The organism is Octadecabacter sp. R77987, from assembly GCF_042466115.1.
In the GTDB taxonomy this organism is placed as follows: Bacteria; Pseudomonadota; Alphaproteobacteria; order Rhodobacterales; family Rhodobacteraceae; genus SW4.
Map to the genome: position 1 here is coordinate 1,475,287 of NZ_JAXHBQ010000001.1, position 56,778 is coordinate 1,532,064.

Below are 56,778 nucleotides of genomic sequence, written 5' to 3' on the forward strand. Positions count from 1 at the left end.
CAAATTCAGGGCTTTTTCGATATTCCCGTGGACAACCTTTACGCCAGCCCGATTTACGCGCTGGACGTCAAGCACCACTTCAAGGGACAAATGGACGATGTCATGGTTGTATCCCCCGATGTGGGTGGCGTGGCCCGCGCCCGCGATCTGGCGCAACGCATCGGCGCGCCCCTGTCGATTGTCGACAAACGGCGCGGCAAACCCGGTGAAGTGGCCGAAATGACGGTGATCGGTGACGTCAAGGACCGCACCTGCCTGATCGTGGACGATATCGTCGATACGGCCGGCACCCTGTGCAAGGCAGCCGAAGTCTTGCTGGAACACGGCGCCAAAGAGGTGCACGCCTATATCACCCACGGTGTCCTGTCCGGCCCCGCAGTCGAGCGGGTCAGCAAATCGGTGATGAAGAACCTTGTCATCACCGACACCATTCAGGCCACCGAAGCCGTCACGGCCTGCCCCAACATCCGTATCGTTCCGACAGCACCCATGTTCGCCCAAGCGATTCTGAACACCTGGAGCGGCACATCGGTGTCGTCCCTGTTCGATCACAACACGCTGGGTCCGATCTATGAAGGCATGTATTCAGGCGCTTAGGGCGCGGCCCTAGTAAAGTTCCCATTCGTCGCCGTGGGGCACTTCGCCAATCGCTTGCCAACTGACGCGGACGCGCGCGACCTTGGTGTCGCCCCATGTGCGGAACACAATCGCGAACCCTTCGCAGGTGACGTCTTCGGCCTGCACATCGGCGCGGGCATTGGCGGCGTTCGACATATCCCACATGGAAATCGACACGCGCACGGCAGGGAGTTCGCGGAAAACTTCGCTGAACTGCACATGTGCACGGGTCACGCGGGGGCCTTCGCCGGTCCACATGTCACCGTCGTGCTCGAAGTCGGAAAACAGGACAACATCGCCCTGATCGACACCGACCAAATGATTTCTTAGCCTTTTCATTGCCTTACGCTATCTTCCCGCAAAGTCCCCTATACCTCTTTCCCATTAGGTAACCTAAAAATGGGGCAATAATAGGCCCTAAAACGATAAAGCCCCACACAATGGCGGGGCTTATCAGTCATTCATGAACCAGACCTTTAAGTGCGGCTGCTAAGACCCATGTGATCGCCCATGGCGACCATATCCGCCAAAAGCTTGGCCGCGTCATCAACGGGGCCGGGCTCGTTCTTGAAGGTCTCTTTCAGCGTCTCGTGCGCGGCTTTTGCCTCGTCCATCATGCGGTCAAAGATCTCTTGCGTGACCTCGTCGCGCGGCAGGGCTTTTTCAGCCAGAACCGATACGCCGCCGGCAGTGATTTCAGCGAAACCACCCGAAACAACGTATTCATCCGTGCTGCCACCATGCACAACGCGCAATATTCCGGGGCGCAGGGTGGTGATGGTTGGCGCGTGATCGGGCATTGCCGTCAAATCGCCATCCGCACCGGGAATCTGCACTTCGGACGCCTCGAGTGATGCCAAAAGGCGCTCGGGCGAGACCAGATCGAATTGTAGGTTTGCCATATCGGCTCCTTAACTCGGCTTAGGCAGCGTCTGCTGCCATTTTCTCGGCTTTGGCGATCACATCGTCGATGCCACCAACCATATAGAAGGCACCTTCGGGCAGGTGGTCGTATTCACCGGCAACCACGGCCTTGAAGGACGCGATGGTTTCTTCCAGTGGAACCTGCTTGCCGTCAGAACCGGTAAAGACCTTGGCAACGTCAAAGGGCTGCGACAGGAAACGCTCGATCTTGCGGGCGCGCGTCACAGTCATTTTGTCGTCTTCCGACAGTTCGTCCATCCCCAGAATGGCGATGATATCCTGCAAGGACTTGTAACGCTGCAGCACCTGCTGAACGTCTGTTGCCACCTTGTAGTGCTCCTCGCCGATGATCATCGGGTCAAGCAGACGCGATGTGGACCCCAGCGGATCAACGGCAGGGTAGATACCCTTTTCCGAAATCGCACGGTCCAGAACGGTTGTCGCATCAAGGTGGGCAAAAGATGTGGCCGGCGCGGGGTCGGTCAAGTCATCGGCGGGCACGTAAACGGCCTGCACGGATGTAATCGAACCGCCTTTGGTCGATGCAATACGTTCCTGCATCGCACCCATGTCGGTGGCCAGTGTCGGCTGGTAGCCCACAGCCGAAGGAATACGGCCCAGAAGGGCGGACACTTCGGAACCCGCTTGGGTAAAGCGGAAGATGTTGTCCACAAAGAACAGCACGTCCGAACCCGTGTCATCGCGGAACTGTTCGGCCAGCGACAGGCCGGTCAGCGCGATCCGCATGCGTGCTCCGGGAGGCTCGTTCATCTGGCCATAGACCAGCGCAATTTTCGACTCCTCAAGATTATCAGGAACGATAACGCCTGACTCGATCATCTCGTGGTAAAGGTCGTTGCCTTCACGGGTCCGTTCACCCACACCGGCGAACACGGACACGCCCGAGTGCACCTTGGCGATGTTGTTGATCAGTTCCATGATCAGAACGGTCTTGCCCACACCGGCACCGCCGAACAGACCAATCTTGCCACCCTTGGTGTAGGGGGCCAGCAGGTCGATGACCTTGATGCCTGTCACAAGGATTTCAGTCGCTGTCGACTGGTCCTCGAAGGCGGGTGCTTCGCCGTGGATCGGGCGGCGGGCCTTGGATTTCACGGGGCCCTGTTCGTCAACGGGATCACCGGTGACGTTCATGATGCGGCCCAAAGTGCCGGGGCCAACGGGAACGGTGATCTGTTCGTTCGTGTTGGTCACGTCCTGACCACGCACAAGGCCTTCGGTGGCGTCCATCGCGATGGCGCGAACGGTGTTTTCGCCAAGGTGCTGGGCCACTTCAAGAACCAGCGTCTTGCCATTGTTGTCAGTGTGAAGCGCGTTCAGGATCTGCGGCAGATCATCGGCGAACTGCACGTCCACAACGGCGCCGATCACCTGGGTGATCTTGCCGACGGATGCTTTAGCTTTTGCCATGTTTCGGTCTCCGGTTCGTTAGAGCGCTTCAGCGCCCGAAATAATTTCAATCAGCTCGTTTGTGATGACGGCTTGACGCGAGCGGTTGTATTGAATCGTCAGCTTGTCGATCATGTCGCCCGCGTTGCGCGTCGCGTTGTCCATTGCAGACATCCGTGCGCCCTGTTCGGACGCCCCGTTTTCCAGCAGCGCACTAAAGATCGCGGTGGCAACGCCACGGGGCAGCAAATCGGCCAGAATGGCTTCTTCGCTTGGCTCGTAGTCATAAAGCGTGGCCGCACCTGCATCATCATCCGCGTCAAATTTGGCAGGGATGATCTGCTGGGCGGTGGGGTGCTGTGTGACGACGTTTTCAAAGCGCGCAAAGAAAATCGTTGCCACGTCAAATTCGCCACCGTCAAAACGGGCCAGAATGTCGCGCGCGATATCCTGTGCATTTTCATAGCCCACGCGCTTGACCTCGGTCAGGTCAACGTGGGTCACGAAATGGCTGCCCATATCGCGTTTCAGGGCGTCACGGCCCTTTTTCCCAACGGTAACGATCTTGACCGTCTTGCCAGCTGCAAGCAGCTTGTTGGCATGGGCCTTGGCCAGCTTGGCGATATTGCCATTGAAACCGCCGCAAAGGCCGCGTTCCGCCGTCATCACCACCAAAAGATGGGTGTCATCGCTTCCGGTGCCAGCCAGCAGTTTGGGCGCGCTTGCGCTGTCACCCACACTGGCCGCCAGGCCGCTCATCACGGCGTTGAAACGTTCCGTGTACGGGCGCGATGCCTCGGCGGCTTCCTGGGCGCGGCGCAGTTTAGCAGCCGCGACCATCTGCATGGCCTTGGTGATCTTGCGCGTCGACTTGACCGTCGCGATCCGGTTTTTCAGATCCTTGAGGTTAGCCATTGTTCAGCCTCCCTTTATGCGAAGTCGGCGGCGAAGGTATCAATTGCTGCCTTGATCTTGTCCTCGGCGTCGCCCTTGATCTTGGGGTCTTCCTTGGTGATCATGTCCAACACGTCTTTGGCGTTGTTGCGCAGGTGCTTGAGCAAGCCAGCCTCGAAACGGCCCACATCAGACACGGCGATCTTGTCCAGATAGCCCTTGGTGCCAGCGTAGATCACGCAAACGATCTCGGCGTTGGTCAGCGGCGAATACTGTGGCTGCTTCATCAGTTCGGTCAGGCGTGCACCACGGTTCAGCAATTGCTGGGTCGCGGCGTCAAGGTCGGACCCGAACTGCGCAAAGGCGGCCATTTCTCGATACTGCGCCAGTTCCAGTTTCACCGGACCAGCGACCGATTTCATCGCGTTTGTTTGTGCGGATGAACCCACACGCGACACGGACAGACCGGTGTTCACAGCGGGGCGGATACCCTGATAGAACAGTTCGGTTTCAAGGAAGATCTGACCGTCAGTGATCGAAATCACGTTGGTCGGAATAAACGCGGACACGTCACCGCCTTGGGTTTCAATGATCGGCAGCGCCGTCAGCGAACCGGACCCGTTATCTTCGTTCAACTTCGAGGACCGCTCCAGCAGGCGGGAGTGCAGATAGAAAACGTCACCGGGATAGGCTTCACGGCCTGGTGGGCGACGCAGCAGCAGCGACATCTGGCGATAGGACACAGCCTGCTTGGACAGATCATCATAAATGATCAGTGCATGGCGGCCGTTGTCGCGGAAGTGTTCGGCCATCGCTGTCGCCGCGTAGGGTGCAAGGAACTGCATCGGTGCGGGATCGGATGCGGTTGCGGCCACGACGATCGTGTATTCCGCAGCGCCGGACTCTTCGAGCTTTTTCACGAGCTGGGCAACGGTTGACCGTTTCTGACCCACAGCGACATAGACGCAATAAAGTTTGTCGCTTTCGGACGTTGCAGCATCATTGTAGGATTTCTGGTTCAGGATCGTATCCAGCGCCACAGCCGTTTTACCGGTCTGGCGGTCACCAATGATCAATTCGCGCTGGCCACGGCCAATCGGGATCATCGCGTCAACCGACTTGAGGCCAGTCGCCATTGGTTCGTGAACCGATTTGCGCGGGATGATGCCCGGTGCCTTGGAGTCCGCGATGCGACGCTCTTTGGTTTTGATAGGGCCCTTGCCGTCGATGGGATTGCCCAGACCGTCAACAACGCGCCCCAGAAGTTCGTCACCCGCTGGCACGTCCACGATGGACTTGGTGCGCTTGACAGTGTCACCTTCCTTGATGTCACGGTCGGTGCCAAAGATAACGACACCCACGTTGTCGCTTTCAAGGTTCAGGGCCATGCCCTGAATGCCACCGGGGAATTCGACCATTTCACCGGCCTGCACGTTATCAAGACCGTAAACACGGGCGATACCGTCACCAACGCTAAGAACGCGGCCAACTTCTGCCACTTCTGCTTCTTGACCAAAATTCTTGATCTGGTCCTTCAGGATTGCGGAAATTTCCGCTGCTTGGATCGCCATTATCCGACCTCTTTCATAGTGTTCTGGAGTGCACTGAGCTTGGAGCGGATCGACGTGTCGATCATCTTCGAGCCCACTTTTACGACAAGACCGCCGATGAGGGATTCATCAACGGTCGCATTGATCATGACTGTTTTGCCAACCTGCGCCTTGAGCGTCTTGGCCAACTTGTCCGACTGTGCCTTGGTCAGCGCCTTGGCGCTGGTCACGTCAGCGGTTACTTCGCCTTTTTCTTCGGCCAGCTTTTCGCGCAGGGCGGTCAGCATCTGGGGCAGCACGAACAGGCGGCGCTTTTGCGCCATAAGCGCCAGCGTGTTGCCCATCATTGGTGACAGTTTCATCTTTTTGGCAAGGGCTGTCACGGCGCCTGCCTGCTCGTCACGGCTGTAGATCGGCGAAGCGATCAGCGCGTTCAGGTCAGCGCTGCTGTCCAAGGCGCCTGACAAGGCATTGATATCTGTTTCAAGAGCTTTCAGCCCTTTGCCTTCCTTGGCGAGGTCGAACACGGCCGAGGCGTAACGCCCCGCAATTCCGGTCGAGATCGAAGCTGGTTCAGACACGTCCACCCTTCCGATGTCTAGGGCCCGAACCGGACCAGCACCGCAACGCGGAACACAGTATCGGATGGGCAGCGGTTTTGCCCGTCCTGATGGATGGGCGGCAAATTTGGGCCGATGTAGCAGAGCCGTGTGATTGCCGCAACCGCCTTAACGCTGGATTGTTGGTGCTGCATACATTTGTATACAGGGCGATGGCCTACCCTGCGTCAATACGCCCTGCCCTTTATCCATATAGCTGAACAGCTTGCGGGGCATTCCACGGTGCGGCCCGCCTTAGGGCCGCGAACGCAAGGGAGTGTCAGGGTGACGCAGGGCCGGTTCAGGCTGCTTGCCGATTCCCTCCAGAACGCGCAGCGGACGGCGCACCGCTTCGGGCAAACCGGGCCGCGTTGGGGCCGCGACCTGCTTGCTGGCTTCGACCATCAGCACGCCCCCCGCAGCAAATACCGGAATATGCCGGCCCGCCGATTCCATGAACCCTGCCATGCGCCGCCAGATCTTGCGATGGGACGGCGGCTGATACAGTGTCGACAGCGAGGTTTCGACAACAAAGCGATGCGCACGCAACTGCGCCTCAAGCTGTCCCAGCGAATACGGGCGGCCATAGCCAAAGGGTGTCTTGTCGCGGCGCGACCACATGCCCGCACGGTTTGGCACGACAATCACCACTCGCCCGCCGGGGCCAAGCACGCGCCAGACCTCGGCCAGTAACGCATTGGGATCGTCGGACGTTTCCAGCCCGTGCAACAACACCAGCCGGTCAACCTGCCCCGTCTGCACAGGCCAAAGCGCATCTTCGCACAGCACCGACACGTTAGGCTGACCTGCGGGCCATGGCATGACGCCCTGGGGGCCGGGCATCAGCCCGATCACGCGACGCGCATCCGCCAGAAACGGGCGCAGCAACGGCACCGCAAAGCCGAATCCGGCAACCGTCTGCCCTTTTGTGTCGGGCCACAGCGCCACAAGTTGGTCGCGGATCACCTTTTGCGCCGCACGGCCCAAGGGACTACGATAATAGAAATTGCGCAGATCAAGCACATCAAGATGCATTGCAGCCGCCACTCCTTTGCGCGAACCTGTGCAGCATACCAACAGAAAGCGACAATGCCATGCCCCTTGAAATCGTCACCGTGCCTTGCTTGTCAGATAACTACGCTTTCCTGATCCACAATAGCGCGACAGGGCAAACCGCGCTGGTTGACGCCCCAGAGGCGGCACCCGTGCAGACCGTGCTGGACGCGCGTGGCTGGACACTGACGGACGTGGTGCTGACCCATCACCATTGGGATCATGTTGATGGATTGCCGCCGCTGCGCCGGGATGACGTGCGTGTGATCGGCGCTAACGCGGATGCGCACCGCCTGCCCCCGCTTGATCTGGCGGTGGCAGATGGTGATATTTTCGACCTTTGCGGTGAAAGCGCCGAGGTTTTCGACGTCTCCGGCCATACCCTAAACCACATTGCCGTTTTTGTTCCCGCCGCCAAGGCTGCCTTTACCGCCGACAGCCTCATGGCGATGGGCTGTGGACGGCTGTTTGAAGGCACGCCACAGCAAATGTGGCATTCCATGCAAAAGCTGCGCGAACTGCCCGACGACACGATGATTTTCAGCGGCCACGAATACACCGCCACCAACGCAAAATTCGCGCTGTCCATTGAACCGGACAATCCCGACATTATGTCCCGTTCACGCGCAGTCGATGCGGCGCGGGCCAAAGGCAAGGCAACGGTGCCCTCGCTTTTGGCGGATGAAAAACGCACCAACCCCTATTTGCGCGCGGATGATCCGGCACTGATGGCTGCAATTGGCATGCATGATGCACCAGCGACAGCGGTTTTTGCCGAAGTTCGTAAACGCAAAGACATTTTCTGACGCGCGAAACGCCAAAAAATCAGGCGTGCATGTGAGTCTTTTCGGCAATGTGAACGGAAAAGTTCAAAAAACAGCTTGAAGGTTGCCGAATAAAACCGAACTTTAACTATAAGAGGCCACGGTCGGAACGGGGCACGCCCCACCCAGACCCCGAATAGAGGAGCACTCAACGTGCCGTCTTTCTCGAACACACTTGAGCAGTCCATTCATGCGGCCTTGGCCCTTGCCAACGCACGCCGTCACGAACTGGCTACGCTGGAACACCTCCTGCTGGCGCTGATTGACGAACCTGACGCCGCCCGCGTGATGAAGGCGTGCTCGGTCGATCTGGATGCCCTGCGCAAAACGCTCGATGATTTCATCGAAGATGACCTGTCAACGCTGGTCACGGATATCGAAGGCAGCGAAGCCGTGCCAACGGCCGCCTTCCAGCGCGTGATCCAGCGCGCCGCGATCCATGTGCAATCATCGGGCCGCACCGAAGTGACGGGTGCGAACGTGCTTGTCGCGATCTTTGCCGAACGCGAAAGCAATGCCGCCTATTTCCTGCAAGATCAGGACATGACCCGCTATGACGCGGTCAATTACATCGCCCACGGCGTCGCCAAAGACCCCGCATTTGGCGAAAGCCGCCCCATCACCGGGGCATCGGACATGGACGAAGACCTGTCAGATGGCACGGTCGAGGGCGAGGAAAAAGAATCCGCGCTTGCGAAATACTGCGTCGATTTGAATGCCAAGGCCCGCAAGAACGAAATTGACCCCCTGATCGGCCGCGATCACGAAGTTGAACGCTGCGTGCAGGTGCTGTGCCGTCGCCGCAAGAACAACCCGCTGCTGGTCGGCGATCCGGGCGTTGGCAAGACCGCCATCGCCGAAGGGCTGGCGCGCAAGATTGTCGCCGGGGAAACGCCCGAAATCCTGGCCAACGCCACGATCTATAGCCTTGATATGGGCGCGTTGCTGGCTGGCACCCGCTATCGCGGTGATTTCGAGGAACGCCTGAAGGCGGTGATGACCGAAATGGAAGAACATGATGATGCGATCCTGTTCATCGACGAAATCCACACCGTCATCGGGGCCGGTGCCACCTCTGGCGGGGCGATGGATGCATCCAACCTGCTGAAACCCGCCTTGCAGGGCGGCAAACTGCGCTGCATGGGATCAACTACCTACAAGGAATTCCGCCAGCATTTCGAAAAGGATCGCGCATTGTCACGCCGGTTCCAGAAAATCGACGTAACCGAACCGTCGGTTGATGATGCGGTGAAAATCCTGAAAGGGTTGAAACCCTATTTCGAAGAACACCACGGCATCAAATACACCGCCGATGCGATCAAGACGGCTGTTGAACTTTCCTCGCGCTATATCAATGACCGCAAATTGCCAGACAAGGCGATTGACGTCATCGACGAAGCTGGCGCCGCGCAACACCTCGTTGCCGAAAGTAAGCGCCGCAAGACCATCGGCGCCAAGGAGATCGAGGCTGTCGTGGCGAAAATCGCCCGCATCCCGCCCAAAAACGTCTCCAAGGACGACGCCGAAGTGTTGCGCGATCTGGAGCCCTCGCTGAAACGGGTCGTGTTCGGTCAGGACAAGGCGATCACCGCCCTTGCCAGCGCGATCAAACTGGCCCGCGCGGGCCTGCGCGAACCGGAAAAACCCATCGGCAACTACCTGTTTGCCGGCCCAACCGGTGTGGGCAAAACCGAAGTCGCCAAACAACTGGCCGATACGCTGGGTGTGGAACTGCTGCGGTTCGACATGTCCGAATACATGGAAAAACATGCGGTTTCCCGCCTGATTGGCGCCCCTCCCGGCTATGTCGGGTTCGATCAGGGCGGCATGTTGACGGACGGCGTGGACCAGCATCCGCATTGCGTGCTGCTGCTGGATGAAATGGAAAAGGCCCACCCGGACGTTTACAACATCCTGTTGCAGGTCATGGACCACGGCAAACTGACCGATCATAACGGCCGCACCGTCGATTTCCGCAATGTGATCCTGATCATGACCTCCAACGCAGGCGCAACCGAACAGGCGAAAGAGGCCATCGGCTTTGGCCGTGATCGCCGCACCGGCGAAGACACCGCCGCGATCGAACGCGCCTTTACACCGGAATTCCGCAACCGTCTGGACGCGGTGATTTCCTTTGGCGCACTGCCCAAGGACGTGATCCTGCAAGTGGTCGAAAAGTTTGTGCTGCAACTGGAAGCACAATTGATGGATCGCAACGTGTCGATTGAACTGACCAAGCCCGCCGCCGAATGGCTGGCCGACAAGGGCTATGATGACAAAATGGGTGCGCGCCCGCTGGGCCGCGTCATTCAGGAACACATCAAGAAACCACTGGCCGAGGAACTGCTGTTTGGCAAACTCGCCAAGGGTGGTCTGGTCAAGGTCGGTGTCAAAGGTGGCAAGCTTGATCTGCAAATCGAACCACCGGAAACAGCCCGCATTGCAAGTGCAAACAAAAAGCCGCCGCTTCTTACAGCTGAATAGTCCGATGCGGCTTGCCGTATCTGTGATCCTCATGTCCCTCGCCGCGCCCGCCGTGGCGAGGGATATTGTTTTGGGGCTGCCGATCGACTGCGACCTGGACGAGGTTTGCTATATCCAGCAATTCGTCGATCATGACCCAAGTGCAAACGCCCGTGACTTCGCCTGCGGAATGCTGACCTATGACGGGCACAAGGGAACCGATTTCGCGCTGCCCGACCGCGCGATGGTTGACCTTGGTGTCAACGTGGTCGCTGCCGCGCCCGGGACCGTGCGCGGGGTGCGCGATGAAATGCCCGATATCCTGCAAGGCCAGGCCGGTGCGCCTGACACAACAAATCGCGAATGTGGCAACGGTGTGGTGATCAGCCACGGCAACGGCTGGGAAACGCAATACTGCCACATGAAACGCGGGTCGATCACCGTGCGAACGGGCGACCGTGTGGCGATGGGTGCCGTCTTGGGCCAGGTCGGGATGAGCGGGCAAAGCGAATTTCCCCACCTGCACCTGTCCCTGCGCCAGAACGGCGATGTGGTTGATCCCTTCGATCCCGATGGCACCATCACCTGCGGCGAGATCGACGAGACGCTGTGGACACGTCCGGTTTCCGCGCCGCCCGGTGGGATGATCAGCATCGGGTTTTCTTCGGGCGTTCCCGACTACGACCTGATCAAGGCTGGCGATGCCGCTGCCCTGTCGCTGGCACCGAACGACGATCTTGTGCTGTGGGGATACGCCTTTGGCGGCCTGACCGGCGATGTGATGGTGACGACAATCACACCCCCTGACGGCACGACAATCGAAACCCGTTCGGACCCTCTGGACCGCCCCAAGGCACAGTATTTTCGCGCAGGCGGGCGGCGTGCCCCGGATGGTGGCTGGCCCGCGGGTGCCTACACGGGCAGCGTCACGATCCTGCGCAATGGCGCGGCATATGACGTCATGCGCGCGACAATCAGCGTTCAGTAAGCTTCAGTTCGATCCGGCGGTTTTGCGCCCGTGCAGCATCAGTGTCGGCCGGGTTGATAGGCTGGTATTGCCCAAACCCATTGGCCGCCAGACGATCCGGCGGAATACCCAGAAAGTTCACCATATAAAGCACAACCGACAGCGCGCGCGCCTGACTAAGCTCCCAGTTGTTGGCGAATTCACCAGTGCCGGACAGCGGCACATCGTCGGTATGCCCGTCCACGCGGATCACCCAATCAATTCCATCGGGAATTTCATCCGAAATGGCGCGCAGGATGTCGGCAACCTTGGCAATTTCACCACGCCCGGCATCAGACAACGTGGCGCGCCCCTGTTCAAACAGAACTTCAGACGAAAACACGAAACGGTCGCCTTCAATGCGCACGCCATCCTGACCATCCAGAACCTCGCGCAATTCCCCAAAGAAATCAGACCGGTAGCGTTCCAGATTCTGCGCCTCGGCGGCCAGTCGGGCGGCCTCGGCCTCAAGGCGTTCACGTTCCGCCTGTTCCAGCGCCAGCGCGCGGCGTTCTTGCGCGGCCACACGGGCCAGCGCGGTATTAAGCTGCGCACCAAGGCTTTCAATCTGCACTTGCGCGGCGACATCTTCGTCCTCGGCCAGATCAAGCAGGGTTTGCAGCGTGCCGATCTGGTCGCGCAGGGCGCGCACCTGTTCATTCAGGATCGCAACTTCGCGTTGGCTGTCGGCCGATAGCGCCTCTTGCTCGGCCAGCGCCTGATTGGCTGCGGCCAACAGCGCTGCTTGGCGGTCGGCCTCGCTCATCTGGGTCGCGGCTGCATTTTCGGCAGCGGTCACAGCGGCCAAAGCTTCGGCCAAGCGCGCCTCGAGGGTCGCGCGCGCAGTGCCTTCCGTTTCGCGCATGGCGGCGATCTGCGCTTGCAAGTCGTCCTGCGCCAACAAGGCTTCGGCCAATCGGTCTTGCAGGTCTGTCTGCTCGGCCTCGCCTGCTGCAACGGCGGCGGCAAGCGCAGCCTGCGCCGCGTCAAGCGCGGTTTCGCTGCTGTCCTGATCTGCCAGTGCTGCCAAAAGGCGCGCGTTCAGATCAGCCTTTTCGGCGGTTTCGTTCACCAGTGCCGCCTCGGCCTCGCGCTGCGCCAAAAGGGCGGCGGCAAGACGCAAGTCCAGATCGTCCTGCGCCGTTTCAGCGGCGGCAAGCAGGGTCAGGGTTTCTTCGGCAGCGCGGCGCTGTTCTTCCAATGCGAGGGTCATCGCGGTCAGTTCTGCATCTGCATCCGTCAGCTTGTCGCGCAGGGCTTGCGCCGCGGCAGCATCAGCCAGTTGTGCAGCTTCCAATTCGGAAATGCGCGCCGTGTCAGCCGCGCCCTCAGCGCGAAGATCGGCCACCAAAGCCTCGAGCGCTTCACGGCGTGCAGCCGCAAGGCGCGCGGCCTCAGCACTTGCGTCAATTTCATCGCGTGCGGTTGCCAGCGCCAGATTCAACGCGTCCTGTTCACCAAGCAATTCATCGCGCGTGCCTTCCAGTCCCGCGACCGTTTCGCGCAGGTCACTGCGCTGCGCGAGAAGGCCCGCGACCTGTGCCTCGAACCCTGTGATACGGTTTTCAGCCGCGACCAGCGCAGCCGCTTGCGCATCGCGCTCCTGCGTGAGGCTGGCGACCAAGGCCGCCTGTCGTTCCGCTTCGTCGGATGTCGCGGCAAGTGACGTGGTCAACGACCCGACAGTTGCCGCCAGTTGCGCAGAACGGTCCTGTTCCAGCCCCAAGGCCTGCGCCAGCGATGCCACTTCGGCCGTGAGTTGCGACAGGCGCGATTCCTGTCCTGTGATCGTTTCGCGCAGAACGAACTGGATCACCATAAAGATCGTCAACACGAACATCAGGACCAGCAAAAGACCCGTCATCGCATCGACAAACCCCGGCCAGATCGAGGCCTGAAACCGTGTGCCTGTGCGCCGGCTTAGGGCCATTAGCCCTGCCCGCCATCACCCTTGCGGGCGCGGTTTTGCGATTGGCGCAATGCGCGGGTCAGCGCAGCGATGTCTGTGCGCAGATCGGCCAAAACCTCTTGGCGACCCGCTGCCATTTCCTCGAGGATGCGCAGCAGTTGCACATCAATCGAGCGCAAGCGCATCCGGCTTTCGGCGTCGATCCCTTCCATGCCGCTGTCTTGCAGCTTTGCAATCAGCGCCTCCTGGCCATCGGCCACGCGAAGCAGGGCGGCATTGCTGTCACCCTGATCCAGTTTTTCCGTCAGTTTTTCCACAGCGCCGACAAGATGTCCCATGCGTTCGTCAACCTGCGTGCGGCTGACATCCGATTGCGTGAACATCAGCTGCAGGGATTCCATTTGTTCGGCCATGTGATCAATCACACCGGCCATCACGTTTGCTTCGCCGCTGCCGCCTTCTTCGCCGCTGGCGAAACCGACGCGGGTGATCGTTGACAGCCATTCCTCAAGTTCGCGGTAGAACCGGTTCTGGCCGTGACCTGCGAACAGTTCAAGCAGGCCGATCACCAGTGACCCGGCCAGCCCCAACAGCGACGAGGCAAAGGCCACGCCCATCCCGCCAAGTTGGCTTTCCAGCCCCGCTTGCAGGCGGTTGAAGATATCGACGCCTGTTTCACCTTCGTCAGGGGTCAACGATTGGATCGTTTCGACGAGCGCGGGCACCGTCGTGGCAAGGCCATAGAACGTTCCCAAAAGGCCAAGGAAAATCAAGGTATTGACGATATATCGCGTGATTTCACGGGCTTCGTCGATGCGTTGCGCCACACTGTCCAGAATGGACCGGCTGGACGACGACGAAATCTGCATCCGCGATCCGCGTGAACGCAGCAAGGTTGCAAGCGGCGCTAGCAATTGTGGCGCGATCGTAATCTCGTGGCCGATCCGTTCGCGTGCGAACCCTTCGATCCAGCGCACCGCGCGGATCAGTTGCGTGACCTGCCCGAAACAGGCCAGTATCCCGATGAAAAACACCACCAGAATAAAGCCGTTCAGATACGGATTGGCGAGGAATACCGGCCCCACGCGCGGCGCTGCCAGATAGGCACCCGCCGCGACAAGGGCCAGCACAACCAGCATCGACGTGATCTGGCGCACGGGTTGGGAAAACTGCGGCTCGGCCTCTGGGTCCCTTTTGTCCATCTGGGCAACAGGTCCTCTCAATTGTTTGTGGCCCTGAACATAGGGGCAGCGCGCGCAAAACCCAAATGAAATATGCCTGATCAGCCTGTTGTCAGGGCGCGCACACGGGTCACGAGCCACGCCATTTCCGCGTCCTTGATCCCCATCTGCGTCAGGTGACTGGCCGTGTTGAACAGGTATTCGGTGTTGGGGCCGCGCCCACCCACGGCACGCGCGATCATTTGCGCCTGCTGTTCCAGCGGAAACTGGCAATACTGCACGTGATCGCGATTGATCACATAGGCCAGCGCCGTGACGGTTTCGCCGCCTTCAAGGATCAACGGCACATGTGCCTCGAGGTAGGCGGATGAAATCAGCTCGCGCTCGCGCAGGTAGGTATGCACCGCGTCTTCTTCGCCGTCTGCCACGCGAAACGCCACGCCGGTGCAACGCCCCCCCTCTGCCTCGTCCAGCGCCAGCACCAGCCCCGGATCATCTTCGGTGCCGCGATGATGGATCGACAGCATGCAGAAACTGCGGTGATACCCGTCCAGCCGCGCTGTGACGGTTTGCGCAGGTGTGAAACCGGGGTTCCACAAAAGTGATCCGTATCCGAAAACCCAAAGCGGCATTGTGCTGGTCCTTGCAAACTGGCCCCTGTAAACACCAGCTTGGGTTTGGGCGAAAGGGCCACGTGATGAAGCGTTTGATCTGGATCGTCGGTATTTTTGCGCTGCTGTATGGCGGCTACTGGTTTGTCGGGCGCAGCGGCATCCAGACTGGCGCTGAAACGGTGCTGACCGACATGCGCGATGATGGCTGGACGGTGGATTATACCGACCTGTCGACTCGCGGTTTTCCATCGCGATTTGACACAACCTTGACCGATGTGACCCTGTTTGATCCCGCGACCCTGTCCGGCTGGACCGGTGACTGGCTACAGGTTTTTGCCTTGTCCTACCGCCCCAACGAGGTGATCGCCCTGTTCCCTCCAGACCAAACGCTGACCCTTGGCGGAGAAGAATTTCGCCTTGAAAGCAGTGATATGCGGGCAAGTGCCGCCGTGCGTGCTGCAACAAACCTGCCGTTCGACCGCGCGACACTTGATATGCAGGCGCCGCGCCTGAACGGGCCCGATGACGCATGGCAAATCGCCGCCAGCCGCATATTGATCGCCTTGCGCGACACGCGCGTCGCGACCAATACCTATGATTTTTTCGCAGAGGTTGAATCTCTTGCCCTTCCACGGGACATCCGTCTGATGCTTGATCCTGATGCTGCCCTGCCCCAGGCAATCCGGTTGGCGCGGCTTGACGGCAATCTGTCCCTGTCCCATCCGGTTGACCGCTTTGCGGGGGATGCTCCGGTTAATGTCACGGGCATTTCCCTGCGCGAGTTTGCCCTTGGCTGGGGTGATCTGGAGTTCCGTGCCGTGGGTGATATTGTGGCTGATGCGTCGGGCTTTGCAAGTGGCAACGTGACCCTGACCCTGCGCCGCTGGCAAGAGGTTCTGGACCTTCTGGTGCGCGCGGGCATGGTTCAGGAAAACGCCTCGTTCACGATCGCGGCGATGGCACAAAACATGGATGCAACGCCGGATGATCCAGACCTTCTGACGCTAAAAGTCACAATGGCAAACGGGCTGATGAACATTGGCGGCCTGCCGGTCGGCACAGCGCCGCAGTTGCGCTAGCGGCAGTAGCTGCCAGACCTGTAGCGCGCCGTGTCAAAATGGAAATGATCGCGATGATCAGCATTGGCATCGGGGCCAAGAACAGTTCCGAATGGCCCGCAGGCCGCGCGGTGCATTTCGCGCAGCGCCCGCCCGCGCGCGCCCGACCCCCAGTCACGCAACACGCTGATTTCCGACCCGTCCCGTAGTTTGATCGCGGAAATGTCGATTGCGCGCCCAAAGGCGTGTTCCGACAGCCGCCCGCCGCTACGGGTGCGGCAGGAATAGTGCCCGATCACCCTTAGACCTGCGATGCCGCCACCCTGATCGGCAACTGCGCGGCGCGCGCCGTCCTGAACCCAGCGGCGCAGCGCGCCCGCTGTGCGGCAATCCATGATCGCCGAAGGCGACAGGCGCACGCCAGCGACTGTTCTCACCCGCACGGCGCCTTCGACACCACAACTGCCAGGACCGGGATGATTGCCAATCGTATCCCCCTGAATTTCCAGATCGCCGCAAACGGCACCGCGCTGGCGTTCACGATCTATCCGGCGCGCCATCGCAAGAATTTCAGGCGGGCGCACCGTTGGGCGCGGTGAAAACGGCACAGCTTGCAAACTCATCGTGGACAGGAACCATTCGGCCCGCGCTTCGGGACCGGTGCGGGCGATGGCAGGAACGACCGCGCGCGCAACTGGCCGCAGCGACGTGTCGGGCGCTTCGGCCATCGCGGCGACGGTCAGCGCCAACAGCACGATGAATGCCGCGCGGATCATGTTTTCTTGGGTGCGCGGCCAAAGTTCGGCGCATCCGTATCCTGCCCTGCTTCGATGATTCCGCGGCGGATCGCGCGGGTATGGGTGAAATAGTCGTGCAACATATCACCGTCACCCTGACGGATCGCGCGCTGCAGGGCGAACAGTTCTTCGGTAAAGCGACCCAGTATTTCCAGCGTGGCCTCTTTGTTATTCAGGAAAACATCGCGCCACATGGTCGGGTCGCTGGCCGCAATACGAGTAAAATCGCGAAAACCGGCGGCCGAGTATTTGACGACCTCGCTATCGGTCACGCGGCGCAAATCATCGGCCACACCGACCATCGTGTAGGCAATCAGGTGCGGCGTGTGGCTGGTGACGGCCAGCACCAGATCGTGATGATCGGCCTCCATCGTTTCGACGAAACTCCCCATTCCTTCCCACAAGCCACGCAAGCGGGCGACCGCATCGGCGTCCGCATCACCCGGCACGATCAGACACCATCTGTTGTCGAAAAGCTCCGCAAAGCCCGACCGCGGCCCCGATTGTTCGGTCCCTGCCAAAGGGTGGGCTGGCACAAAATGCACGGTGTCCGGCAGGTGCGGCGCGACCGCATCAATCACCGCCTGCTTTACGGACCCGACATCGCTCACTGTCGCACCGGCCTTCAGGACCGGCGCTATTTCCGCAGCGACCGCGCCCATCGCGCCGACGGGCACACACAGCACGACCAGATCTGCGCCATCTGCCGCTTCGGCTGCGGTCTCGGCGATGTGGTCGCACAGGCCAATCTCGCGGGCAATCGCGCGTGTTTCGGCAGACCGCGAGGTGCCGACGATTTCGCCAGCAAGCCCCGCGCGGCGCATCGCATGCACCATGGATGACGCGATCAACCCAAGGCCGATCAGGGCAACGCGGTTGTAAATCACACTCATGTCCCTGCCCCTTTGAATTGGCCGACCGCGTGGACGACGCGGCGACAGGATGCTTCGTCACCCACGGTGATGCGCAGGCAGTTAGGCAGCCCGTATCCCGCGACACGGCGCACCAGTATCCCTTCGCTGCGCAGGTGTTCGTCACAGGCTACCGCTTCGGCCTCGTCCGCAAAGCGCGCCAGCACAAAATTCGCCATCGAGGTATCGGACGGGACACCCAAAGCGGCCAAACCGTTGGCCAACCATTCGCGCCAGCGGGCGTTTTCCGTGCGGCACTTTTCCAGATAGGCCGTATCGCGGACCGCGGCTTCTGCCGCGGCAAGGGCGGCGGCGGACAGATTGAACGGACCGCGAATGCGGTTCAGCACATCAATCACCGCGCGTGGGCCATAGCCCCAGCCAACACGCAGCCCACCAAGGCCATAAATCTTGGAAAAGGTGCGCGACATGAACACGTTGTCACGCCCATCGAGCAGCGCGGCCCCCGCGTCATAACCTTCGACAAATTCGGCGTAGGCACCGTCAAGAACCAGCATCGCTTGCGGTGGCAAGCCATCGGCCAGTCGTTCCAGTGCCGCCATGCCCAGCATCGTGCCGGTCGGGTTGGCGGGGTTGGCGATGAACACCAGTTTCGTGCGCTTGGTGCAGGCCGCCAGAATGGCATCCACGTCCACCACGCGGTCACGTTCGGGCACATTGACGGCCTTGGCCCCCACGGCCGAGGTATAGATCGGATACATGGAAAACCCGTGGTCCGTATAGATGATCTCGTCGCGCGGGCCAGCATAGGCTTCGGCCAGAAGATGCAGGATATCACCACTGCCGACACCGCAAATCACGCGGTCGGGATCAACCGACCAGACCTCGCCGATGGCACGGCGCAGGCTTGCATGATCTGTCGACGGATAGCGGTGCAAATCATGTACGGCGCGCGAAAACGCTTCCTTGGCGGCAGGGCTGGGGCCAAGCGGGTTTTCGTTGGACGACAGCTTGAGAACATTGGTCTGCCCGTCAACGCTGGATGCGCCGCCCTGATACAGCGCAATATCCAGAATTCCCCGTTGCGGTTTGATCTTCGCGCCCATGGCAGAGGCCTTTCCCATAATCCTTGCAACTTCTAGCGGCCACATCCGTCCAAGACCAGCCAGAAGGTGCAGATACGCAAAAGGGCCGCAGCTTGCGCCGCGACCCTTGAATTTGAACTGCCTGAACCGATTAGTTCTTGGCGTAAAATTCCACGACGAGGTTCGGTTCCATCATGACGGGATAAGGCACATCGCCCAGCGCAGGGGTGCGCACGAACGTTGCTGTCATTTTGGAATGATCGGCGTCGATGTAATCGGGCACGTCGCGCTCGGGCAGCTGTGTGGCTTCCAGAACGACAGCAATCTGCTTGGATTTCTGGCGCACTTCGATCACATCACCTTCCTTGACGCGGTAGGACGGGATATTGACGCGCTGGCCGTTCACGGTGACGTGGCCGTGGTTCACGAACTGGCGTGCGGCAAACACTGTCGCCACGAACTTGGCGCGGTACACAACGGCGTCCAGACGGCGTTCCAGCAGACCGATCAGGTTTTCACCTGTATCGCCTTTTACGCGCTCGGCCTCGCCATAGATGCGGCGGAACTGCTTTTCGGTCAGATCACCGTAGTAACCTTTCAGCTTTTGCTTGGCGCGCAGCTGGATGCCGAAATCGGACAGTTTGCCCTTGCGGCGCTGACCGTGCTGGCCGGGGCCATATTCACGACGATTGACGGGGGATTTCGGACGACCCCAGATGTTTTCACCCATCCGGCGGTCAATTTTGTATTTGGCAGACGTGCGTTTGGTCACGGCTGATCTCCTTCTTAGGGGCCCTTGAGGGCGTGAAGGGCGTTGTCCTCTGGCCGAAGCCCGACAGGCATCCCCTTGCAGGGGCCACCAACACCAATGAATGCGCGCTTATATAAGTGTCTTGGACGGAGTCAACGGCTATCTGGCTGCGGCCCAAAGGTAATGTTGCTGGGCCGTTTCAAGGCAATCCATAGCGTTGCAAATATCACGATCAGGCTCAGGATAAACCAGACGGATCCAACGATCCCTTCGGTCAATCCGGTCCGCCCCGCGATTGACGCCGCATCACTCATCACATCAGACCCGAACCGGCGTGGGATGATCGTGTCGGTGGCAATATCCCACGGCACATAAAGCATGCTTGCCAGCCCGATCACCCGCAGGATCAAATCAGACACCTGGGCATGCAGCCACCACGCCACCGCAATCAACGCCGCCCCGATCAGCAGGGTAAACCCGACCGCGAACATGTCGCGCATATAGAATAATGCCGCAAAGATCATCACGGCCCCAACGCCTGCGGCCACAGCCCTGTCCGCGCGCGATAGAACAGCAGCCAAAAACAGCGCCGCACCAATGATCAAAGACCCAAGATAGCCCGCTGTCGAAATCCAGAACCCGTTGCCACCCCGGGTGACGGCAAGCCCGCCTTCGTTTTGATGGAAGGTAACGGAAACAACCTCGCCACCCGTCGCCAGCGCCATGCCTGCGTGGGACAGCTCGTGAAACAGCACGACAAGCACACGAAGGGGCCAGATCACATTGGTGTTCCAAAGGGCGTAAATCAGAGCCGTCAGCACGATCAACTGCCAATGGCCCATGAGGTAGCCACCAACCTTGGCCAAGTTCAGGCCGCCTTGTGACGCAGGATCGCCGCCTCGCTGCCCGAGAGAACGCGGCGCGCATATGCACCGTATGCCTGCGGATCAGCCTGAATTTCGGGCACCTGCGCAAACAGAAGCGCGCGCTGGTCCGGGTCCATCGTATCAAGGCCGGCACTGGCCGGGTGAAAGCTTTCGGTTTCCACGTTGTTGGCAAACACGACCTGATGGCTGGGCAACAACATGTGGATATAAGTCACCTCGCGCACCGCGTGATCAACCAGGATGTTGTGATCGTTCACCAGGTCACGGGCCGTCACCAACACTTCGTCGGCATTGAACAGTTCGCGCGCCCGCGCGCCGCGCAACAAAATCCGGTGATCGGGGGATACCAACAGGCCTTCGTCCGGCACGTCCTGATCCAGCGATCCGGCGCGCAATCGCACAGGTGCCAGATGCGGCATCGCGTATAGGCGCGCGCCCGTGATGCGGCGGCTTCCGGTCCACAGAACTTCCTGACAGCCATTGTCCTTGGTCTGCACAAAGTCGCCCTGCGTGATATCCTCTATCCGTTTCGCACCTTCATCGGTGCGGATCATCGTGCCCGGCGTAAAGCAAATCACACCGCCGGGGCGATCCTCGACCTGATCGCGCGCATCCAGATTGACGTTATGGCTGACAACCCAAAGGTCCACGTGGCGCGGCGGGATTTCCCCCACGAACATCAACAGGCGCGCCGATGGGCTGGCCCCTTCGATGATCGTCACGGTCCATGTGTCGCGTCCGTCAGTAACGGTGAAACTGGTTTCGGCCAGTTGTACAGGCACTGTCACCTGATCCAGCCGTGATGTATCTGCCTCGACTGCGCGCAACAGTTTGCGCACCGAGTGCGCTGCGCGTTTGCGAAGGTCTGCCTCTCCCATTGCGTCGCCAAGCGGTAATATCTCGCGGGGTCCGTCAACGCGCACGGCGTCGCCGGTCCACGACCAGGCGGTGCCAACGCGCAATGCGTCCAGCGGTGCGGACCAAAGCCCGTCCAGTTCCGTTTGCGACCAGGAGATGACAAACGTGCCCTTAAAGCCCGTTTTCATGCCCGTATCTGCCTCATATTGTCATACCGCGTCTTTGCGCAGCTTTACGAGACAACCCTAACAGGGGTGATTCGCACGGATCAAGTCACTTTAAGAGTGACCGTTAACTATTTCTTCAGAAGTTGAAATTTAGCTTCAGTGACCCCAGAACCTGTCCTTCGGGTTGGCCGACAAATTCTTCGCTTAGATAGGTCACACCATAAAAGAACGATGTGTCCTCGAAGATTTGCCAGTGCAATCCGGCGCGTGCGCGGGTGCGGGTTTCGGTCGGGGCATATCCCAAATCGGCCGGAAGATAGACACTGTTGCCGACCATCGCGTAATCGGCACCAAGAACGAAATTCACACCGGAATCGTTGCTTTCCACGCCGCGATAAAGCTGCCCGGTGGTCACATCACGCAACAGAAAATCGTTTTGCCCAACGCGGCCGATCAACACATCGGCTCCAACGCGGAAAATTTCCTCGACGCCGGCCTGTCCTTCGACAAAGGGGCGGAACGTCACCCGATCCGACACGCGATAGCTGCGCGACAATTCAACTGTGCCACTTAGGTAAACCTGATCATCAAGCTGCGTGGCGACACCTTCGGGCGCGGGCGCGCCAACGACATCGTGGAACCATTCCTGAAAATCCGACACGCCCGTGCCGGGGCCAATCGCGACAATGTCACCGCCAACGGACACTTCAATGGTGCCAACCGCATAATGCGTGTGCGCGCCAAACGACAAGACGCCCGCATAAGGGCGATCCGATGTGCCGCGGGATGGCGCGATGATTTCAGTGCGCAACCGGTATTCCATCAAGGCGCCTGCGCGTTCGGGGCGGTTTCCGTCCCAACCGGCGCCGCGCACCTGGCTGATCACATAGCCACCCGTGCGCCAGCGATCATCGTTATCACCAAAGTAGTCATTGGTAAAAAGGCGTCCGTATCCCAATACCTCGCGCCCTTCGGCAAGGGCAGGCGTGGCAGCAGTAACGGCGGAAAACAAAAGAACGGCGGAAAGGCTACGCATGGATATCCCCAATTAGATCAGCGCCCCCCGGCCCTGTGCTTATAGGACATCGGTGTTTGATCTGGCCACGGGTTTTGGCACTTGCACCGCAGCTATTGCGCGAATGACACAGAAGGCGGTTTGCGCCGCCGCCAATTTGCGGCATGAGGGCGGGATGACACAAACCAATCCGCCCCTGTTTGCCTTTCTGATCGCCTTTGGGACCGGTGGGTTGTTGACCCTGATGGTGCTGTTCAATGGCCAGTTGGCAGCGCATGGCACAGCGATGTTCGCATCGTGGACGGCACATGGCACGGGCACGATCGCAGCGCTGGTGTTCCTGCTGATCCTGCAGCGGCGCAAGCGCAGCCCGATCATCGGTCAGGCCCCGGTATGGTCATTCCTGGGTGGCGCATCAGGCGCGCTGACGGTCGTGTTGACGTCGGTCACTGTGAACACGGCGCTGGCACTGTCGGGAACCCTGGCATTGGGATTGGTCGGTCAGGTGGGGTTCGGGCTGGTCGCCGACCGGTTCGGATTGTTCGGCCTGCCCCGCCGCCGCCCGACCTTGCACGATCTTGGCGCACTGGCGTTGATCTGCGGGGGCAGCCTGCTGATCATCTTTTCGGGGGGCAGTGCGTGACAATGGTCATCCTTGCCTTGATTGCTGGCGTGCTTGTCAGCCTGAGCCGCCAGATCAACGGGCGGCTTTCGTTGGCGACCTCGCCCATGGCCTCGTCGTTCTGGAACCATATCGTCGGCTTTGTCATCATCAGCATCATCGCCCTGGCCTTTGGTGGTCTTTGGCCTGGTGACGGCCCACCCGATCCCCCGCTGATTGCCTATATCGGTGGCACGATCGGAGTCGTGTTCATTGCCGCAAGCAGTTGGCTGATCACCCGCATAGGTGCCGTGAACACCGCGCTGATGATCATCGCCGGGCAGATGGTGTCCGGTGTTGTGCTGGATGTGGCCGCAGGGATCGCTGGCACCCCGTGGATGCGCGCCGCGGGTGTGGCGATGATTATCGCCGGCATGTGGTTGGCCCAACGCCAGCGCGCCCGCTAAATCGGGTAGTGCCTCTGCCACGATCCTGTTAGGAATGCCTGACCGATTTTTGCCCGCGAACCTTGCCTTTGTGCAAATCCGGTGCATTTTTGGACAAAGCAAAAAAACGATCCATGCAGGAGTCGCCGTGTCCCTTTTTCTAATCGTCCTGCTGCCTTTCATCGGCGCGCTTTTGCCAGGCTTGATGAATCAGGCGGGGCGATCAGCCTGCGCGGGCGTGACGTTCATGGTTTCGCTGGCAGCCTTTGTCGGGTTGCTGACAAATCTTCCAACCGTGCTGGCGGGCGAGGTCGTGATGGCCCGGATCGACTGGATGCCATTGCTGGGCCTGAACTTTACGTTGATGCTTGATGGCTTGGGCTTTTTCTTTGCCCTTCTGATCCTCGGGATCGGATTGTTGATCATCGCTTACGCGCGCCACTACCTAAGCCGCGACGACAATATGGGCGAATTTTTCACCTATCTGTTGCTATTCCAAGGCGCGATGGTTGGTATTGTCTTAAGCGACAACATCCTGCTTTTGCTGGTGTTCTGGGAGCTGACATCGCTGTCGTCCTTCCTGTTGATTGGCTATTGGAAGCACCTACCCGCAGGTCGTCAGGGCGCGCGCATGGCGCTGGCCGTGACGGGAATGGGTGGCCTTGCGATGATCGGCGGGATGCTGATCCTTGGGCAGATTGTCGGCAGCTATGACCTGAGCGTGATCTTGCAAAACCGCGATCTGATTCAGGCCGACCCGCTGTATGTGCCCGCCCTGATCCTGATCCTGCTGGGCTGTTTCACAAAGTCCGCACAGTTTCCATTCCATTTCTGGTTGCCCCACGCGATGGCGGCGCCAACGCCGGTGTCCGCCTACCTGCACTCGGCGACGATGGTCAAAGCCGGGATATTCCTGATGGCGCGGATGTGGCCCGTGCTGTCGGGCACACCGGAATGGTTCGTGATTGTCACAACCGCCGGTTTGGTCACGATGGTGCTGGGCGCGGTGATCGCGCTGTTCAAACACGATCTCAAGGCGCTGCTGGCCTTTTCAACGGTCAGCCATCTGGGCCTGATCACCATGTTGTTGGGCACAGGCACGGCCTTTGGCGCGATGGCGGCCGTGTTCCACATCCTTAACCATGCCACATTCAAGGCCGCGCTGTTCATGTCAGCGGGCATCATTGATCACGAGGCCCACACGCGCGACATTCGCCGCCTTGGCGGCCTGCGCAAGCTGATGCCTGTGACCTTTGTCATTGCCACGCTTGCGGCACTTTCGATGGCAGGTATCCCGCTGTTGAACGGGTTCCTGTCCAAGGAAATGATGCTGGAGGAAGCCAATCACACAGTGCTGTTCGGCGCGCACTGGTTGGTCCCTGTGTTGGCAACATTCGGTGCGCTTTTCTCGGCCGCATACAGTTTCCGCCTGATCGGCCATGTGTTTCTTGGCCCGGTGCGTGACGACTATCCTGCCACGCCCCATGATCCGCCAGCGGGGCTTTGGCTTCCGCCTGCCCTGTTGATTGTGCCCGTGATCGTGATCGGTGTCGCACCCTTTGTGGCCGAACCCTTTGTCAAGCTTGTCACGGCGGCGGTCCTGGGCGGCGAGGCAAGCGTGCCCTCGGCCTATTTCAAGATCTGGCACGGGCTGGTGCCTGCGCTGTTTATATCGATCATCGCGGTGGTTGGCGGTTTGGCGTTGCTGGCCGTCTTCAACCCCGCATTGCGATTCTGGGACGCGACCCCGCGCCCCGAAGCCAAGACGATTTTCGACGCAGTGATCCAAAGCGCTGTGGACGCTGCGCGCGCACTGATCCTGCCCCTGCATAACGGCGCCTTCTCGCGCTATGCGGCGGTGGCCTCTGCCGTGATCATTGCCGCCGGATATCACGCCTGGGCAACCGGCACCGTGGGCGCTGCGACCCGTTCCCTGCAATCCGTCGGCCCCGTGCCGATTGCCGGATGGGCGATGTTGGTCGCCGCAACGGCGGGGCTGGTCTTTATGCACCGCAACCGCCTGTTGTCACTGATCCTGATCGGGATCGTCGGCCTGATGGTTTCCATCGCCTTTGTCTTTCTCAGCGCGCCCGACCTTGCGATGACCCAGTTCACGGTCGAGGTAGTGACGATTATCCTGCTTCTTCTTGCACTGAACTTCCTGCCAAACCGCACTCCGGTCGAAAGCTCGGTTCTGCGCCGTGTGCGCGACGGCATTGTTGCCGTGGCGGGCGGGTTGGCGACCTTTGCGCTGGCCTATTATTTTCTGCTGCGCGATGCGGTCACAACGCCCATCTCCGAGTTCCACCTTGCCAATTCTTACAAAGGTGGTGGCGGCACGAACGTGGTCAACGTGATCCTTGTGGATTTTCGTGGCTTTGACACCTACGGCGAAATTATCGTTCTGGGCATTGCCGCGCTGCTGATTTACGCGCTGACGGAAACCCTGCTGGGTGGGCCGGTGCGCGCACGCCTGCTGAATCGCAAACCCGATCAGCCGCGCGCGGGCAACATGCATCCGATGATGATGGTCGTGCTGACGCGGGTGATCATGCCCATCGTCCTGATGGTCGGCTTTTACATCTTCCTGCGCGGTCACAACGAACCGGGCGGTGGCTTTATCGCGGGGCTGATCGTGTCGATTGCCGTTGTGATGCAATATATGGCAAGCGGGTTCTCGTGGGCCTCGGTCGCTTGCGCTATCCCTATCACGGCGTCATCGGCGCGGGCGTATTAATCGCGGGCCTTACCGGGATCGGATCGTGGTTCTTTGGCAAACCTTTCCTGACGTCGGATTTCACCTATGTGCGCATCCCGCCCTTTGAAAAGTTCGAACTGGCCACAGCGGCGCTGTTTGACCTTGGTGTGTTCCTTGCCGTTGTCGGGGCGGTGATGCTGTCATTGGAAAGCTTTTCACGGCTGGCGCGCCGCGCCCATGTGCCCGAAAGCGAATTTCCGATGGATATCGACCCGTCACGCGAAGGGCCGCTGTCAGACATTCCAACCACCAAAGAGGGAGCGTAAGTCATGGAACTGCTCGTTGCCTCGGCCATTGGTATCCTCACGGCAGGTGGTTTGTATCTGGTGCTGCGGTTGCGCACCTTTCCGGTCATTCTTGGGATTTCGTTGCTGACCTATGCGGTCAATGTGTTTCTGTTCAGTTCGGGCAGGCTGACTGTGGGGTCTGCCCCTGTCCTGCGTGATGGCGTGACCACATACGCCGATCCGCTGCCCCAGGCGCTGGTCCTGACGGCCATCGTGATTTCGTTCGGAATGACGGCCGTTGTGGTGATGATCGGCCTTGGTGCCTTCCTTGGGTCGGATGACGACCACGTGGATGACCAGCCTGACACAGATGATCAGGCGGAGGACACCGTATGACCCACTGGATCATCGCCCCCGTTGTTTTGCCCGCACTGCTGGCCCCGTTCATCGTTCTTGCGGCGCGCTACCACATCGGCATCCAGCGCGTCCTGTCACTGGTTGGCGTTGGCGCGCTGGTGGCCATCGCCGCGGCCCTTGCATGGCAAACCGCGGACGGCACGATCGTGCTGTATCAACTCGGCGATTGGGCCGCGCCTTTCGGGATTGTGCTGGTGGGTGATCGGCTGTCGACGCTGATGGTCCTCCTGACTGCGATCTTGGCGCTGTTTGTCCTGCTCTATGCGATCGGATCAGGCTGGGACGACCGCGGGCGGCATTTTCACGCACTGTTCCAGTTCCAACTGATGGGCATCATGGGCGCGTTCCTGACCGGCGACCTGTTCAACCTGTTCGTGTTCTTTGAGGTGCTGCTGATTGCATCCTATGGGCTGATGATCCACGCGGGCGGCAATGCACGGCTGCGCGCCGGTGTCCAATACGTGCTGTTCAACCTGATCGGATCAACATTGTTCCTGTTCGCGCTGGGGGCGATTTACGCCGCGACCGGCACGCTCAACATGGCCGATCTGGCGCAGCGGGTGGCCATGATCAGCCCCGACGACACGGTCGGTATCCGCGTGGCGGCTGTTCTGCTTTTGCTGGTCTTTGCGATCAAGGCGGCCCTTGTGCCGCTGCATTTCTGGCTCCCCTCCAGCTATGCCGAAGCCCCTGCCCCCGTTGCCGCCCTGTTCGCGATCATGACCAAAGTCGGCGCCTATGCAATCATCCGCGTCTATACGATGATCTTTCCGCCTGACCTTGAAGTCATGGCAGGCCTGCATGATTTCTGGCTGCTGCCTGCTGCACTTGTGTCACTTGCCATCGGCATGATCGGCGTCTTGGCCGCCAAAAAACTTGACCGTCTGATCGCCTTTTCAGTGATCGGGTCCATGGGGATGGTCATGGTGTCGATCGCGCTGTTTACCCCCGCAGGGATTGCCGCCGCGCTTTATTACATGGTTCACTCCACACTTGCGGGTGCGGCCTTGTTCCTGATTTCCGACCTGGTGCGCACGGGAAGGGCCAGCCTCGCTCTGACGCCCCAAGCGCCCATCGCGGGGGCAGCCCTGACAGCGGGCCTGTTTTTCACCGGCGCAATTGCAATGGCGGGCCTGCCGCCCCTGTCGGGATTTCTGGGCAAGCTTGTGATCCTTCAAGCTGCATATCCATCGGATTTGATGGTCTGGATCTGGGCCGTCGTCCTTGGGTCAAGCCTGATTTCGATTGTCGGGTTCGCGCGTGCAGGCAGCACCCTGTTCTGGAAAAGCCAAAGCATCCCGATGCCCGAAGATGCCCCCGAACAGATGCGCCCCGCGATCCTGTCCTATGTGGCCGTGGGCGGGCTCATCACAGTGTTGGCTGCGCACACCGTGTTTGCCGGACAGGTGCATGGCTACACCAATGCCATTGCCACCCAGCTTTTTGCGCCAACCGATTACACCGAAACCGTCCTTGAAACACCGGGCAAGCTTAGCACACCGCAGGAGGATCACTGACATGACACGCGCATTGCGATGGTTGATCCCGCATCCGTTCCTGACGCTATTGCTGGCGATTGTCTGGGTGTTGCTGCAAAACGAGGTTTCCGCAGGTATGGCCGTGTTCGGGGTGATCCTTGGTGTGCTGATCCCCTTGGCCACATCGGTCTGGTGGCCCGACCGCCCGACCAGCTTTCACATGGGCAAAATGGTGCGCTACAGTCTTGTGGTGATGTGGGACATCATGGTCGCCAATGTGCAGGTTGCCTGGGTCGTGCTGACAGTTCCCAACAGCAAGCTTAAACCCGCGTGGATCGTTGTCCCGCTTGATCTGGTCGCGCCCGAAGCCATCACCATGCTTGCGGGCACAATCACGCTGACACCGGGAACGGTATCAGCTGATTTGTCCGACGAAGGGCACAGCCTGTTGGTGCATGTGCTGCATACCGACGATCCCGATAGTGTGCGCGACGATATCAAGACCCGCTACGAGGCCCGCCTCAAGGAGATTTTCACATGAGTTTCGCAACCCAACTGATGGAAACGACCCTGATCATTGCCTTTGTCACGCTCGCCTTTGCACAGGCGTTGTGCATGGTGCGGCTTGTGATCGGACCAACCACCGGCGACCGGATTCTTGCGCTTGATACCATGGTGATCAATGCGCTGGGTATCGTCGTTCTGCTGGGAATTCACCAAGGCGGGCGCATTTACTTCGAGGTCTCGTTGCTGATCGCAATGCTGGGATTTGTGTCCACCGTGGCACTGGCCCGCTTCATGCTGCGGGGGGACATCATCGAATGACACTCGAGATTGTCGGAACCTACGCCGTCGCGGCCTTTTTGCTGATCGGGTCGTTTTTTGCACTGGTCGCGGTGCTTGGCCTGTTGAAATTCAACGACTCCATGACCCGCTTGCACGCCCCGACCAAGGTCGGCACTGTTGGCATCGGCGCACTGCTGCTGGCATCCATGCTGAACACTGCGTTGTCAGGGAACCCTTCGGCGCATGAACTTCTGATCATGGCTTTCCTGTTTGTCACGGCCCCGATTTCGGCAAACTTCATCGCCAAGGTGCACCTTCACACACGGTCGTGCAATGTGCCGCCCGCACCCCCACGCGACGATACATGGGCAACATTGAACACGCCCGAAGCCGACCGCGAGATCGAATTGCAGGACTAACCGCCGCCTAGCCGCACTTGGAATAGCCGCAGTCGCCACAGGTCATGCAGCCTTCGACCATGCGCAGTTCGTAGGAACCGCAGCTGCTGCAGGCCTTGCCCTTGGGTCGCGCGTTCAGGGACACAACATCGGCGTGCGGATCAGCCTTGAGGCCCATGCCTTCACCCGCCAGAAACCCTGTGGCGACCATGTGTTTCTCGATCACCCCACCGATGGCCGCCAAAATCGAGGGCACGTATTTCCCCTTCATCCACGCACCTCCGCGCGGGTCGAACACCGCTTTAAGTTCCTCGACCACAAACGACACATCCCCACCACGCCGGAACACGGCCGAAATCATCCGTGTCAGCGCCACAGTCCACGCGAAATGCTCCATGTTCTTGGAGTTGATGAACACCTCAAACGGGCGACGATGCCCTGCAACGACCAGATCGTTGATCGTGATGTAAATTGCATGTTCGCTGTCGGGCCATTTGAGCTTGTAAGTCGCGCCCTCCAACTCGCTCGGGCGGTCCAGCGGTTCGGACATATAGATCACGTCGCCGGCGTTATCGTCGGTGATGACTTCCGGTTCGGCCTTATCCTCGGACACGCTCAGCACCGATCCGGTCACATCGTTGGGCCGATAGGTCGTGCAGCCCTTACAGCCCTGATCCCATGCGGCCATATAGACCTCTTTGAAATCCTCAAAGCCGATGTCCTCGGGGCAATTGATCGTCTTGGAAATGCTGCTGTCGATCCATTTCTGCGCTGCCGCCTGCATGCGCACGTGATCCAGCGGTGCAAGGGTCTGTGCGTTGACGAAATAGTCGGGCAAGGCGGTGTTACCTTTCAGATCGCGCCACATCTGCACGGCGTAATCGACGACTTCTTCCTCGGTGCGGGTGCCATCCTTTTGTAAAACCTTGCGGGTGTAGGCATAGGCAAACACAGGCTCGATCCCAGACGACACGTTACCCGCATAAAGGCTAATCGTGCCGGTGGGGGCGATACTGGTCAGCAGGGCGTTGCGAATTCCGTGTTTGCGGATCGCATCGCGCACATCACCGTCCATCTGCTGCATATGGCCGGTCGCCAGATATTTATCGGCATCAAACAGCGGGAACGCACCCTTCTCCTTGGCCAAATCGACCGACGCCAAATATGCGGCGCGCGCGATCGCGTGCATCCAGTCCTCGGTCTGACGCGCCGCCTCCGTCGATCCATAGCGCAGGCCCACCATCAGCAGCGCGTCGGCCAGCCCCGTCACGCCCAGACCAATCCGGCGTTTCGCTGCGGCCTCTTGCGCCTGTGCCTCAAGCGGGAACTGCGAGGCATCAACCACGTTGTCCATCATCCGCACGGCTGTTGCAACCAGATCACCCAGCGCGTCAACGTCCAGCGCCGCGCCATCCTCGAACGCATCGCTGACCAGACGCGCCATGTTGATCGAGCCCAGCAAACAGGCACCGTAGGGCGGCAAGGGCTGTTCACCGCAAGGGTTCGTCGCGGCGATGGTTTCGCAGTAGTTCAGGTTGTTCATCGCGTTGATCCGGTCGATGAAAATCACGCCCGGTTCGGCAAAATCATAAGTCGATTTCATGATCTGGTTCCACAGATCGCGCGCATTCAGTGTCTTCATCACCTGCCCGTCGTGCACCAACTCCCACGGGCCATCCGATTTGACGGCCTCCATGAACGGGTCTGTCACCAGCACCGACATGTTGAACATGCGCAGGCGGGCCGGGTCGGCTTTGGCCGTGATGAAATCCTCGATGTCGGGGTGATCACAACGCATCGTCGCCATCATCGCGCCGCGCCGCGATCCGGCAGACATGATCGTGCGGCACATCGCGTCCCAGACATCCATGAATGACAAGGGGCCGGACGCATCCGCCGCCACACCATGCACCGCCGCGCCCTTGGGGCGAATGGTGCTGAAATCATAGCCGATCCCGCCACCCTGTTGCATCGTCAGCGCCGCCTCGCGCAGCATGTCGAAAATGCCCCCCATGCTGTCGGGGATCGTGCCCATGACAAAGCAGTTGAACATCGTCACAGAACGCTTGGTGCCGGCACCCGCCGTGATCCGGCCAGCGGGCAAGTATTTGAAATCTTCCAGCGCGGCGTAGAATTTTTCTTCCCATTTGGCGGGTGCCTTTTCCACGGCAGCGAGTGCACGCGCAATCCGGCGCCACGAATCCTCGACCGTCGCATCAATCGGGGTGCCATCAGCCGCCTTGAAGCGATACTTCATATCCCAGATTTGTTCAGCGATGGGCGCGGTGAAACGGGTCATCAGGTATCCTTTGGCGGCAGGTGCAGACGTCAGGTTTTAGGGCGCGCGGCGGGTCCGGTCAATTTGAAAGGCGGTAATTGCGGCTTATGTTGCCAGATGTGGCAGAATCGTTTGCAGACCATTACCCTACCACATCTAGGGGGAACAATTGAAGAACAAACTACATATGCAAAAACTGTCAGTCGGCACCGAAGGGATCGCCGACCTTGCCGCGTGGCAGGCGACTAAACGCGCGCAAACGACTGACGGGCTCCCCCGCCACATCACCCGCATGTGGCCCAAACGGGCTGACGAAATCCTGGGCGGAGGTTCAATCTATTGGGTCGTGAAAGGCGAAATCCTGTGCCGCCAACAGATCCTGCGCTTTGACGAAGTGATCGGTAGCGACGGCATACGCCGTTGCGCCATCGTGCTGCACCCCGAACTGATCCCCGTCACCCCGACGATCAAACGCCCTTTCCAGGGCTGGCGGTATTTGCAAGACGCAGATGCGCCAAGCGATTTGACAAAGGCGCGCAAGGGCGAAGAAACACTGCCCAGCGAACTGTCAGCGGCGCTGGCGGAAATCGGTGTTTTCTAAAGGTCCAGCATCTCTTTGAGGCGCACCAAGGTCGCGCGATCCGCATCGCTCCACTCGGCCGTCAGGGATTTGAACAGGGTTGCCTGACTGGCATAAATCATCCCGTCCGACAGCACCTTGAGGAAATTCGCGCGCAGGGTTTCGCCGGTCGACGTAATGTCGGCCACAGCCTCGGCCGTTTCGTTCTTGACGGTGCCCTCGGTCGCGCCCTGGCTATCGACAAGCTGATAATCAGCCACACCATTTTCGCGCAAAAAGTCCCGCACAAGGCGGTGATACTTCGTGGCGATCCGCATTCGGAACCCGTGTTTGCGCCGGAAGGCCGCCGCCGCCGCATCGAGATCATCAAGCGTATCTACATCGACCCATGCTTGCGGCACGGCGATGATCAGATCGGCCCCGCCAAAGCCCATGCCCGCAAGTTCGCGCACCCGTTGGTCCCAGTTGGCCAGCTTTTCGCGCACAAGGTCGGACCCGGTCACACCCAGATGAATGCGCCCCGCGGCCAGTTCGCGCGGGATTTCACCCGCCGAAAGCAAAACCAGTTCCACGCCGTCTATCCCGTCGACGACACCGGCATATTCACGCTCGGTTCCCGCCTTGCGCAAGCGCACGCCGCGCGCGCCGAACCACGCAAATGTCTTGTCCATCAACCGCCCCTTCGAGGGCACGCCAAGTTTGATCGTCATGCCCCACCTCGCAGTTGCACGACCAGTTCGGGCCGGATCACGCCACCTACGGCAGGCACGCTGCGCCCCTGCCCCAACACGCGGGTCAGCGCATCGTAGCGCCCGCCCGTGGCCACCGGAACATCGGGTTGGTCATCGGCGTAAAAACCGAACACGAACCCGTCATAGTATTCCATCGAAGTGCGTCCGTAGCTGCTCTCGAAAGCAAGGTTTTCCACATCGACACCGCGTTCGGCCAAAGCATCCAGTCGGGCAGACAAACGATCGACCGCCGGGCCAACATGGGGCAAATCAACCGAAATATCGCGCAGGGCGATCAACACATGCGGCGCGGTTTCGCGCAACGACAGGATCGCATCAATCAGGGCGCGCTGTTCGTCGGCGATGGGCGGTGTTTGCGCGTCAATCCGCAGGGTTTCGATCCGCGCGGCAACTTCGTCGCGGCTGCGCAAGCCCACGTCCACACCCGCGTCAGCAAATGGATCATCCGCAGCAAGCAGTGCGATCCGGCTGGCAGGTGTCTCGCTGCGCCCGCCAAAACGCTCAAGCAAGGCGCGAAACCGTGCGGGCCGCCACAGGTGGCGCATCAGCGCGGCGCGGCGGGCCTCGGTCGTGGCCAGCCCCTGCACGGCGGCCATCAGCACACCGATGTCGCCCGTCACGGCGCGCAGGTTCAGCGGCTCCAGCGCGCTGGCAATTACGGAAAAAACCTCGGCGTCGCGGGCGGCGGCATCATCGGTCGCGAACACCTCAAACCCGGCTTGCAGGTATTCCGTGGGGCGCGTCTCATCAAGTTCCTGCTTGCGAAACACCTCGCCCGCATAAGAATAACGCGCGGGTTCGGCCATGGATTGCATATGCATCTGCACGACAGGCACCGTGAAATCGGGGCGCAGCATCTGTTCGCCGCGCAACGGATCGGCGGTGACATAGGCGCGCGCGCGAATGTCTTCGCCATACAAATCCAGCAGGGTTTCGGCGGGCTGCAACAGCGCCGTTTCAACCGGCACAGCGCCCGCATCCGCGAAATGCGCCATCAGGCGCGCGGCCTCGGCCCGTGCGGCAGATTTGGTGGCAGCCTCCGTCACCTGGCTTGGCTTTCAAGGATCTCGCGCACCTTTTCCACCAGATCGCCACGCGCGACTTCGTATTGGTTCGTGCGTTCCTGCCATTCTTCTAGGGTCGCGTTTTCAGCGATCTGCGCCCCAAGGATCAGGTCTTTCAACTGCACCACGCCACGTTCCTTTTCATCACCACCTTCGATGACGGCGATGGGGGAATTGCGGTTGTCGGCGTATTTCATCTGGTTGCCAAAATTTTTGGGATTACCCAGATACACCTCGGCGCGGATACCCGCGTTGCGCAGTTCCGCGACCATCGCCTGATAGTCGGCCATGCGGTCGCGATCCATCACGGTGACGACAACAGGGCCAGCCTGCTGCGCATCAATCCGGCCCTTGGCGGCGAGGGCAGCCAGCAAACGATCAACGCCGATGCTGACACCTGTTGCAGGCACTTCCTGCCCCGTGAACCGCTTGACGAGATCGTCATAACGCCCACCTCCGGCGACCGAGCCAAACTGGCGCGGACGGCCCTTTTCATCGGTGATTTCAAACGTGAGTTCGGCCTCGTAGACGGGGCCGGTGTAGTAGCCAAGACCACGCACAACCGAGGGGTCGATGACGATACGGTCAGCACTGTAGCCACCCGCCGCCAGCAGGTCAGCGATCTGGGCGAGTTCATCGACGCCCGCCGCGCCAACCTGCGACCCGCCGACTGCACGCAACAAGAGCTCTAGGGTATGCTCGTTGGTGTGCGATTTAGCAGTTAGAAACTTCATTATTGGAGCCGTCTGGTCTTCTGACAGACCAACACCGTCGATGAATGCACCGGACGCGTCTAAGCGACCATTGGTCAGCAAAGACAAGACGCCCGATGGCCCCACTTTGTCGAGCTTGTCGATAGTCCGCAGGACGTTGGCGCGCTGATCTTCACCCTCCAGGCCTGCGACCTCCAAGACACCATTCAGTACCTTGCGGTTGTTCACCCGCACAACATAGTGGCCGCGCTCGATCCCGACCGCTTCCAGTGTATCCGCCAGCATCGCGCAAATCTCGGCATCCGCCGCCACGTTGCCAGACCCGACCGTATCCGCATCGCACTGATAAAACTGGCGAAACCGCCCCGGTCCGGGCTTTTCGTTACGCCACACAGGCCCCATCGCATAGCGGCGATAGGGCGTGGGCAAATCATTGCGGTGCTGCGCGAACACACGCGCCAAGGGGGCCGTCAGATCATAGCGCAGCGCCAGCCAGTCGCTGTCTTCTTCCCAAGCGAACACGCCTTCGTTGGGGCGGTCCACATCGGGTAGGAATTTGCCCAAAGCCTCGACCGTTTCAACGGCCGAAGTTTCCAGCACATCGAACCCGTAGCGATGATAAACAGCCGCGATCTTGTCCAGCATCGTGTTACGCGCGGCAACTTCGCTGCCGAAATAGTCGCGAAAGCCCTTGGGCGTCACTGCCTTGGGGCGGGGCTGCTTCTTGTCCTTGGCCATAGAGTCCTCGGGGTTCCAACATGTTGAGGCAGGCTTTAGCGCGCCAAGCGGGCAAGGGCAACGCAGCTTTGCCGATTGCCCCGCCGCGGCGCGCTGTGCTAACGCCATCCCATGACTGACATCACCCGCCTTGAAGAACAGATCGCACACCTGACCCGCACCGTCGATGACCTGTCGGAAATCGTCGCGCGGCAGGAAAAGGAACTGGCCGTGCTGACCCGCCGGATGCATATGGTGATGGAGCGTGTGGCCACCCGCGAGGTGGATTCAGGCGGGACCGTGCCATTGGCCGACGAACGCCCGCCGCACTGGTAGGGGCGGCTAACCTTCCTTGCGGTCCATCGCGACAACTTCACCGTCATAGATCAGAATATCCGACCATGTAGTGTTGCCACCAAAGCGTTCATAGACGGTCACAAAAAGCGTGTCCCGCCCAAGCCGTTCAAGCCGTGATCCACAAGGTTGCCCATGGGCGACACGGCAAACACGCGCCTTGATCGCCTCGTAGGCGTTGTCCACGTCCGAATAGGCGATCCGGTCGTTACTATCCTGATATCGCACAACTTCATGTGTTCCCACATCACTGAAAATCGCAACGGCAGCGGTGAATTGACGTGGGCAGTTGTCCGCAAATCCGGTGATGTAATGGGTGCGCGGTGCGGTGCTGTTGGGGATAGTGTCATAAAGACGGAAACCCGATGTGCGGGCAATTTCGGTGCCAAGGCGGCGGGTCGGCGTGTCGCAGGCGCGCGCAATGGCACCAAAGCCGACGGCTTCGCCCGTGGTGACGGATTGTGCGTCAGGCCCGGTGGGGGTGGCGGGTTCCGCGGCAGCGCGGCGACCGCCGAACAGCCCTCCGAACAACCCGCGCCTTGCGGGTGGTTCAGCCGGGTCAGCGGCGGCTTCGCCAGCAGGCACGGCGGCCGGATCATCATCGGCAACCGGTTCGCCCGCGATGCCCGCATCCTCGGTTGCTGGTGCAGAAGCTGCCTGCGCCGATTCCAAAGCAGCAGTTACGGCGGCGTCTTCGTCAGGCGCTGCGCGTCCAAGCAATCGCCCGAACAAACCCGGAGAGCGCGCGGCCTGTGCAGCATCGGCCGGGCTTTCGGAAACTGACGCGGCGGTACGATCTGCAACGGCCACATCACTTAGGCGGTCAACGTCGCGTAGCGGATCACCACAGGCCACCAAACCCATACAGGCTGCCAATAAAATGCCCTGTTTGATCATCGCGATTGTCCCATTCCAACTGAGGCGTGTTTAGACGTTTCATGCATATCTATGCAATGGCGACCTCGCGCGACATCCCGCCGATCACAATTCCTGCACATCCAGAACGCCACCAAGCGAACGCAGCGCGCCCTTGATTTGCGGGTTCACAGGGAAATCATCGGTCAGGGTCACGTCAACTTCGCCCAGTTCGGCCGGATCCAGCACGCAGAACGTGATCGGCCCCCGTCCGCCCTTCACGCCGTTGCTGACCGCGTCTTGCAGCACATTTGCCACAGATGCGATGGCACCGGCGTCATCCAGAAACACGCGCAGGCCCGTGGCGCCCGCATCTGCCACGCTGACATCAATCGGCGCGACACCACGGCACAGCAGTTTCAGCTGGCCTTCTTCCATCGTCGCCTCGATCTGGGCTGTGACCAACGCGCCACCATCAAGATGGTCACGGGAAACATCCAGCGTGTCGGAAAACATGATCGCCTCGAAAGGTCCGGTGGGGTCGGAAAACTGCACAAAGGCATAGCGGGTGCCGCGCGCGTTCTTGCGTTCGGACCGGCCTTCAACCTTGGCGCCGACCTTCTTGATGGTTGCGCCGCGTTCTTCGGCCTCGGCGGCCAGTTCCTCGAATGTGACCGCCTTGGCCCGTTTCAGGGCGGCGCGATAATCGTCAAGCGGGTGGCCGGACAGATAAAACCCGATGGCCTTGTATTCTTCGGACAGGCGATCGTTGGGCAGCCAGTCTTCGGCGGGGGACAGGCGCGGTTCGGGCAGATCATCGCCAGCCTCGCCGAAAAGCGATACCTGATCGGAGTTTTTCTGATCATGGATCGCGGCGCTGTAGCCGACCAGCGCATCAAGGCTGTCAAACACGCGGCGACGGTTCGGATCAAGGATGTCAAACGCACCGGCGCGGGCCAGCATCTCCATCGGGCGCTTGCCGACACGTTTCAGATCAACGCGGCGCGCCAGATCGAACAGGGTGGCGAATTCGCGCCCGTCTCGCCCTTCGACGATCAGGCGCATCGCATCGACGCCAACGTTTTTCAGCGCGCCAAGGCCATAAACCAGCTTGCCATCCACCACGTCAAACGTGGCGTTCGAGCGGTTCACACAAGGCGGCACCCACGGCAGGGCCAGCCCTTTGCGGACCTCTTGGAAATAAACGGCCAGCTTGTCGGTCAGGTGGATATCGCAGTTCATCACACCAGCCATGAATTCGACCGGATGGTTCGCCTTGAGCCATGCGGTTTGATAGCTGACCACCGCATAGGCGGCGGCGTGGGATTTGTTGAAGCCGTAGTTGGCGAACTTGTCCAGAAGGTTCCAGACCTCGGTCGCCTTGGGTTTGTCGACGCCGTTCTTGGCCGACCCTTCAAGGAACTTCGGGCGTTCGGCGTCCATCGCCGCCTGAATTTTCTTACCCATGGCGCGGCGCAGCAGGTCAGCGCCGCCAAGGCTGTAACCCGCCATTTCCTGCGCGATCTGCATCACCTGTTCCTGATAGACGATGATCCCTTGGGTTTCGTCGAGGATGTGATCAATCGTCGGGTGCAGCAACTCGCGCTTTGACAGCCCGTTCTTGACCTCGCAGAACTTCGGGATGTTTTCCATCGGGCCGGGGCGATAGAGGGCAACCAGCGCGATGATATCCTCGATGCAGTCCGGTTTCATGCGGCGCAGGGCGTCCATCATGCCGCTGGATTCCACCTGAAACACGGCCACGGTCTTGGCGCTGGCGTAAAGTTTGTAACTCGCCTCGTCATCCAGCGGGATCGCGTTGATATCGTTTTCAGTCCCTGCCGCCGGTTCATAAAGCTGCGTGCCATCGGCGGCCACATGAAGTGGGCGGCCCGATTTCAGGATCAGGTCAACGGCGTTCTGAATGACGGTCAGGGTTTTTAGGCCCAGAAAGTCGAATTTGACCAGCCCCGCCTGTTCGACCCATTTCATGTTGAACTGGGTCGCGGGCATGTCGGAGCGCGGATCCTGATAAAGCGGCACCAGTTCATCCAGCGGCCGATCCCCGATCACCACACCGGCGGCGTGGGTCGAGGCATTGCGCAACAACCCCTCAAGCTGCTGACCGTAATCCAGCAGACGCGCGACCACTTCTTCGTTCTTGGCCTCTTCGCGCAGGCGCGGTTCATCGGCCAGTGCCTTTTCGATGCTGACGGGCTTCACGCCTTCCACCGGGATCATTTTCGACAGCCGGTCCACCTGCCCGTAGGGCATCTGCAAAACGCGGCCCACATCGCGCACGGCGGCCTTGGACAATAGCGCACCAAAGGTGATGATCTGGCCCACCTTGTCGCGCCCGTATTTGTCTTGCACATAGCGGATCACCTCCTCGCGGCGATCCATGCAAAAGTCGATGTCGAAGTCTGGCATCGACACACGTTCGGGGTTCAGGAACCTCTCGAACAGCAAGGAGTAGCGCAGCGGATCAAGATCGGTGATCGTCAGCGCATAGGCCACAAGCGACCCCGCACCGGACCCGCGACCGGGGCCAACCGGAATGTCGTTGTCCTTGGACCACTTGATGAAATCGGCAACAATCAGAAAGTAGCCGGGAAAACCCATGCCTTCGATAATCTCGAGCTCGAAATCAAGGCGTTTCTGGTAGTCTTCGACGCTCGCCGCGTGGGGGATCACGGCCAGACGCGCCTGCAAACCGGCGTTGGCCTGACGGCGCAATTCCTCGACCTCGTCATCGGCAAACCTGGGCAGGATCGGATCGCGGGTGTATGTGCGAAACGCACAGCGCCGCGCGATTTCAACGGTGTTTTCCAGCGCTTCTGGCAGGTCGGCGAACAGGGTCGCCATTTCCTGCTGGGATTTGAAATAATGCTGCGGCGTCAAGCGGCGGCGCGGTTCCTGCTGATCCACATAGGCGCCGTCGGCAATACACAGCAGCGCGTCATGGGCCTCGTAAATCTGGGTCTTGGGGAAATAGACATCGTTGGTGGCAACCAGCGGAATATCCATGGCATAGGCCATTTCCACATGGCCCTGTTCCGACAGCTTTTCCGCTTCGGGCAGCCCGCCATCTTCGGGATGGCGCTGCAATTCCACATAAAGCCGGTCACCGTAAATATCATGAAGGCGCGTCATCAAGGCTTCGGCGGCAGGGCGCTGCCCGTTGCGCAGCAACCGCCCGACAGGCCCGTCCGGCCCGCCCGTCAGGCAAATCAGACCTTCACCATGGCGCGCCAGATCATCCAGCGCGACCTGCGGCAGTTCCCCGCCCTTGTCGATATAGGCTGCCGAGTTCAGCTTCATCAGGTTCATGTAGCCCGCTTCGCTTTGCGCCAACAAAACGACAGGCGCGGGCGCTTCGTTGCGCTTGCCCGGATCGGCCTCGGTATAGGTCAGATCAACCTGACAGCCGATAATCGGCTGCACCCCTTCGCGCGCCGCCGTTTCCGAAAACTCCAACGCGCAGAACATGTTGTTGGTGTCGGTAACGGCTACGGCGGGCATATCGGCGGCAGCGGCCATACCGGCGATTTTCTTGACCGGAACAGCCCCTTCCAACAGGGAATATTCGGTATGCGTGCGCAGGTGAATGAATCGGGGGGCTTCGGTCATGGTGCCACCATATGGACGTGGGCGCGCAGGGTGAAGCGTGTAATACTTAGCTATTTGACTAAGTGTCTTGACAGAAGCCGCGACAGCCGCAATCCTGCGCCCATGACAACACAGATCGACACATGCTTTGCCGCCCTTTCCGATCCGACCCGCCGTGCGGTCGTTGAACGGCTGGTGGCTGGCCCGGCCAGCGTCAGCGACCTTGCCGCGCCGCACGACATCGCCCTGCCCACCTTCATGCGCCACCTGCGTGTGCTGGAAGATTGCGGTCTTGTGCGATCCATCAAGAAGGGGCGCGTGCGCACCTGCCACATCGAAGCCGCCCCCCTGATCGAAGTGCAAGGCTGGCTGGAATGGCAACGCCGCGTTTGGGAACAACGGCTGGACAGGCTTTCGGCCCTGGCCGAAGACATTGAAAGGAACACACAATGACAACGGATACCGACACCTTTACATTCGAGCGTGATTTTCCGCTGCCGCCTGCCCGCATGTGGGGGCTGATGACCGACCCGAAGATGCGTGAAATCTGGGGCGCACCCGGCGAAGATACTGTTCTTGAAATGCTGTCGTCCGACCTGCGTATTGGCGGCACCGACAAACACCGCTGCGGCCCCGCCGAAGCACCTGATTTCGAGGTTGCGACCCGCTGGTATCACCTTGCCGAACCCCAAGACGCGGTCTTTACCGAAGTGATCGAGGCAGGCGGCGCAACGCTGGGCGCAAGTCTTGTGACCTACCGGATTGATGCGCGCGAAGCCGGATCGCGCGTCAGCATCACGGTCGCCGTATCATCCTTCGTTGGGCCGGAAATGATCGCCGAATTCAAGGACGGGTGGACCGGCGGCGTCGACAACCTTGTTCGCCTTGCCCAAAAAGAAGGATAACGAATGACCGAAGATCTGACCCTCACGATCACCCGCCAGATCAACGCCAGCCCGCAAACCGTTTGGCGCTGTCTGACTGAACCGGAATTGCTCGTGCAATGGTTCGCCCCGAAACCCGTCGAAATCACCGAAGTCGAGGTTGACCCGACCCCCGGCGGTATCTTTCACATCGTCATGAAAGTGCCCGAATACGGCGAGATGCGCGGGCCGTCCGGTTGCGTCTTGCTGGCCGAATCGCCCACCCGGATGGTGTGGACAGCGGCGCTTGGCCCCGGCTTTGCGCCAAACCCGCCCCATACCAATCCCGACGATTTCTACATGACGGCCGACATGCGCCTTGAGGCCCGCGATGGCGGTTGTTTCTACACCGCAACGGCCCTGCATGCGACACCCCAAGCCGTTGTGGCACACGAAAAAATGGGCTTTTACGATGGCTGGGGCACAACGGCGGGGCAGCTTGCCGAGCTGGCCGAGCATTATCAAGATTCTCCTTAAAGTCCCCCTGAAATAAAAAAGCTTGCCAGAATGTTCCCCAGCCGCTTTGCTAACAAGACCAACAGGGGGCGCGTTCTCTACGCCGCATCGATGACGCAACAGTCCCAACAATAACAAATTCGGTACCGCGGCTGGAATTCAGATGAAGACCACGTTTCTTCTCAACGGAGAGACTGTGCGCGTTGAAACCGATCCAACGCGGACTTTGTTAGACTGGTTGCGTGAAAACCGCGGCCTCACCGGCACAAAGGAAGGCTGTAACGAGGGCGATTGCGGGGCCTGCACCGTGATGGTCTCCGATGGCGACGGCGCCAAGGCGCTGAATGCCTGCATCCTGTTCATGCCCCAGTTGCACGGCAAGGCCGTGCGCACTATCGAAGGGATCAGCGGCCCCGACGGCGCACTGCACCCCGTGCAGGATGCCATGGTGAATAACCACGGCAGCCAATGCGGGTTCTGCACACCCGGTTTCGTCGTGTCGATGGCAGTGGGCCATGCCAACGGGCAAACGGATCATGACAATATGCTGGCTGGAAACCTGTGCCGCTGCACCGGTTACGCCCCGATCATCCGCGCCGCCAAAGCGGCCGAAAGTGCGCCCGTGCCGATCTGGATGAAGGATACCGCCCCCAAGGCCGACCCCGCCCCTTTTGCCCCCGAAACCGCCGATGAACTGGCCGCGTGGTATTGGGAACACCCCGATGGCACGCTGGTGGCAGGGGCTACGGATGTGGGCCTGTGGGTCACGAAACAATTCCGCGATCTGGGCGATGTTGCCTTTCTGAACCGCTGCGCCGATCTGCGCGGGATTACCCGCGATGGCGATACGATCCGCATTGGTGCGATGACCACGATGACCGATGTTCTGTCCGCGCTGCGCGACACGCACCCCAGCTACGCCGAAATGATCCGCCGCTATGGCAGCCAGCAGGTGCGCAATGCCGCGACCATCGGCGGTAACATCGCCAACGGATCACCCATCGGGGATAACCCGCCTGCGCTGATTGCTTTGGATGCAACCCTGCACCTGCGCTGCGGTGATCAGACCCGTGATCTGCCCATTGCGGATTTCTTTGTCGACTATGGCAAACAAGACCGCCAACGCGGCGAATTCGTCACCGGTGTGACGATCCCCGCCAGCGCTCCCGCCCTGCGCTGCTACAAGATTTCCAAACGCTTTGATCAGGATATTTCCGCGATCTGCGGCTGTTTCATCGTGACCGTTTCTGATGGCAAGGTCGCAGATGCCCGCATCGCCTTTGGTGGCATGGCGGGTATCCCGAAACGGGCCGCGGCTGTTGAAAATGCGCTGATCGGCAAGGCGTGGCGCGACGAAACCGTGCTGGCGGCCATGGCGAAGATGGAAGTGGATTTCACCCCCCTGTCCGATATGCGCGCCAGTGCCGACTATCGCCTGACCACCGCACAAAACCTGCTGCTGCGTTATTTCCACGATCTCAGCGGCAGCGAAACAAGCGTGCTGGGGGTATCCGCATGAGCGTTGCAAAGCCTCTCCCCCATGACGCAGCCCTGCTGCATGTGACCGGCACAGCGCGCTATGTGGATGATATTCCCGCACCTGCAGGGACGCTGCATCTGGCCTTTGGCACATCGGACGCGGCCTGCGGAACGATCACGGCGATGGACCTGTCGGCAGTGCGCGCCGCCGCGGGTGTCGTTGCCGTGCTGACAGCAGATGATCTGCCCTTTGACAACGATGTATCGCCCAGCGCCCATGACGAACCGCTGCTGGCGGACGGGACAGTGCATTACATCGGCCAGCCCTTGTTTCTGGTCATTGCGACATCACACCTTGCCGCACGCCATGCGGCGCAACTGGGCAAGATCGACATTGACGATGGCACTCCGATCCTGACGATCGAGGCGGCATTGGCAGCAAACACACGCTTCGAGGACGGCCCGCGCATCTACACCAAAGACGACGTCGACGCCGCACTGGCATCGGCCCCCAACCGCCTGCAAGGGCGTCTTGAAATGGGCGGGCAGGAACACTTCTACCTGGAAGGGCAAGCGGCCATGTCCCTGCCGCAAGAGGGCGGCGACATGCTGGTCCATTCCAGCACCCAGCACCCGACCGAAATCCAGCACAAGGTGGCCGAAGCCATTGGCAAACCGATGCACGCCGTGCGCGTCGAAACCCGCCGCATGGGTGGTGGTTTCGGCGGCAAGGAAAGCCAGGGGAACGCGCTGGCCGTGGCCTGCGCCTTGGCTGCGCGCCTGACAGGCAAGCCCTGCAAGATGCGCTATGACCGCGACGACGACATGATGATCACCGGCAAGCGCCATGATTTCCGCATTGATTACGATGTGGGCTATGATGGCGATGGTCGGCTGACCGGCGTGGATTTCACGCAATACACCCGTTGCGGCTGGGCGATGGACTTGTCCCTACCGGTGGCTGATCGTGCGATGCTGCACGCCGACAACGCCTATCTGCTGCCTGCCGCGCGCATCACCTCGCACCGGTTAAAGACCAACACCCAAAGCGCCACAGCCTATCGCGGTTTTGGTGGCCCGCAGGGAATGCTGGGGATCGAGCGTGTCATGGATCATGTGGCACATGCATTGGGCAAGGATCCGGCCGACGTGCGGCGCATCAACTTTTATGCTGCGATGACGGACAGCACGGACACCGGCACCACGGAACGCAAGGGTGGCGGCAAACCCTTTGGCGGCACCTATTCCCCGAAAGCGGCCGCGCGCGACAACACGACCCCCTATGACATGGAGGTCAGCGATTTCATCCTGCACGAAATGACCGATGCCTTGCTGGATGGGGCCGACTATGGTGCGCGGCGCACGGCCGTTGACACATGGAACGCCGACAATCCGATCCTGAAAAAGGGACTGGCCTATACCCCCGTGAAATTCGGAATTTCGTTTACGCTCACCCACCTCAATCAGGCGGGCGCGCTGGTGCACGTGTATCAGGACGGGTCGATCCATTTGAACCACGGCGGCACGGAAATGGGACAGGGCTTGTTTCAGAAGGTCGCACAGGTCGCTGCCAGCCGGTTCGGTGTGGACATGGCCGCGATCAAGATCACCGCGACCGATACGGCCAAGGTGCCCAATACATCCGCCACAGCGGCAAGTTCGGGGTCAGACCTGAATGGCATGGCCGTGAAAGCCGCCTGCGACACCATCCGCGACAGGATCGCGGCCTGTCTGGCCGAACTGCACGATGTCACCCCCGAGGACGTGCTGTTCAAGGACGGTCAGGTGCTGGCAGGCGCGGTTCAGATGACCTTTGCCGAGGCCGCGCAGGCCGCATACGTCAACCGTGTCAGCCTGAGCGCGACAGGGTTCTACAAAACCCCCGACGTGGCCTGGGACCGGATCGCAGGCAAGGGGCGCCCGTTCTTTTACTTTGCTTATGGCGCGGCGCTGACCGAAGTGGTGATCGACACCTTAACGGGCGAAAACCGCATTCTGCGCACGGATATCCTGCATGATGCCGGTGCCTCGCTGAACCCTGAACTGGATATCGGCCAGATCGAGGGGGGCTATGTGCAGGGGGCCGGTTGGCTGACGACCGAAGAACTGGTCTGGGATGATACGGGGCGGCTGCGCACGCATGCGCCATCCACCTACAAGATTCCCGCCTGTTCGGACCGCCCCGATGTGTTCAACGTAGCCCTATGGGACGGCGCGAATCCGGCCGATACGATCTACCGCTCCAAGGCCGTTGGCGAACCCCCGTTCATGTTGGGCATATCCGCGTTTCTGGCCCTGTCGGACGCGGTGGCGGCCTGCGGGCCTGCCTATCCCGACCTGCATGCCCCCGCCACTGCCCAACAGATATTGGCCGCAATCGCACGGGCGCGCGGATGAGCGATTTTATCCGCATCACCGTGACCCGCACCGCCGGATCGGCCCCGCGTGATGCGGGAACGTCGATGATTGTCTGGGCCGATCGTCAGGATGGCACAATCGGCGGCGGCGCGCTGGAATGGGAGGCAACCCTTGAAGCGCGGCAGATGCTGCGCGAAGGGCGCGCGACCCAGTCGCGCACCGTGCCGCTTGGCCCCGATCTGGGGCAATGCTGCGGCGGGTCTGTCACGCTTGACTGGGCGTTGAACGGTGCCCAGGCCGCGCCCGCCGCGGCACCGCTGTGGATTTGGGGCGCAGGCCATGTGGGCCGCGCGATTGTAAATGTGATGGCACCCCTGCCCGACTACGCGATCACATGGGTCGACACGGACAGCGCGCGCTTTCCCGACGATATTCCGCAGGGTGTGACAAGCGTTCCAGCGGCGGACATGCCGCGCCTTGCCAACCATGCGCCCGCCAACGCGACCCATCTGATCGTCACCTACAGTCACGAGGTCGATCTGGCCCTGTGCCACACCTTGCTGACGCGCGGCTTTGCCAGTGCGGGGCTGATCGGATCGGCAACAAAATGGGCGCGGTTTCGATCCCGCCTCGCCAGTCTGGGCCACACAAACGCACAAATTTCGCGCATCGCTTGCCCGATCGGGCAGCCGGAACTGGGAAAACACCCGACGGCGATTGCTGTCGGAGTTGCAGCGGCGTTATTGAAACAGGCGGACCAGTCCGTCCAGCAGGGGGAAACGGTGGGATGAGCGATTTATTGTTACAACTCAACGGGCTGACAAAGGCCTATCCGGGCGTTGTTGCCAACAAGGATGTCACCTTTGACATTCGCAAAGGCGAGGTGCACGCCCTGCTGGGCGAAAACGGCGCGGGCAAGTCGACCCTTGTGAAAACGATCTACGGATTGGTGCACCCAGACAGCGGCACGATGACCCTTGAAGACCGGCCCTACAGCCCGTCTGACCCACGCGCCGCGCGACAGTCCGGCGTTGCGATGGTATTTCAACACTTTTCGCTGTTCGACGCCTTGAACGTGGCGGAAAACATCGCGCTGGGCATGGAAAAGCCCCCCTCGCAACGCGATCTGGCCGCCAAGATCACCGAGGTCTCCGAACTTTATGGCCTGCCCCTTGATCCTTCGCGGATTGTTGGTGATCTGAGTGCCGGTGAACGCCAACGGGTCGAGATCATTCGCTGCCTGTTGCAAGACCCCAAGCTGTTGATCATGGACGAGCCCACCAGCGTGCTGACCCCGCAAGAGGTCGATATCCTGTTCGAAACGTTGAATAAACTACGCGCCGAGGGCACGGCGATCCTTTACATCTCGCACAAGCTCGAGGAAATTCGCACGCTGTGCGATCACGCCACGATCTTGCGACTGGGCGAGGTCGTGGGCACCTGTGTTCCTGCCGAAACGCTGGCCCGCGACATGGCCGAATTGATGGTTGGAGGAACGCTGCATGTGCCCGAACGCGCCGCGGCGCAGGCGGGTGATGTTGTGTTGTCGCTCAAGGGTCTCAGTGCTCGCGCCCCCACCGAATTTGGCACCTCCCTGCGCAATATCAATCTTGACGTGCGACGCGGCGAGGTTTTAGGCATCGGCGGTGTCGCCGGGAACGGGCAGGACGAATTGCTGCTGGCCCTGTCTGGCGAAATGCCGACGCCAGCGGGCATGGTCAGCTTTCACGGTCAGGACATCAGCCAGATGCGTCCCAACGCGCGCCGCGCCCTTGGCCTGCTCGCTGCTCCCGAAGAACGCATGGGCCACGCGGCTGCCCCAGACATGACCCTGATCGAGAATGGCTTTTTGACAGGTGATACCCGGATGGGCCTATCAAAGAATGGTTTTTTGCAGCGTAGCAAGACACGCGCCTTTGCTGAAAAGGTCATTCAGGTTTTTGATGTGCGCACGCCGGGGCCGGAAAATGCCGCGCGTTCCCTGTCGGGCGGAAACCTGCAGAAGTTCGTCATCGGACGCGAAATATTGCAAGACCCCGAGGTGCTGATCGTGAACCAGCCCACATGGGGCGTTGATGCGGCCGCGGCCGCCTCTATCCGCCAAGCGCTACTTGATCTGGCGTCCAAAGGATCGTCCGTGATCTGCATTTCGCAAGACCTGGACGAACTGATGGAAGTATCCGACCGCTTTGCAGCATTGAACGGAGGGGCCTTGTCTGAACCGCGCCCCGCGCAGGGCCTCACGGTCGAAGAAATCGGCCTGATGCTGGGCGGTGCACATGACATGGAGGTGGCCCATGTTGAGGCTTGAAAAACGACCCCAACCGTCAAAGGTCTGGACCTATGCCGCGCCCCTATTGGCAGTGGTCATCACCATTTTGCTGGGCGGCGTGTTGTTCTGGCTGTTGGGAAAAGACCCGCTCGCGGCTACGCGGATGATCTTTTGGGACCCCATTTTTGGTGACTTTGCGGCGTTTTACCTGCCGGAACTGCTGATCAAGGCCGCGCCTTTGATCCTTATCGCGATTGGCCTTTCGTTCGGCTTTCAGGCTGGTATCTGGAACATCGGGGCCGAAGGACAATACATCATCGGCGCGATATGCGCCGCCGGTGTTGCGCTAGCGTTTTACCCTATGGAGGCACGCTGGCTGATCTTTCCGCTGATGATTCTGGCAGGGATCGCAGGCGGGGCGGCGTGGGCGATGATCCCGGCCTTGCTGCGCGTCTATTTCAAGACCAACGAAATCCTCGTGTCGCTAATGCTGGTTTATGTGGCCGAGGTGTTGATCAATGCCTTCTCAGTCGGGTTGATGCGCAACCCTGATGGCATGGGCTTTCCTGGCAGCCGGAACCTCAAGGAATATCCGGCGGCACATAATGCCGACTTGTTTCCCAACCTTGGATCGTTCGGGTCCGGCATCCATTGGGGTGTGATCACGGCGCTGTTTGCAGTGATCGTCGCTTATGTTTTCCTCACACGGCATCGGTTCGGGTTCAACGTGCGACTGGCAGGGCAAAGCCCGCGCGCGGCATCCTTTTCCGGCGTGAACCCGCACCGGCTGGTGATCCTGTGCATGGTATTGTCGGGCGGCTTGGCGGGTGTCGCGGGCATGTTCGAAGTCGCGGGGCCTTCGGGCCAGATCCTTGGGTCCTTCCCGGCATTCTACGGCTTCACGGCAATCATCGTTGCGTTCCTGGGCCGGTTGCACCCGATCGGGATCATGCTCGCGGGCTTGCTGATGGCGCTGACATACATCGGAGGCGACGCGGCCTTGCAACCGCTGCAGCTCCCCTCGGCCTCAATCCAGGTGTTTCAGGGAATGCTGCTGTTTTCGCTGCTGTCAGTGGATGTGCTGACCAATTATCGCGTGCGCCTGACGCGGGGGGCCGTGGCATGAGGAAACAACATCTTATGCCAATCGCGATGGGTCTGGTCATGGGACCGATGATGCTATGGATGGCGCATGGCCTGATCATGGGTGAAACTGGCGGCATGGCCGGATGGGCGCTCGTCACGTTTGTTGGCGCGCATCTTGCGGTCGTTGTTGCCGCCCTGTTGGGGCTGCGGTTTGCAACCCGCTGGTTTCCCCGTGTCAAACTGCATCGCCCAAGCGCGCAACACTTTGGCATCATGCTGGCCAGTGCCGCTTGCGCTGCCGCAATCATTCACATTTTGCACGGGGGCGTTGCCTGATGGATATCAACCCGATCTTTCTATTGGCGGCGGTGATCGTTGCCTCAACGCCGATCTTGCTAGCCGCAATTGGTGAACTGGTCGTGGAACGCGCAGGCGTGCTGAACCTTGGTGTCGAGGGGATGATGATCACCGGCGCGGTCTGTGGCTATATCGCGGGGCATGAAACTTCTTCCGCTTTCGCGGGCTTTGCGGGGGCCGCGGTGGGTGGTGCCTGTGTTGCCGCGATATTCGGTGTTCTCACGCTTGTGCTGCTGACCAATCAGGTCGCCACCGGCCTTGCCTTGACACTGTTCGGTGTCGGCCTCGCGGCGATGGTCGGACAAGGCTATAGCACTGACACCGAAGTGCTGGTGCCAAAGCTGGCAATCCCGCTGCTGTCCGACATCCCCGCGCTGGGGCATATCCTGTTCAAGCACGATCTGGTGGTTTACGCCTCGATTGCGCTGGTGATCGCTGTTGGCGCTTTCCTGCGTTACACACGTGGCGGCATGATCCTGCGGGCTGTGGGTGAAAACCACGAAGCCGCGCATGCGCTTGGCTACAATGTCCGCCTGATCCGCTTTGGCGCGATCCTGTTTGGCGGGGCCTGTGCAGGCCTTGGCGGTGCCTATATCAGCCTTGTGCGGGTGCCCCAGTGGACCGATGGAATCACCGCCGGTGCGGGCTGGATCGCGCTGGCGATTGTTGTCTTTGCCGGGTGGAAACCCGGCCGGTTGGTGATCGGGGCCTATCTTTTTGGCGGCGTCACCGCCTTGCAGTTGAACTTGCAGGCAACGGGGCTTGCCATCCCCGTGGAATACCTTTCCATGTCACCTTATATTGCCACGATCCTTGTTCTGGTGCTGCTTGCGGGCAGCCGTGGGCCGGGATCATTGGGCAAGACTTTCCATGCGTCGCGCTAGTGCGCGGGGCCAATACCGCCGGGTCTGCTACCGGTCCAACACTTGGGAGACTACCATTATGAAACGTAGAACACTGCTTGCATCCGGTGCCGCCGCGGCACTTGCGACAGCCTTTGGCGCACCCCTGCGCGCACAGGACAAGACCAAGGTCGGCTTCATCTATGTCGGCCCGATCAACGATGGTGGCTGGACCCAGCACCACCACCACTCCGCCGAGGAAATGGTGACACATTTCGGTGACGCCGTTGAACTGGTCTATCAGGAATCCGTGCCCGAAGGCCCGGACGCCGAACGCGCGATCACGCAGATGGCGCTGGGTGGTGCCGACATCATCTTTACCACCTCGTTCGGCTTCATGGACCCAACAGTCAACGTCGCGGCCAAGTTCCCCGATGTAAAGTTCGAACACGCGACCGGCTACAAACAGGCCGATAACGTGTCGGTCTATTCCGCCCGTTTCTACGAAGGGCGCGCCATTCAGGGCCACCTTGCCGGCAAGATGACCCAGACAAACAAGGTCGGCTACATCGCCTCCGTGCCGATCCCCGAGGTCGTGCGCGGCATCAACTCGGCCTATCTGCACGCCAGCAAAGTGAACCCCGATGTGGAATTCAAGATCATCTGGATCTTTGAATGGCTGAACCCCGCCAAGGAAGCCGACGCCGCCAAGGCGCTGATCGAACAGGGATGTGACGTCGTGCTGCAGCACACCGACAGCACCGCGCCCCACGCCGCCGCCAAGGAAGCCGGTGGCGTTTACACATTTGGTCAGGCCGCCGATATGGCCGAATACGGCCCGATGCCGCGTATCAGCTCGATCATCGACAACTGGGCGCCCTATTACATCGACCGCGTGCAGGCCGTGATGGATGGCACTTGGGAAAGCGTGAACACTTGGGACGGGATCGGCACCGGCATGGTCGGTATCGGCGAGATTTCGAGCGCTGTGCCCGACGACATCAAGGCCGAGGCCGAAGCGATGCGCGATGCAATCGCCGATGGCAGCTATCACCCCTTCACCGGCCCGATCAACAAGCAGGACGGCTCTGCTTGGCTGGCCGAGGGCGAGATTGCAGATGATGGCGCGCTTGCCGGTCTGAACTTCTATGTTGAAGGTATCGACGGCGACATCCCGTCCTAAGCCTGATCACAACAGATGCGAAGGCCCGCCATGGCGGGCCTTTTGCGTTTCGGGCGGGTGGGTCAAGACCCACCTTACAAGCCTGCCCCACCCTGTAGGATGGGTCTTGACCCATCCCCGAATTCTGGCCTTTCGCAGCCAGGCGTGGTGATCTAGCCTCGCCACAAACCACGTTTTTCCGGGCGGACCTCATGCAAGACTTCATCATCATCGGCGGCGGTATCGCGGGCATTTCCGCCGGCGCGCGCCTGTCACATCTGGGCCACGTCACGGTTCTGGAACGCGAAAGCGCACTGGCCTTTCACGCATCAGGCCGTTCGGCGGCGCTGTTCGAGGAAAGCTATGGCAAGCCTTCGGTCGTCGCGCTGAACCGTGCCTCAAAGGACTATCACGCCACCGCCAACGGCGGCGTGCTCTCGCCGCGCGGGTTGATGGTGGTCGGGACCGCCGACACCAATGCCGCCTTCCGCAAGGACGTGGCCGATATGGGCATGGACGAAATCACCCCGTCCGAAGCCAAGACGATCATCCCGATCCTGAACACCGATGTGGTCGAATGCGCGGCGATTGACACCTCCGCATGGGATATCGACACCGATTTGTTGATCCAGAATTTCGCACGTGAAATCCGCGCAAACGGCGGGCAGGTCGTAACCGGCGCGCCCGTGGATGCAATCCGGCGCATCGGCGCTGGCTGGCACGTTGTATCGGGCGAACAATCTTACGAAGGCAAAATACTGGTCAACGCCGCAGGTGCTTGGGTTGACCAGATCGCGATACTGGCAGGCATCAGCACGCTTGGCTTTACGCCGCTGCGCCGTTCGATGGCGCGTATCCCCGCACCCGGCGGACACGACATGACCAAATGGCCCATGGTCTTTGGTGCGGGCGAAACATGGTATTGCAAGCCGGATGCGGGCGCGCTGATCGTTTCCCCCGCCGAGGAAGACCTGTGTGATCCGCACGATGCATGGGCCGATGACATGGTGCTGGCCGAAGGGCTGGCCCGCTATGAAGAGCACGTCACCGAACCGGTCACGCGGATGCTGGCAAACTGGGCTGGACTGCGCACATTCGCGCCGGACCGGCAACTGGTGCTGGGGCGCGACATGCGCGATCCGTCTTTCATCTGGTGCGCAGGACAGGGCGGCTACGGCTTCCAAACCGCCCCCGCCGCCAGCCAACTTCTGGCTGACCTGATCGGCGGCAAAACACCCGCGATTGGTTCCGACATCGTTGCCGCCGTCGATCCGGCGCGGTTTGGCTGATGGCAGAGCGGCGCAACTGGAGCATGGCCGAGGTGCGCGCCGCACTGGCCCTCTATTTGCGCACAAGTTTCGGCCGGTTTCACAAGACCAATCCCGATGTCATTACCCTTGCCCATCAGTTGGGGCGCACACCCAGTGCAATCGCCCTGAAACTGGCCAATCTGGCTGCCCTGGATGAAACTTTGCCCCAAAAAGGCATGGCAAATGCCAGCGCCACCGATCGCGCCGTCTGGGCCGAATTTCTGACTAATCCGGACCCTGTGATAGCTGCTGACCGATACATTGACGGTGCCTTTGCGCCTGCGCCACCGGCGCACTATGGTCCCGGATTGCGCGAGGGACGAGACCGTCAAATCAACACAACGGCACGCGACGGGCAGGCGTTCTTTCGGCGCATGATCCTGACGTCCTATCAGGGGCGCTGTGCGATTACAGGCATAGCCGAGCCCGCGCTTCTTACGGCATCACATATCATAGGTTGGTCTGATGATCCGGCGAACCGGATGAACCCGCGCAATGGCTTGTGCCTCAATGCGCTGCACGACCGCGCCTTTGATCGCCATTTGATTTCGTTTGATCCAAACCACAGGATCGTCGTTTCCGCACGATTGGGTGATCGGGCACGCGCGGCGCTTTCACAGGGGCGCGATAGGTTGGAAACACCCGAAAGGTTCTTGCCCGACCCGTCGTTGATGGCACGCCACCATGCGCGCTTTCTGGAACGACAGGGTTAGCGGATCAGGCCACCGCTGCCTGCAGTTCCCAGGCGCGAATGGTCATGAAGGGGAGGTCGCAGATACCATCAGGCAGGATACTTTCGACAGGCACGCCATTGGCATAGATGACCGACTGTTTTGGCAGGGTCAGTTGCACATAGCTTGCCGGCACCACGGCGCGTTGCACCGTGACGCCGTCATGGGACGCGGCAAGGGATTTGGCACGGACAAGCACGGCATCCTCTCCGAACAGAAGCGGCACGCGGATATGCTGGAACAACACGCGGTGCTGCGGGCCGATATCGAGGTCTGCAAGCGGCAGGCCAAAGCCAAGCGCGCCCTTGGAAATACGCACCGGATAATGCGCCCGTTCGGCGGGGGCCGCCACGGCCTCGCGCACATCGCTGATCGGCATCGCCCCGTCATCACGGGTGGTCACAAGGTCACAAACGCGCAAATCCTGCGCATCCCGCAACCCGTTCGGCGTGGCGATCTGCGTGTGCGGCGCGAACCCAAAGGCCGCGACCCAAGGCGCAAGCGCCTGCAATTCTGGGTGATGTCTCATCTCTGCTCGCTCCGTCGTTCATGCGGATTTCAAACAGGATCGCGCAGCAAACAGGCCGCGTCATGGCGCAAATGAGGCAGTTCAGGGCAGTTTGAACGACTTCGTTTTGCTGCGATCACTGCCTGCGTCGGTTCGTCGCGACGGAAAATGGAAATCGTATCGTTATAGAGATGCAAACATAAGGAGTTCAAAATGTTTCGTTCCCTCGCACTTGTTCTGACCCTCGTCGCCCCAGCAGCGATGGCCCAAAACAGCCCTGGCGGCCACTTCATCGAAAACTGGGATCTTGATGCCGATGGCGCTGTTAGCGCCACGGAAATCGTCGAGCGCCGCGATATGATTTTTAGCATGTTTGACGGTGATTTAAACGACAGCCTCGACGCGACCGAATACGCCCATTTTGATGAAACCCGCGCGGCAGACATGGCCCAGAACGCAGGCGGCCACGGCAATGGCCAAGGCGAAGGCGGCGGGCGAATGATGCAAGGCCTCACCCTTGCCTATAACGACGCAGATGGCGACGGCGCAGTCACCCGCGCCGAATTCGCCGCCGGAAGCGCAGGGTGGTTCGAGATAATGGACATGAACGGCGACGGTAGCATTACCGCCGATGATTTCGGCCGCGGCCGCAACTGACGTGAATAGGGCGGGCAAATTGCCCGCCCTTTTGCTTTAACCGTCCTTGCGGATCGTGGCGTTGGCCGGATCGTAGGGGCTATCCTCGACGATCTCGCAATTCCACAGTTTATCCTGCATCTTCACCTGAAGCTTGGTGCCTACTTCGGCGTGTTCGGGTTTGACGTAACCCATCCCAATGGACTTTCCGAATGCCACCGAATACCCGCCCGAGGTAAGGCGGCCGGTGCGGGTGTCCCCGTGATACAGCGCCTCGCGGCCCCAGGGATCGGCGTCAGACGGGCCATCAATCAGCAGGGTCACGCATTTGGCGCGGATGCCGTGGGCTTCCATTGCGTCCTTGCCGTGGAAATCCTTGGACAGGTCCACGAAGCGTGGCAAATCCGCCTCGAGCGGGGTCGCATCGCGGCCCAACTCGGTGCCGAACGCGCGGTAGGATTTCTCCATCCGCAGCCAGTTTTGCGCCCGCGCGCCGACCAGCTTCATGCCATGGGGTTCGCCCGCTTTTTCCAGCAGATCGAACAGGTAATTCTGCATCTCGATCGGGTGGTGCAATTCCCAACCCAGTTCGCCGGTATAGGCCACACGGATCGCGTTGACGGGGCACATGCCCAGTTCGATCCGTTTCGCCGACAACCACGGAAAGCGCTTGTTTGACAGCGCGGTTTCCGGTTCTGCGTCCTTGATCACCGCGTTCAAGACATCGCGCGATTTCGGGCCGGCGATAGCGAGCACGCCCCATTGGGTCGTGACGTTCTGGCACTCGATACGGCCAAATTCGGCCTCTTTGTCCTCGATCGCCTTGCGCAGGTAGTCGGCATCGTATTCCGTCCAAGCCCCTGCACTCACAAGATAATATTCATCCTCGGACAGGCGCACGATGGTGTATTCCGTGCGGGTCGTGCCGTGCGCCGTCAGCGCATAGGTCAGGTTGATCCGGCCCACGCGCGGCAGTTTGTTGGTTGTGAACCAATCCAGAAACGCGGTCGCGCCGGGGCCTTTGACGATATGTTTGGTGAACGCCGTAGCATCGACCAGACCCACGCCTTCGCGGATCGCCTTTGCCTCCTCAACCGCATATTGCCACCAGCCGCCACGGCGGAAGGACCGGCTGTCATGGTCGTTGAACCCCATCGGTGCGTAGTAGTTTGGACGTTCCCAGCCGTTGACCCAGCCAAACTGTGCGCCACGTGCAGCCTGACGATCATAGGCGGGCGATGTGCGCAGCGGGCGGCAAGCGGGGCGTTCTTCATCGGGGTGGTGCAGGATATAGACGTGGTCGTAGCATTCCTCGTTCTTGCGGGCCGCAAACTCGGTGGTCATCCAGTCGCCGTAACGCTTGGGGTCAAGGCTTGCCATGTCGATCTCGGCCTCGCCATCGACCATCATCTGCGCAAGGTAATACCCGGTGCCACCAGCGGCGGTGATGCCAAAGGAAAACCCTTCGGCCAGCCACATGTTGCGCAGGCCCGGCGCGGGGCCGACCAGCGGGTTGCCATCAGGCGTATAGCAAATCGGGCCGTTGAAATCATCCTTCAACCCGCTTTCCTCGCAGGACGGGACACGGTGGATCATCGCCATATACTGTTCCTCGATCCGCTCCAGATCGAGCGGGAACAGATCGGCACGGAAACTATCGGGAACGCCGTATTCAAACACCGCAGGCGCGTTTTTCTCGTAAACACCCAAGATCCAGCCGCCTCGTTCCTCGCGCACGTAGGATTGCGCATCGGCGTCACGCACAACAGGGTGTTCTGCCCCACCGTTCTTGCGGTATTCGACCAGCGCCGGGTCTTGATCCATGACGATAAACTGGTGTTCGACCGGGATGGCCGGAATCTTGATGCCCAGCTTTTTCGCCGTGGTCTGGGCGTGGTTGCCGGACGCCGTAACCACGTGTTCGGCGGTAATCACGATCTGTTCGTCAGATGCGACCAGATTGCCGCCCTTTTCCACCATTTTCGTGCAGGTGACCTCCCATGCCGACCCGTTCCAGTGGAACGCGTCCGCCTGCCACTTGCGTTCGATCACGGCACCGTGCTGGCGCGCGCCCTTGGCCATGGCCTGCG

General features: G+C 60.4%; 53 protein-coding genes and 1 pseudogene (2 of these 54 cut by a window edge). 29 read left to right on the forward strand and 25 right to left on the reverse strand.

What is annotated here, in order from left to right:
• Positions 1-597, forward strand: partial view of a ribose-phosphate pyrophosphokinase gene (locus tag SJY21_RS07490; RefSeq protein ID WP_377508380.1) — the 3' portion only. It extends 423 nt beyond the left edge of the window; the window shows 597 of its 1,020 coding nt (coding positions 424-1,020); its start codon lies off the left edge, out of view; the stop codon is at positions 595-597.
• Between the two features lie 9 nt (positions 598-606).
• On the opposite strand, the gene SJY21_RS07495 is transcribed toward SJY21_RS07490, so the two are convergent.
• The 7 genes from SJY21_RS07495 to SJY21_RS07525 all read right to left on the reverse strand — a co-directional run bounded on the left by SJY21_RS07495 (position 607) and on the right by SJY21_RS07525 (position 7,030).
• Positions 607-957, reverse strand: a complete 351-nt coding sequence (locus tag SJY21_RS07495) for an H-type lectin domain-containing protein (protein ID WP_377508383.1) — start codon at positions 955-957, stop codon at positions 607-609.
• A gap of 137 nt (positions 958-1,094) precedes the next feature.
• Positions 1,095-1,520 (reverse strand): F0F1 ATP synthase subunit epsilon, encoded by a 426-nt coding sequence (locus tag SJY21_RS07500; RefSeq protein ID WP_377508386.1) that lies wholly within the window; start codon positions 1,518-1,520, stop codon positions 1,095-1,097.
• A 19-nt stretch (positions 1,521-1,539) separates the two neighbouring features.
• Positions 1,540-2,973: a F0F1 ATP synthase subunit beta gene (gene atpD, locus SJY21_RS07505; protein ID WP_377508389.1), complete on the reverse strand. Its 1,434-nt coding sequence runs from the start codon at positions 2,971-2,973 to the stop codon at positions 1,540-1,542.
• A gap of 18 nt (positions 2,974-2,991) precedes the next feature.
• A complete protein-coding gene (locus SJY21_RS07510; protein WP_377508392.1) occupies positions 2,992-3,867 on the reverse strand; it encodes a F0F1 ATP synthase subunit gamma in 876 nt (291 codons plus the stop codon).
• A gap of 14 nt (positions 3,868-3,881) precedes the next feature.
• On the reverse strand, positions 3,882-5,417 hold the full coding sequence (gene atpA, locus SJY21_RS07515; RefSeq protein ID WP_377508395.1) for a F0F1 ATP synthase subunit alpha: 1,536 nt from the start codon (positions 5,415-5,417) through the stop codon (positions 3,882-3,884).
• Positions 5,417-5,977, reverse strand: a complete 561-nt coding sequence (locus tag SJY21_RS07520; protein WP_377508398.1) for a F0F1 ATP synthase subunit delta — start codon at positions 5,975-5,977, stop codon at positions 5,417-5,419. Before SJY21_RS07520 ends, atpA begins: the two co-directional genes overlap by 1 nt.
• Before the next feature lie 273 nt (positions 5,978-6,250).
• Positions 6,251-7,030 carry a methyltransferase domain-containing protein gene (locus SJY21_RS07525; protein WP_377508400.1) on the reverse strand — a complete coding sequence of 260 codons (780 nt, stop codon included), beginning with the start codon at positions 7,028-7,030 and terminating at the stop codon, positions 6,251-6,253.
• A gap of 59 nt (positions 7,031-7,089) precedes the next feature.
• Between SJY21_RS07525 and gloB the strand changes: the two genes are divergently transcribed.
• The 3 genes from gloB (at position 7,090) to SJY21_RS07540 (ending at position 11,323) form a co-directional block, all read left to right on the forward strand.
• Positions 7,090-7,854, forward strand: coding sequence for a hydroxyacylglutathione hydrolase (gloB, locus tag SJY21_RS07530; RefSeq protein ID WP_377508403.1), 765 nt, complete (start codon positions 7,090-7,092; stop codon positions 7,852-7,854).
• A 171-nt stretch (positions 7,855-8,025) separates the two neighbouring features.
• Positions 8,026-10,356: an ATP-dependent Clp protease ATP-binding subunit ClpA gene (clpA, locus tag SJY21_RS07535; protein ID WP_377508406.1), complete on the forward strand. Its 2,331-nt coding sequence runs from the start codon at positions 8,026-8,028 to the stop codon at positions 10,354-10,356.
• Between the two features lie 31 nt (positions 10,357-10,387).
• Positions 10,388-11,323 (forward strand): M23 family metallopeptidase, encoded by a 936-nt coding sequence (locus tag SJY21_RS07540; protein ID WP_377508409.1) that lies wholly within the window; start codon positions 10,388-10,390, stop codon positions 11,321-11,323.
• On the opposite strand, the gene SJY21_RS07545 is transcribed toward SJY21_RS07540, so the two are convergent.
• The 3 genes from SJY21_RS07545 to SJY21_RS07555 all read right to left on the reverse strand — a co-directional run bounded on the left by SJY21_RS07545 (position 11,310) and on the right by SJY21_RS07555 (position 15,063).
• Positions 11,310-13,271 (reverse strand): peptidoglycan -binding protein, encoded by a 1,962-nt coding sequence (locus tag SJY21_RS07545; protein ID WP_377508412.1) that lies wholly within the window; start codon positions 13,269-13,271, stop codon positions 11,310-11,312. The genes SJY21_RS07540 and SJY21_RS07545 overlap by 14 nt on opposite strands.
• Positions 13,271-14,452 (reverse strand): biopolymer transporter ExbB, encoded by a 1,182-nt coding sequence (locus tag SJY21_RS07550; RefSeq protein ID WP_377508415.1) that lies wholly within the window; start codon positions 14,450-14,452, stop codon positions 13,271-13,273. The genes SJY21_RS07545 and SJY21_RS07550 overlap by 1 nt, the downstream gene beginning before the upstream one ends.
• An 80-nt stretch (positions 14,453-14,532) precedes the next feature.
• On the reverse strand, positions 14,533-15,063 hold the full coding sequence (locus tag SJY21_RS07555; RefSeq protein ID WP_377508418.1) for a gamma-glutamylcyclotransferase: 531 nt from the start codon (positions 15,061-15,063) through the stop codon (positions 14,533-14,535).
• 65 nt (positions 15,064-15,128) lie between these two features.
• Here SJY21_RS07555 and SJY21_RS07560 point away from each other — a divergent pair, with 65 nt between their 5' ends.
• A complete protein-coding gene (locus SJY21_RS07560) occupies positions 15,129-16,124 on the forward strand; it encodes a DUF2125 domain-containing protein (protein WP_377508420.1) in 996 nt (331 codons plus the stop codon).
• On the opposite strand, the gene SJY21_RS07565 is transcribed toward SJY21_RS07560, so the two are convergent.
• From SJY21_RS07565 to SJY21_RS07595, 7 genes are all read right to left on the reverse strand, one after another.
• A complete protein-coding gene (locus SJY21_RS07565) occupies positions 16,121-16,879 on the reverse strand; it encodes an extensin family protein (protein WP_377508422.1) in 759 nt (252 codons plus the stop codon). The genes SJY21_RS07560 and SJY21_RS07565 overlap by 4 nt on opposite strands.
• Positions 16,876-17,793: a prephenate/arogenate dehydrogenase family protein gene (locus SJY21_RS07570; protein ID WP_377508425.1), complete on the reverse strand. Its 918-nt coding sequence runs from the start codon at positions 17,791-17,793 to the stop codon at positions 16,876-16,878. The genes SJY21_RS07565 and SJY21_RS07570 overlap by 4 nt, the downstream gene beginning before the upstream one ends.
• Complete coding sequence (gene hisC, locus SJY21_RS07575; protein ID WP_377508428.1) at positions 17,790-18,878, reverse strand: histidinol-phosphate transaminase; 1,089 nt, start codon at positions 18,876-18,878, stop codon at positions 17,790-17,792. The genes SJY21_RS07570 and hisC overlap by 4 nt, the downstream gene beginning before the upstream one ends.
• A 130-nt stretch (positions 18,879-19,008) precedes the next feature.
• Positions 19,009-19,629 (reverse strand): 30S ribosomal protein S4, encoded by a 621-nt coding sequence (gene rpsD, locus SJY21_RS07580; protein ID WP_148056410.1) that lies wholly within the window; start codon positions 19,627-19,629, stop codon positions 19,009-19,011.
• 131 nt (positions 19,630-19,760) lie between these two features.
• Positions 19,761-20,474 carry a M50 family metallopeptidase gene (locus SJY21_RS07585; protein WP_377508432.1) on the reverse strand — a complete coding sequence of 238 codons (714 nt, stop codon included), beginning with the start codon at positions 20,472-20,474 and terminating at the stop codon, positions 19,761-19,763.
• Positions 20,475-20,476: 2 nt separating this feature from the next.
• Positions 20,477-21,541, reverse strand: coding sequence for a Hint domain-containing protein (locus tag SJY21_RS07590; RefSeq protein WP_377508435.1), 1,065 nt, complete (start codon positions 21,539-21,541; stop codon positions 20,477-20,479).
• A 115-nt stretch (positions 21,542-21,656) separates the two neighbouring features.
• The gene (locus SJY21_RS07595) at positions 21,657-22,556 is read right to left on the reverse strand and encodes a lipid A-modifier LpxR family protein (protein WP_377508438.1); all 900 of its coding nucleotides are present in this window, start codon (positions 22,554-22,556) and stop codon (positions 21,657-21,659) included.
• Between the two features lie 103 nt (positions 22,557-22,659).
• On the opposite strand from SJY21_RS07595, the gene SJY21_RS07600 reads away from it, so the two are divergent.
• The 8 genes and pseudogenes from SJY21_RS07600 to mnhG all read left to right on the forward strand — a co-directional run bounded on the left by SJY21_RS07600 (position 22,660) and on the right by mnhG (position 29,667).
• Positions 22,660-23,178 carry a DMT family transporter gene (locus SJY21_RS07600; protein WP_377508441.1) on the forward strand — a complete coding sequence of 173 codons (519 nt, stop codon included), beginning with the start codon at positions 22,660-22,662 and terminating at the stop codon, positions 23,176-23,178.
• Between the two features lie 2 nt (positions 23,179-23,180).
• On the forward strand, positions 23,181-23,603 hold the full coding sequence (locus SJY21_RS07605; protein WP_377513188.1) for a DMT family transporter: 423 nt from the start codon (positions 23,181-23,183) through the stop codon (positions 23,601-23,603).
• A 127-nt stretch (positions 23,604-23,730) separates the two neighbouring features.
• Positions 23,731-26,606: pseudogene (locus tag SJY21_RS07610) on the forward strand (monovalent cation/H+ antiporter subunit A).
• Positions 26,607-26,609: 3 nt separating this feature from the next.
• Positions 26,610-26,963, forward strand: a complete 354-nt coding sequence (locus tag SJY21_RS07615; RefSeq protein WP_377508444.1) for a Na+/H+ antiporter subunit C — start codon at positions 26,610-26,612, stop codon at positions 26,961-26,963.
• Positions 26,960-28,501: a monovalent cation/H+ antiporter subunit D gene (locus tag SJY21_RS07620; RefSeq protein ID WP_377508447.1), complete on the forward strand. Its 1,542-nt coding sequence runs from the start codon at positions 26,960-26,962 to the stop codon at positions 28,499-28,501. Before SJY21_RS07615 ends, SJY21_RS07620 begins: the two co-directional genes overlap by 4 nt.
• A 1-nt stretch (position 28,502) precedes the next feature.
• Positions 28,503-29,003 (forward strand): Na+/H+ antiporter subunit E, encoded by a 501-nt coding sequence (locus tag SJY21_RS07625; RefSeq protein WP_377508450.1) that lies wholly within the window; start codon positions 28,503-28,505, stop codon positions 29,001-29,003.
• Positions 29,000-29,287, forward strand: a complete 288-nt coding sequence (locus SJY21_RS07630) for a K+/H+ antiporter subunit F (RefSeq protein WP_377508453.1) — start codon at positions 29,000-29,002, stop codon at positions 29,285-29,287. Before SJY21_RS07625 ends, SJY21_RS07630 begins: the two co-directional genes overlap by 4 nt.
• A complete protein-coding gene (gene mnhG / locus SJY21_RS07635) occupies positions 29,284-29,667 on the forward strand; it encodes a monovalent cation/H(+) antiporter subunit G (protein ID WP_377508456.1) in 384 nt (127 codons plus the stop codon). Before SJY21_RS07630 ends, mnhG begins: the two co-directional genes overlap by 4 nt.
• 7 nt (positions 29,668-29,674) lie before the next feature.
• On the opposite strand, the gene SJY21_RS07640 is transcribed toward mnhG, so the two are convergent.
• Positions 29,675-31,945 carry an adenosylcobalamin-dependent ribonucleoside-diphosphate reductase gene (locus tag SJY21_RS07640; RefSeq protein ID WP_377508459.1) on the reverse strand — a complete coding sequence of 757 codons (2,271 nt, stop codon included), beginning with the start codon at positions 31,943-31,945 and terminating at the stop codon, positions 29,675-29,677.
• A gap of 166 nt (positions 31,946-32,111) precedes the next feature.
• On the opposite strand from SJY21_RS07640, the gene SJY21_RS07645 reads away from it, so the two are divergent.
• Positions 32,112-32,525, forward strand: coding sequence for a DUF1489 family protein (locus SJY21_RS07645; protein ID WP_377508462.1), 414 nt, complete (start codon positions 32,112-32,114; stop codon positions 32,523-32,525).
• Here SJY21_RS07645 and hisG read toward each other — a convergent pair.
• From hisG to hisS, 3 genes are read right to left on the reverse strand one after another with little or no spacing between them, the layout of a single operon-like run.
• Positions 32,522-33,214, reverse strand: a complete 693-nt coding sequence (gene hisG / locus SJY21_RS07650; RefSeq protein ID WP_377508465.1) for an ATP phosphoribosyltransferase — start codon at positions 33,212-33,214, stop codon at positions 32,522-32,524. The genes SJY21_RS07645 and hisG overlap by 4 nt on opposite strands.
• A complete protein-coding gene (locus tag SJY21_RS07655; RefSeq protein WP_377513190.1) occupies positions 33,211-34,251 on the reverse strand; it encodes an ATP phosphoribosyltransferase regulatory subunit in 1,041 nt (346 codons plus the stop codon). Before SJY21_RS07655 ends, hisG begins: the two co-directional genes overlap by 4 nt.
• Positions 34,252-34,298: 47 nt before the next feature.
• Entirely contained in the window at positions 34,299-35,771 is a 1,473-nt protein-coding gene (hisS, locus tag SJY21_RS07660; protein ID WP_377508468.1) for a histidine--tRNA ligase, read from the reverse strand.
• Between the two features lie 111 nt (positions 35,772-35,882).
• On the opposite strand from hisS, the gene SJY21_RS07665 reads away from it, so the two are divergent.
• On the forward strand, positions 35,883-36,086 hold the full coding sequence (locus SJY21_RS07665; RefSeq protein ID WP_377508470.1) for a SlyX family protein: 204 nt from the start codon (positions 35,883-35,885) through the stop codon (positions 36,084-36,086).
• Positions 36,087-36,092: 6 nt separating this feature from the next.
• On the opposite strand, the gene SJY21_RS07670 is transcribed toward SJY21_RS07665, so the two are convergent.
• Together SJY21_RS07670 and dnaE are read right to left on the reverse strand one after the other, a co-directional pair.
• The gene (locus tag SJY21_RS07670) at positions 36,093-37,001 is read right to left on the reverse strand and encodes a hypothetical protein (RefSeq protein WP_377508473.1); all 909 of its coding nucleotides are present in this window, start codon (positions 36,999-37,001) and stop codon (positions 36,093-36,095) included.
• Between the two features lie 84 nt (positions 37,002-37,085).
• A complete protein-coding gene (dnaE, locus tag SJY21_RS07675) occupies positions 37,086-40,589 on the reverse strand; it encodes a DNA polymerase III subunit alpha (protein WP_377508476.1) in 3,504 nt (1,167 codons plus the stop codon).
• A 102-nt stretch (positions 40,590-40,691) separates the two neighbouring features.
• Here dnaE and SJY21_RS07680 point away from each other — a divergent pair, with 102 nt between their 5' ends.
• From SJY21_RS07680 to SJY21_RS07740, 13 genes are all read left to right on the forward strand, one after another.
• Entirely contained in the window at positions 40,692-41,021 is a 330-nt protein-coding gene (locus tag SJY21_RS07680; protein ID WP_377508478.1) for an ArsR/SmtB family transcription factor, read from the forward strand.
• On the forward strand, positions 41,018-41,473 hold the full coding sequence (locus SJY21_RS07685) for an SRPBCC domain-containing protein (RefSeq protein ID WP_377508481.1): 456 nt from the start codon (positions 41,018-41,020) through the stop codon (positions 41,471-41,473). Before SJY21_RS07680 ends, SJY21_RS07685 begins: the two co-directional genes overlap by 4 nt.
• 3 nt (positions 41,474-41,476) lie before the next feature.
• Positions 41,477-41,968, forward strand: coding sequence for an SRPBCC domain-containing protein (locus SJY21_RS07690; protein ID WP_377508484.1), 492 nt, complete (start codon positions 41,477-41,479; stop codon positions 41,966-41,968).
• A gap of 142 nt (positions 41,969-42,110) precedes the next feature.
• Positions 42,111-43,466, forward strand: a complete 1,356-nt coding sequence (gene xdhA, locus SJY21_RS07695; protein WP_377508487.1) for a xanthine dehydrogenase small subunit — start codon at positions 42,111-42,113, stop codon at positions 43,464-43,466.
• Positions 43,463-45,823 (forward strand): xanthine dehydrogenase molybdopterin binding subunit, encoded by a 2,361-nt coding sequence (gene xdhB, locus SJY21_RS07700; protein WP_377508490.1) that lies wholly within the window; start codon positions 43,463-43,465, stop codon positions 45,821-45,823. Before xdhA ends, xdhB begins: the two co-directional genes overlap by 4 nt.
• Positions 45,820-46,575, forward strand: a complete 756-nt coding sequence (gene xdhC / locus SJY21_RS07705) for a xanthine dehydrogenase accessory protein XdhC (protein ID WP_377508493.1) — start codon at positions 45,820-45,822, stop codon at positions 46,573-46,575. Before xdhB ends, xdhC begins: the two co-directional genes overlap by 4 nt.
• Positions 46,572-48,095: an ABC transporter ATP-binding protein gene (locus SJY21_RS07710; protein WP_377508496.1), complete on the forward strand. Its 1,524-nt coding sequence runs from the start codon at positions 46,572-46,574 to the stop codon at positions 48,093-48,095. The genes xdhC and SJY21_RS07710 overlap by 4 nt, the downstream gene beginning before the upstream one ends.
• On the forward strand, positions 48,082-49,182 hold the full coding sequence (locus tag SJY21_RS07715) for an ABC transporter permease (RefSeq protein ID WP_377508499.1): 1,101 nt from the start codon (positions 48,082-48,084) through the stop codon (positions 49,180-49,182). Before SJY21_RS07710 ends, SJY21_RS07715 begins: the two co-directional genes overlap by 14 nt.
• A complete protein-coding gene (locus tag SJY21_RS07720) occupies positions 49,179-49,478 on the forward strand; it encodes a hypothetical protein (RefSeq protein WP_377508502.1) in 300 nt (99 codons plus the stop codon). The genes SJY21_RS07715 and SJY21_RS07720 overlap by 4 nt, the downstream gene beginning before the upstream one ends.
• Positions 49,478-50,383 carry an ABC transporter permease gene (locus tag SJY21_RS07725; protein WP_377508505.1) on the forward strand — a complete coding sequence of 302 codons (906 nt, stop codon included), beginning with the start codon at positions 49,478-49,480 and terminating at the stop codon, positions 50,381-50,383. The genes SJY21_RS07720 and SJY21_RS07725 overlap by 1 nt, the downstream gene beginning before the upstream one ends.
• A 58-nt stretch (positions 50,384-50,441) precedes the next feature.
• Positions 50,442-51,524, forward strand: a complete 1,083-nt coding sequence (locus SJY21_RS07730; RefSeq protein WP_377508508.1) for a BMP family ABC transporter substrate-binding protein — start codon at positions 50,442-50,444, stop codon at positions 51,522-51,524.
• Positions 51,525-51,715: 191 nt separating this feature from the next.
• Positions 51,716-52,792: an NAD(P)/FAD-dependent oxidoreductase gene (locus tag SJY21_RS07735; RefSeq protein WP_377508510.1), complete on the forward strand. Its 1,077-nt coding sequence runs from the start codon at positions 51,716-51,718 to the stop codon at positions 52,790-52,792.
• Positions 52,792-53,526: an HNH endonuclease gene (locus SJY21_RS07740; protein ID WP_377508513.1), complete on the forward strand. Its 735-nt coding sequence runs from the start codon at positions 52,792-52,794 to the stop codon at positions 53,524-53,526. Before SJY21_RS07735 ends, SJY21_RS07740 begins: the two co-directional genes overlap by 1 nt.
• Positions 53,527-53,530: 4 nt before the next feature.
• Here SJY21_RS07740 and SJY21_RS07745 read toward each other — a convergent pair whose 3' ends face one another.
• Entirely contained in the window at positions 53,531-54,073 is a 543-nt protein-coding gene (locus SJY21_RS07745) for a Hint domain-containing protein (RefSeq protein WP_377508516.1), read from the reverse strand.
• A gap of 192 nt (positions 54,074-54,265) precedes the next feature.
• Here SJY21_RS07745 and SJY21_RS07750 point away from each other — a divergent pair, with 192 nt between their 5' ends.
• Positions 54,266-54,709: an EF-hand domain-containing protein gene (locus tag SJY21_RS07750; protein WP_377508519.1), complete on the forward strand. Its 444-nt coding sequence runs from the start codon at positions 54,266-54,268 to the stop codon at positions 54,707-54,709.
• A gap of 36 nt (positions 54,710-54,745) precedes the next feature.
• Here SJY21_RS07750 and SJY21_RS07755 read toward each other — a convergent pair whose 3' ends face one another.
• Positions 54,746-56,778: the 3' portion of an FAD-dependent oxidoreductase gene (locus SJY21_RS07755; protein WP_377508522.1), read on the reverse strand. 460 nt of this gene lie beyond the right edge of the window; 2,033 of the gene's 2,493 nt are visible here — the last part of the coding sequence; its start codon lies beyond the right edge, outside the window; its stop codon occupies positions 54,746-54,748.

What these genes read in the sequence shown, in the direction of transcription:
- SJY21_RS07495 (WP_377508383.1), bottom strand. Translation starts at nt 957, where the DNA reads ATGAAAAGGCTAAGAAATCATTTGGTCGGTGTCGATCAGGGCGATGTT.
- SJY21_RS07500 (WP_377508386.1), bottom strand. Translation starts at nt 1,520, where the DNA reads ATGGCAAACCTACAATTCGATCTGGTCTCGCCCGAGCGCCTTTTGGCA.
- atpD (WP_377508389.1), bottom strand. Translation starts at nt 2,973, where the DNA reads ATGGCAAAAGCTAAAGCATCCGTCGGCAAGATCACCCAGGTGATCGGC.
- SJY21_RS07510 (WP_377508392.1), bottom strand. Translation starts at nt 3,867, where the DNA reads ATGGCTAACCTCAAGGATCTGAAAAACCGGATCGCGACGGTCAAGTCG.
- atpA (WP_377508395.1), bottom strand. Translation starts at nt 5,417, where the DNA reads ATGGCGATCCAAGCAGCGGAAATTTCCGCAATCCTGAAGGACCAGATC.
- SJY21_RS07525 (WP_377508400.1), bottom strand. Translation starts at nt 7,030, where the DNA reads ATGCATCTTGATGTGCTTGATCTGCGCAATTTCTATTATCGTAGTCCC.
- gloB (WP_377508403.1), top strand. Translation starts at nt 7,090, where the DNA reads ATGCCCCTTGAAATCGTCACCGTGCCTTGCTTGTCAGATAACTACGCT.
- SJY21_RS07540 (WP_377508409.1), top strand. Translation starts at nt 10,388, where the DNA reads ATGTCCCTCGCCGCGCCCGCCGTGGCGAGGGATATTGTTTTGGGGCTG.
- SJY21_RS07545 (WP_377508412.1), bottom strand. Translation starts at nt 13,271, where the DNA reads ATGGCCCTAAGCCGGCGCACAGGCACACGGTTTCAGGCCTCGATCTGG.
- SJY21_RS07550 (WP_377508415.1), bottom strand. Translation starts at nt 14,452, where the DNA reads ATGGACAAAAGGGACCCAGAGGCCGAGCCGCAGTTTTCCCAACCCGTG.
- SJY21_RS07555 (WP_377508418.1), bottom strand. Translation starts at nt 15,063, where the DNA reads ATGCCGCTTTGGGTTTTCGGATACGGATCACTTTTGTGGAACCCCGGT.
- SJY21_RS07560 (WP_377508420.1), top strand. Translation starts at nt 15,129, where the DNA reads ATGAAGCGTTTGATCTGGATCGTCGGTATTTTTGCGCTGCTGTATGGC.
- SJY21_RS07565 (WP_377508422.1), bottom strand. Translation starts at nt 16,879, where the DNA reads ATGATCCGCGCGGCATTCATCGTGCTGTTGGCGCTGACCGTCGCCGCG.
- SJY21_RS07570 (WP_377508425.1), bottom strand. Translation starts at nt 17,793, where the DNA reads ATGAGTGTGATTTACAACCGCGTTGCCCTGATCGGCCTTGGGTTGATC.
- hisC (WP_377508428.1), bottom strand. Translation starts at nt 18,878, where the DNA reads ATGGGCGCGAAGATCAAACCGCAACGGGGAATTCTGGATATTGCGCTG.
- SJY21_RS07590 (WP_377508435.1), bottom strand. Translation starts at nt 21,541, where the DNA reads ATGAAAACGGGCTTTAAGGGCACGTTTGTCATCTCCTGGTCGCAAACG.
- SJY21_RS07595 (WP_377508438.1), bottom strand. Translation starts at nt 22,556, where the DNA reads ATGCGTAGCCTTTCCGCCGTTCTTTTGTTTTCCGCCGTTACTGCTGCC.
- SJY21_RS07600 (WP_377508441.1), top strand. Translation starts at nt 22,660, where the DNA reads ATGACACAGAAGGCGGTTTGCGCCGCCGCCAATTTGCGGCATGAGGGC.
- SJY21_RS07605 (WP_377513188.1), top strand. Translation starts at nt 23,181, where the DNA reads ATGGTCATCCTTGCCTTGATTGCTGGCGTGCTTGTCAGCCTGAGCCGC.
- SJY21_RS07615 (WP_377508444.1), top strand. Translation starts at nt 26,610, where the DNA reads ATGGAACTGCTCGTTGCCTCGGCCATTGGTATCCTCACGGCAGGTGGT.
- SJY21_RS07620 (WP_377508447.1), top strand. Translation starts at nt 26,960, where the DNA reads ATGACCCACTGGATCATCGCCCCCGTTGTTTTGCCCGCACTGCTGGCC.
- SJY21_RS07625 (WP_377508450.1), top strand. Translation starts at nt 28,503, where the DNA reads ATGACACGCGCATTGCGATGGTTGATCCCGCATCCGTTCCTGACGCTA.
- SJY21_RS07630 (WP_377508453.1), top strand. Translation starts at nt 29,000, where the DNA reads ATGAGTTTCGCAACCCAACTGATGGAAACGACCCTGATCATTGCCTTT.
- mnhG (WP_377508456.1), top strand. Translation starts at nt 29,284, where the DNA reads ATGACACTCGAGATTGTCGGAACCTACGCCGTCGCGGCCTTTTTGCTG.
- SJY21_RS07640 (WP_377508459.1), bottom strand. Translation starts at nt 31,945, where the DNA reads ATGACCCGTTTCACCGCGCCCATCGCTGAACAAATCTGGGATATGAAG.
- SJY21_RS07645 (WP_377508462.1), top strand. Translation starts at nt 32,112, where the DNA reads ATGCAAAAACTGTCAGTCGGCACCGAAGGGATCGCCGACCTTGCCGCG.
- hisG (WP_377508465.1), bottom strand. Translation starts at nt 33,214, where the DNA reads ATGACGATCAAACTTGGCGTGCCCTCGAAGGGGCGGTTGATGGACAAG.
- SJY21_RS07655 (WP_377513190.1), bottom strand. Translation starts at nt 34,251, where the DNA reads ATGGCGCATTTCGCGGATGCGGGCGCTGTGCCGGTTGAAACGGCGCTG.
- hisS (WP_377508468.1), bottom strand. Translation starts at nt 35,771, where the DNA reads ATGGCCAAGGACAAGAAGCAGCCCCGCCCCAAGGCAGTGACGCCCAAG.
- SJY21_RS07665 (WP_377508470.1), top strand. Translation starts at nt 35,883, where the DNA reads ATGACTGACATCACCCGCCTTGAAGAACAGATCGCACACCTGACCCGC.
- SJY21_RS07670 (WP_377508473.1), bottom strand. Translation starts at nt 37,001, where the DNA reads ATGATCAAACAGGGCATTTTATTGGCAGCCTGTATGGGTTTGGTGGCC.
- dnaE (WP_377508476.1), bottom strand. Translation starts at nt 40,589, where the DNA reads ATGACCGAAGCCCCCCGATTCATTCACCTGCGCACGCATACCGAATAT.
- SJY21_RS07680 (WP_377508478.1), top strand. Translation starts at nt 40,692, where the DNA reads ATGACAACACAGATCGACACATGCTTTGCCGCCCTTTCCGATCCGACC.
- SJY21_RS07685 (WP_377508481.1), top strand. Translation starts at nt 41,018, where the DNA reads ATGACAACGGATACCGACACCTTTACATTCGAGCGTGATTTTCCGCTG.
- SJY21_RS07690 (WP_377508484.1), top strand. Translation starts at nt 41,477, where the DNA reads ATGACCGAAGATCTGACCCTCACGATCACCCGCCAGATCAACGCCAGC.
- xdhA (WP_377508487.1), top strand. Translation starts at nt 42,111, where the DNA reads ATGAAGACCACGTTTCTTCTCAACGGAGAGACTGTGCGCGTTGAAACC.
- xdhB (WP_377508490.1), top strand. Translation starts at nt 43,463, where the DNA reads ATGAGCGTTGCAAAGCCTCTCCCCCATGACGCAGCCCTGCTGCATGTG.
- xdhC (WP_377508493.1), top strand. Translation starts at nt 45,820, where the DNA reads ATGAGCGATTTTATCCGCATCACCGTGACCCGCACCGCCGGATCGGCC.
- SJY21_RS07710 (WP_377508496.1), top strand. Translation starts at nt 46,572, where the DNA reads ATGAGCGATTTATTGTTACAACTCAACGGGCTGACAAAGGCCTATCCG.
- SJY21_RS07715 (WP_377508499.1), top strand. Translation starts at nt 48,082, where the DNA reads ATGTTGAGGCTTGAAAAACGACCCCAACCGTCAAAGGTCTGGACCTAT.
- SJY21_RS07720 (WP_377508502.1), top strand. Translation starts at nt 49,179, where the DNA reads ATGAGGAAACAACATCTTATGCCAATCGCGATGGGTCTGGTCATGGGA.
- SJY21_RS07725 (WP_377508505.1), top strand. Translation starts at nt 49,478, where the DNA reads ATGGATATCAACCCGATCTTTCTATTGGCGGCGGTGATCGTTGCCTCA.
- SJY21_RS07730 (WP_377508508.1), top strand. Translation starts at nt 50,442, where the DNA reads ATGAAACGTAGAACACTGCTTGCATCCGGTGCCGCCGCGGCACTTGCG.
- SJY21_RS07735 (WP_377508510.1), top strand. Translation starts at nt 51,716, where the DNA reads ATGCAAGACTTCATCATCATCGGCGGCGGTATCGCGGGCATTTCCGCC.
- SJY21_RS07740 (WP_377508513.1), top strand. Translation starts at nt 52,792, where the DNA reads ATGGCAGAGCGGCGCAACTGGAGCATGGCCGAGGTGCGCGCCGCACTG.
- SJY21_RS07745 (WP_377508516.1), bottom strand. Translation starts at nt 54,073, where the DNA reads ATGAGACATCACCCAGAATTGCAGGCGCTTGCGCCTTGGGTCGCGGCC.
- SJY21_RS07750 (WP_377508519.1), top strand. Translation starts at nt 54,266, where the DNA reads ATGTTTCGTTCCCTCGCACTTGTTCTGACCCTCGTCGCCCCAGCAGCG.